At 70.9% G+C, this 57,671-nt stretch carries 47 protein-coding genes (2 of these 47 cut by a window edge); 31 read left to right on the top strand and 16 right to left on the bottom strand.

From position 1 onward, the window contains the following. The 5 genes from NAG42_RS14700 to NAG42_RS14680 form a co-directional block, all read left to right on the top strand. A protein-coding gene (locus NAG42_RS14700) for an SDR family oxidoreductase (RefSeq protein ID WP_250030796.1) crosses the window boundary here: on the top strand, positions 1-448 show its 3' portion. It extends 272 nt beyond the left edge of the window; only the last 448 of its 720 coding nucleotides appear in the window; the start codon falls outside the window, past its left edge; it ends in the stop codon at positions 446-448. After that, complete coding sequence (locus NAG42_RS14695) at positions 445-897, top strand: hypothetical protein (protein ID WP_250030795.1); 453 nt, start codon at positions 445-447, stop codon at positions 895-897. The genes NAG42_RS14700 and NAG42_RS14695 overlap by 4 nt, the downstream gene beginning before the upstream one ends. A 28-nt stretch (positions 898-925) precedes the next feature. Next, complete coding sequence (locus tag NAG42_RS14690) at positions 926-1,696, top strand: enoyl-CoA hydratase-related protein (RefSeq protein ID WP_250030794.1); 771 nt, start codon at positions 926-928, stop codon at positions 1,694-1,696. 144 nt (positions 1,697-1,840) lie between these two features. Next, complete coding sequence (locus tag NAG42_RS14685) at positions 1,841-3,190, top strand: glycosyl hydrolase family 18 protein (protein ID WP_250030793.1); 1,350 nt, start codon at positions 1,841-1,843, stop codon at positions 3,188-3,190. 177 nt (positions 3,191-3,367) lie between these two features. Then, complete coding sequence (locus NAG42_RS14680) at positions 3,368-4,297, top strand: EamA family transporter (protein WP_250030901.1); 930 nt, start codon at positions 3,368-3,370, stop codon at positions 4,295-4,297. Here NAG42_RS14680 and NAG42_RS14675 read toward each other — a convergent pair. Further along, positions 4,249-4,956 carry a hypothetical protein gene (locus tag NAG42_RS14675; protein WP_250030792.1) on the bottom strand — a complete coding sequence of 236 codons (708 nt, stop codon included), beginning with the start codon at positions 4,954-4,956 and terminating at the stop codon, positions 4,249-4,251. The genes NAG42_RS14680 and NAG42_RS14675 overlap by 49 nt on opposite strands. Before the next feature lie 98 nt (positions 4,957-5,054). On the opposite strand from NAG42_RS14675, the gene NAG42_RS14670 reads away from it, so the two are divergent. The 3 genes from NAG42_RS14670 (at position 5,055) to NAG42_RS14660 (ending at position 10,229) form a co-directional block, all read left to right on the top strand. Continuing rightward, positions 5,055-6,095 (top strand): sensor histidine kinase, encoded by a 1,041-nt coding sequence (locus tag NAG42_RS14670; protein WP_250030791.1) that lies wholly within the window; start codon positions 5,055-5,057, stop codon positions 6,093-6,095. Continuing rightward, complete coding sequence (locus NAG42_RS14665) at positions 6,092-6,748, top strand: response regulator (RefSeq protein ID WP_250030790.1); 657 nt, start codon at positions 6,092-6,094, stop codon at positions 6,746-6,748. The genes NAG42_RS14670 and NAG42_RS14665 overlap by 4 nt, the downstream gene beginning before the upstream one ends. Positions 6,749-6,869: 121 nt before the next feature. Next, positions 6,870-10,229, top strand: a complete 3,360-nt coding sequence (locus NAG42_RS14660) for a 3-keto-alpha-glucoside-1,2-lyase-like domain-containing protein (RefSeq protein ID WP_250030789.1) — start codon at positions 6,870-6,872, stop codon at positions 10,227-10,229. Here the strand turns inward: NAG42_RS14660 and NAG42_RS14655 are convergent. Then, entirely contained in the window at positions 10,226-11,113 is an 888-nt protein-coding gene (locus NAG42_RS14655; RefSeq protein ID WP_250030788.1) for an EamA family transporter, read from the bottom strand. The two genes, NAG42_RS14660 and NAG42_RS14655, sit on opposite strands and share 4 nt — an antisense overlap. A gap of 64 nt (positions 11,114-11,177) precedes the next feature. On the opposite strand from NAG42_RS14655, the gene NAG42_RS14650 reads away from it, so the two are divergent. Further along, the gene (locus NAG42_RS14650; protein ID WP_250030787.1) at positions 11,178-11,666 is read left to right on the top strand and encodes an Lrp/AsnC family transcriptional regulator; all 489 of its coding nucleotides are present in this window, start codon (positions 11,178-11,180) and stop codon (positions 11,664-11,666) included. Here NAG42_RS14650 and NAG42_RS14645 read toward each other — a convergent pair whose 3' ends face one another. Continuing rightward, the gene (locus tag NAG42_RS14645; RefSeq protein WP_250030786.1) at positions 11,667-12,353 is read right to left on the bottom strand and encodes an SDR family NAD(P)-dependent oxidoreductase; all 687 of its coding nucleotides are present in this window, start codon (positions 12,351-12,353) and stop codon (positions 11,667-11,669) included. 141 nt (positions 12,354-12,494) lie between these two features. Here NAG42_RS14645 and NAG42_RS14640 point away from each other — a divergent pair, with 141 nt between their 5' ends. Both NAG42_RS14640 and NAG42_RS14635 read left to right on the top strand, forming a co-directional pair. Further along, positions 12,495-13,352, top strand: coding sequence for a helix-turn-helix domain-containing protein (locus tag NAG42_RS14640; RefSeq protein WP_250030785.1), 858 nt, complete (start codon positions 12,495-12,497; stop codon positions 13,350-13,352). Positions 13,353-13,392: 40 nt separating this feature from the next. After that, positions 13,393-14,043, top strand: a complete 651-nt coding sequence (locus NAG42_RS14635; protein WP_250030784.1) for a hypothetical protein — start codon at positions 13,393-13,395, stop codon at positions 14,041-14,043. Between the two features lie 51 nt (positions 14,044-14,094). Here NAG42_RS14635 and NAG42_RS14630 read toward each other — a convergent pair whose 3' ends face one another. The 4 genes from NAG42_RS14630 to NAG42_RS14615 all read right to left on the bottom strand — a co-directional run bounded on the left by NAG42_RS14630 (position 14,095) and on the right by NAG42_RS14615 (position 17,289). Next, positions 14,095-14,847, bottom strand: a complete 753-nt coding sequence (locus NAG42_RS14630) for a hypothetical protein (RefSeq protein WP_250030783.1) — start codon at positions 14,845-14,847, stop codon at positions 14,095-14,097. A 273-nt stretch (positions 14,848-15,120) separates the two neighbouring features. Continuing rightward, the gene (locus NAG42_RS14625) at positions 15,121-15,945 is read right to left on the bottom strand and encodes an NAD(P)H-binding protein (protein ID WP_250030782.1); all 825 of its coding nucleotides are present in this window, start codon (positions 15,943-15,945) and stop codon (positions 15,121-15,123) included. 378 nt (positions 15,946-16,323) lie between these two features. Continuing rightward, complete coding sequence (locus NAG42_RS14620) at positions 16,324-16,710, bottom strand: DUF6582 domain-containing protein (RefSeq protein WP_250030781.1); 387 nt, start codon at positions 16,708-16,710, stop codon at positions 16,324-16,326. A gap of 3 nt (positions 16,711-16,713) precedes the next feature. Beyond that, positions 16,714-17,289: a TetR/AcrR family transcriptional regulator gene (locus NAG42_RS14615; protein ID WP_250030780.1), complete on the bottom strand. Its 576-nt coding sequence runs from the start codon at positions 17,287-17,289 to the stop codon at positions 16,714-16,716. Between the two features lie 31 nt (positions 17,290-17,320). On the opposite strand from NAG42_RS14615, the gene NAG42_RS14610 reads away from it, so the two are divergent. From NAG42_RS14610 to NAG42_RS14590, 5 genes are all read left to right on the top strand, one after another. Further along, positions 17,321-18,397 carry an FAD-dependent oxidoreductase gene (locus NAG42_RS14610; protein WP_250030779.1) on the top strand — a complete coding sequence of 359 codons (1,077 nt, stop codon included), beginning with the start codon at positions 17,321-17,323 and terminating at the stop codon, positions 18,395-18,397. A gap of 1 nt (position 18,398) precedes the next feature. Next, a complete protein-coding gene (locus tag NAG42_RS14605; RefSeq protein ID WP_250030778.1) occupies positions 18,399-19,733 on the top strand; it encodes a peroxidase family protein in 1,335 nt (444 codons plus the stop codon). Positions 19,734-19,808: 75 nt separating this feature from the next. Beyond that, positions 19,809-22,160 (top strand): ATP-binding cassette domain-containing protein, encoded by a 2,352-nt coding sequence (locus NAG42_RS14600; RefSeq protein WP_250030777.1) that lies wholly within the window; start codon positions 19,809-19,811, stop codon positions 22,158-22,160. A gap of 6 nt (positions 22,161-22,166) precedes the next feature. Beyond that, the gene (locus tag NAG42_RS14595; RefSeq protein WP_250030776.1) at positions 22,167-23,150 is read left to right on the top strand and encodes a phosphotransferase family protein; all 984 of its coding nucleotides are present in this window, start codon (positions 22,167-22,169) and stop codon (positions 23,148-23,150) included. 4 nt (positions 23,151-23,154) lie between these two features. After that, positions 23,155-24,303 (top strand): epoxide hydrolase family protein, encoded by a 1,149-nt coding sequence (locus NAG42_RS14590; protein ID WP_250030775.1) that lies wholly within the window; start codon positions 23,155-23,157, stop codon positions 24,301-24,303. 4 nt (positions 24,304-24,307) lie between these two features. Here the strand turns inward: NAG42_RS14590 and NAG42_RS14585 are convergent, their stop codons facing one another. Further along, on the bottom strand, positions 24,308-24,709 hold the full coding sequence (locus tag NAG42_RS14585) for a RidA family protein (protein WP_250030774.1): 402 nt from the start codon (positions 24,707-24,709) through the stop codon (positions 24,308-24,310). Positions 24,710-24,771: 62 nt separating this feature from the next. Here NAG42_RS14585 and NAG42_RS14580 point away from each other — a divergent pair, with 62 nt between their 5' ends. Further along, entirely contained in the window at positions 24,772-25,722 is a 951-nt protein-coding gene (locus NAG42_RS14580) for a helix-turn-helix transcriptional regulator (protein WP_250030773.1), read from the top strand. A 13-nt stretch (positions 25,723-25,735) separates the two neighbouring features. Here the strand turns inward: NAG42_RS14580 and NAG42_RS14575 are convergent, their stop codons facing one another. The 4 genes from NAG42_RS14575 to NAG42_RS14560 form a co-directional block, all read right to left on the bottom strand. Further along, positions 25,736-28,426 carry an ATP-dependent Clp protease ATP-binding subunit gene (locus NAG42_RS14575; protein WP_250030772.1) on the bottom strand — a complete coding sequence of 897 codons (2,691 nt, stop codon included), beginning with the start codon at positions 28,424-28,426 and terminating at the stop codon, positions 25,736-25,738. Further along, positions 28,423-29,730: a caspase family protein gene (locus tag NAG42_RS14570; protein ID WP_250030771.1), complete on the bottom strand. Its 1,308-nt coding sequence runs from the start codon at positions 29,728-29,730 to the stop codon at positions 28,423-28,425. The genes NAG42_RS14575 and NAG42_RS14570 overlap by 4 nt, the downstream gene beginning before the upstream one ends. Further along, complete coding sequence (locus NAG42_RS14565; protein ID WP_250030770.1) at positions 29,727-30,065, bottom strand: effector-associated constant component EACC1; 339 nt, start codon at positions 30,063-30,065, stop codon at positions 29,727-29,729. Before NAG42_RS14565 ends, NAG42_RS14570 begins: the two co-directional genes overlap by 4 nt. 177 nt (positions 30,066-30,242) lie before the next feature. Further along, entirely contained in the window at positions 30,243-30,713 is a 471-nt protein-coding gene (locus tag NAG42_RS14560) for a MarR family transcriptional regulator (RefSeq protein WP_250030769.1), read from the bottom strand. A 55-nt stretch (positions 30,714-30,768) separates the two neighbouring features. Here NAG42_RS14560 and NAG42_RS14555 point away from each other — a divergent pair, with 55 nt between their 5' ends. Further along, entirely contained in the window at positions 30,769-31,944 is a 1,176-nt protein-coding gene (locus NAG42_RS14555; protein ID WP_250030768.1) for an FAD-dependent monooxygenase, read from the top strand. A 13-nt stretch (positions 31,945-31,957) separates the two neighbouring features. Here NAG42_RS14555 and NAG42_RS14550 read toward each other — a convergent pair whose 3' ends face one another. Further along, positions 31,958-33,181, bottom strand: a complete 1,224-nt coding sequence (locus NAG42_RS14550) for a PP2C family protein-serine/threonine phosphatase (RefSeq protein WP_250030767.1) — start codon at positions 33,179-33,181, stop codon at positions 31,958-31,960. Positions 33,182-33,431: 250 nt separating this feature from the next. On the opposite strand from NAG42_RS14550, the gene NAG42_RS14545 reads away from it, so the two are divergent. Further along, a complete protein-coding gene (locus NAG42_RS14545; RefSeq protein ID WP_250030766.1) occupies positions 33,432-35,690 on the top strand; it encodes a helix-turn-helix domain-containing protein in 2,259 nt (752 codons plus the stop codon). Positions 35,691-35,720: 30 nt separating this feature from the next. Here NAG42_RS14545 and NAG42_RS14540 read toward each other — a convergent pair whose 3' ends face one another. Beyond that, entirely contained in the window at positions 35,721-36,320 is a 600-nt protein-coding gene (locus NAG42_RS14540; protein ID WP_250030765.1) for a hypothetical protein, read from the bottom strand. A 121-nt stretch (positions 36,321-36,441) separates the two neighbouring features. Here NAG42_RS14540 and NAG42_RS14535 point away from each other — a divergent pair, with 121 nt between their 5' ends. Beyond that, positions 36,442-40,407, top strand: coding sequence for a tetratricopeptide repeat protein (locus NAG42_RS14535; RefSeq protein ID WP_250030764.1), 3,966 nt, complete (start codon positions 36,442-36,444; stop codon positions 40,405-40,407). Here the strand turns inward: NAG42_RS14535 and NAG42_RS14530 are convergent. Further along, on the bottom strand, positions 40,404-41,837 hold the full coding sequence (locus NAG42_RS14530; protein WP_250030763.1) for a Dyp-type peroxidase: 1,434 nt from the start codon (positions 41,835-41,837) through the stop codon (positions 40,404-40,406). The genes NAG42_RS14535 and NAG42_RS14530 overlap by 4 nt on opposite strands. A 51-nt stretch (positions 41,838-41,888) precedes the next feature. Beyond that, positions 41,889-43,898 (bottom strand): asparagine synthase (glutamine-hydrolyzing), encoded by a 2,010-nt coding sequence (asnB, locus tag NAG42_RS14525; RefSeq protein WP_250030762.1) that lies wholly within the window; start codon positions 43,896-43,898, stop codon positions 41,889-41,891. A 140-nt stretch (positions 43,899-44,038) separates the two neighbouring features. On the opposite strand from asnB, the gene NAG42_RS14520 reads away from it, so the two are divergent. The 11 genes from NAG42_RS14520 to NAG42_RS14470 form a co-directional block, all read left to right on the top strand. Further along, entirely contained in the window at positions 44,039-44,722 is a 684-nt protein-coding gene (locus NAG42_RS14520; protein ID WP_250030761.1) for a response regulator transcription factor, read from the top strand. Further along, the gene (locus NAG42_RS14515; protein WP_250030760.1) at positions 44,719-46,479 is read left to right on the top strand and encodes a sensor histidine kinase; all 1,761 of its coding nucleotides are present in this window, start codon (positions 44,719-44,721) and stop codon (positions 46,477-46,479) included. The genes NAG42_RS14520 and NAG42_RS14515 overlap by 4 nt, the downstream gene beginning before the upstream one ends. Before the next feature lie 237 nt (positions 46,480-46,716). Further along, complete coding sequence (locus NAG42_RS14510; protein WP_250030759.1) at positions 46,717-49,524, top strand: PQQ-dependent sugar dehydrogenase; 2,808 nt, start codon at positions 46,717-46,719, stop codon at positions 49,522-49,524. A 67-nt stretch (positions 49,525-49,591) separates the two neighbouring features. Then, the gene (locus tag NAG42_RS14505; RefSeq protein WP_250030758.1) at positions 49,592-51,295 is read left to right on the top strand and encodes a ThuA domain-containing protein; all 1,704 of its coding nucleotides are present in this window, start codon (positions 49,592-49,594) and stop codon (positions 51,293-51,295) included. A gap of 60 nt (positions 51,296-51,355) precedes the next feature. Beyond that, positions 51,356-52,498 carry an inositol-3-phosphate synthase gene (locus NAG42_RS14500; protein ID WP_250030757.1) on the top strand — a complete coding sequence of 381 codons (1,143 nt, stop codon included), beginning with the start codon at positions 51,356-51,358 and terminating at the stop codon, positions 52,496-52,498. Continuing rightward, a complete protein-coding gene (locus NAG42_RS14495) occupies positions 52,485-53,333 on the top strand; it encodes an SCO3242 family prenyltransferase (protein ID WP_250030756.1) in 849 nt (282 codons plus the stop codon). Before NAG42_RS14500 ends, NAG42_RS14495 begins: the two co-directional genes overlap by 14 nt. Continuing rightward, positions 53,330-54,154: a sugar phosphate isomerase/epimerase family protein gene (locus NAG42_RS14490; RefSeq protein ID WP_250030755.1), complete on the top strand. Its 825-nt coding sequence runs from the start codon at positions 53,330-53,332 to the stop codon at positions 54,152-54,154. Before NAG42_RS14495 ends, NAG42_RS14490 begins: the two co-directional genes overlap by 4 nt. After that, entirely contained in the window at positions 54,151-54,699 is a 549-nt protein-coding gene (locus tag NAG42_RS14485; protein ID WP_438872405.1) for an EboA domain-containing protein, read from the top strand. The genes NAG42_RS14490 and NAG42_RS14485 overlap by 4 nt, the downstream gene beginning before the upstream one ends. Continuing rightward, the gene (locus NAG42_RS14480) at positions 54,699-55,550 is read left to right on the top strand and encodes a TatD family hydrolase (RefSeq protein WP_250030754.1); all 852 of its coding nucleotides are present in this window, start codon (positions 54,699-54,701) and stop codon (positions 55,548-55,550) included. Before NAG42_RS14485 ends, NAG42_RS14480 begins: the two co-directional genes overlap by 1 nt. Continuing rightward, positions 55,550-56,653: a metabolite traffic protein EboE gene (gene eboE / locus NAG42_RS14475; protein WP_250030753.1), complete on the top strand. Its 1,104-nt coding sequence runs from the start codon at positions 55,550-55,552 to the stop codon at positions 56,651-56,653. The genes NAG42_RS14480 and eboE overlap by 1 nt, the downstream gene beginning before the upstream one ends. Then, a protein-coding gene (locus NAG42_RS14470) for an alkaline phosphatase family protein (protein ID WP_250030752.1) crosses the window boundary here: on the top strand, positions 56,650-57,671 show its 5' portion. 337 nt of this gene lie beyond the right edge of the window; the window shows 1,022 of its 1,359 coding nt (coding positions 1-1,022); the start codon lies at positions 56,650-56,652; its stop codon lies beyond the right edge, outside the window. The genes eboE and NAG42_RS14470 overlap by 4 nt, the downstream gene beginning before the upstream one ends.

Here is a 57,671-nt window from a genome sequence, read left to right as displayed (position 1 = left end):
GGTGTCGATCGTCGGGGTCGACCGCGTCCACTCGGGTTACTACGCGGGCAAGCTCCGCCAGGAGGAGGTGGCCCTCGCCGGCCCGATCCCGGTCACCGTCCTGCGGGTGACGCAGTTCTACGAGTTCGCCGAGCAGATGATCGAGCGCGTCCCCGGCCCGGTGAAGGTGGTGCCGTCGATGGTCACCCGGCCGGTCGCCGCCGCCGACGTCGCGGCCGAGCTCGTCCGGCTCGCCGAGGGGCCGGCTCAGGGGCGCGCCCCCGAGCTGGCCGGCCCCGAGGTGCTCGAGATGGCCGACATGATGCGGCGCATCGCCCGGGGCAGGCTCGTGCTGAGAGTTCCGCTGCCCGACGCCGCCTCGCGGGCGATGGCGCGCGGCGGGCTGCTGCCGGTCGGCGACCACCGGCAGGGCGGGATCACCTTCGACGAGTGGGCGGGCACCCGATGACCCTCACCGCGAAACGCTGGGTCGCCCTGGCGCTGGCTGTCATGGCGGCGGTGGTGGGCACGTGGGCGGCGGCTTTCCCGCTGTCGTTCTACCACGACTTCCCGGGGCCCGGCCGTAACTGGGTGTCGGCGCTCGGCCCGTACAACGAGCATCTGACCCGCGACACGGGGGCGCTCTATCTGGCGATGCTGGTGCTCAGCGTGTGGGCCTGGCGGCGCCCGACCGACGACGCCATGCGGGTCACCGGCGGGGCCTGGCTGATGTTCAACGCGATCCACTTCCTCTGGCACATGCTGCACCTCGAGGTCTTCCCCACCATCGACAAGATCGGTAATGCGGCCGGCCTCGGCGGTGCCCTGGTCCTGTCGATCCTTTTGCTCCTGCCGGTGCGGGCCGCGACCGCCCAGGGACTCACCGGCTCTCGCGCGAAGACCGGCCGGACGGGGTGACTCCGCCGGCCCGGGTAGCGTGACGCGGGTGCCAGAGATCGTCTCCGCGGTCCGCGACGGCGTCGGGTGGGTCACCATGAGCAACCCGGCTCGCCGTAACGCCCTGTCCACCGCGATGCTCGCCGCGCTCGCCTCCGCCGTACGGGAAATGGATCTGGACCCGGACGTGCGGACCGTCGTGGTGACCGGGGCCGGTGAGACGTTCACGGCCGGTGCCGACATCTCGGAGTTCGCCGCGCACCACGACTCGCTGGCCGCCCGGGAGAACTGGGAGGCGACGCTGACCGGGTTGTTCGAGACGCTGAGCGGGCTGACCACGCCGTTGATCGCGATGATCCGCGGGCACTGCTTCGGCGCCGGGATGGCTCTCGCGCTCAGCGCCGACCTGCGCATCGCGGCCGAGGGCAGCACGTTCGGGATCCCCGCGGCCCGGCTCGGCATCGGGTACCCGTTCGCGCTGGCGCAGACGCTCGTGCACGTGGTCGGGCCCGGGCACGCCGGCGAGATGCTGTTCACCGCCCGGGCGTACTCGGACCGCGAAGCCCTGGCCGCGGGACTGGTCAATCGCCTGGTGCCCGCGGACGGTCTCGAAGCCGACGTGCTGGCGGTGGCGACGTCGATCGCCGGCAACGCCCCGCTCGCCGTGCGCGCGGCCAAGGCAGCGATCAAGGCGGCGGCGCACCCGGCCCTGGTTCCCCGCGCGCACGACCTGATCGCCGCGACCGCCGGCTCGGCCGACGAGCGGGAAGGACAGCGGGCGTTTCTGGAACGGCGACCGCCGGAGTTCGAAGGACGGTGAGACTTCGATCGTTTCTTATATTGACGTTTATTAGTAAGCCTTCCTAATATTTGGTGGCCCGCAAGTCATCCCCACGGCGCCCTCCCCTGGCGCCGGACACGAAGGGTCACCATCCCCATGGCAATCAGAAGAAGGAGCCGGTGGGTGTCAGCCGCCGCCGCGCTCACCGTCGCCGCCGTCGGCACGATCACGGCGCTCTCGGTCCAAGGCACCTCGCAGGCGGCCGTCCTGCCCAACGGCTTCAAGAGCGTCGGCTACATGCCGTCGTGGGCCGGCAACGTCACGAGCGTCCAGTATTCGAAGCTGACCCACATCAACTACTCGTTCGCGCTGCCCAACGCCAACGGCACCCTGCAGGCGATCGAGAACACGGCGAAGCTGCAGCAGCTCGTCACGCTCGGCCACCAGAACAACGTGAAGGTCTCGCTGGCCATCGGCGGCTGGAACGACGGCAACGACTCCGCGTTCGAGTCGCTCGCCGCCAACGCCGGCACCCGCACGACGTTCGTCACCAACGTCATGAACACCGTGCGGCAGTACGGGCTCGACGGCATCGACATCGACTGGGAGTACCCGGACCCGGGCACCTCCGGCAACAACTACACGGCGCTCATGCAGCAGCTCAGCACCGCCCTGCACAACGAGGGCAAGCTGCTCACAGCGGCGGTCGTGAGCGAGGGCGGCACGGCCAACGGCGTGCAGCCGGCGGTCTTCGGCTACGTCGACTGGCTCAACATCATGGCGTACGACGGTGGGTCGCCGCACGCGAACTACGACTGGTCGATCGCGTCGGCCAACTTCTGGAAGAACCGGGGCCTGCCCAAGGCCAAGACGGTGCTGGGTGTGCCGTTCTACAGCCGGCCCGGTTACCTCACGTACGCCCAGCTGGTCGCGCAGGACCCGGCGAACGCCAACCGGGACTGCACCCCGTCGGGTGAGTGCTACAACGGCCTGCCGACGATCCGCCGCAAGACCCAGTGGGCCCTGGCGAACGCCGGCGGCATCATGAACTGGGAGCTCTCGCAGGACGCCACCGGCGCGAACTCCCTGGTCAGCGCGATCTACGAGACCGTGATGGGCGGCAGCGGGCCGACCACTCCGCCGCCGTCGGGCCGCACCGGCCGGATCACCGGTGTCGCCGGCAAGTGCGTCGACATCGCCGCCGCCAGCAGCGCCAACGGCACCGCGGTCCAGCTCTACGACTGCAACGGCAGCACCGCGCAGAACTGGACGGTCGGCACCGACGGCACGATCCGCGGCCTGGGCAAGTGCCTGGACGTGGCCGCCGCCGGCACCGCCAACGGCTCGCTGGTGCAGATCTACGACTGCAACGGCACCGGGGCTCAGCAGTGGCAGGCCCAGTCGAACGGCACCCTGCGCAACCCGGTCAGCAACAAGTGCCTGGACGCGTCGAACAACTCGTCGGCCAACGGCACCCGCCTGCAGATCTGGGAGTGCTTCGCCGGCACGAACCAGCGCTGGACGCTTCCCTGATCGTCGTTTCCCGCGGCCCGTCTCCCACCGGAGGCGGGCCGCGTCTTTTGGGGTCGGCTGGTCGGGCGGCCTCCTGCGGGCGACTGACCTGCGGCTTTCCGGTCGGCATCATCGCCGCATGCCCTCACGTGTATCCAGCCCCGGCGACCGGAACCCCGCACTGTCGTGGCCTGGGTGATGACTTTCGCGGCGCTGGCCGCCGCGGCATGGGGGATCTCCGACTTCCTGGCGGGGCTGCTGGCCCGCCGGATCCCCGTCCTGACGATCCTGATCGGCTCCAAGATCGCCGCCATGCTGCTGGCGATGGTGGTGGTCCTGGCCCGCGGCGTGCCCCTGCCGGACGACCCCCGGCTGTGGCTGGGCGTCGTGGCCGGGATGGTCGGTCTGCCGGCGATGGGCTTGCTCTATCGCGCCATGCGGGACGGGTCGCTGGTCGTGGTGGCGCCGGTGGCGGCCATCGCGGCGCTGGTGCCGGTCGGCTGGGGACTGGTGCACGGCGAACGGCTGGGGGTGGTGGCCGCGCTCGGCGTCGTGGTCGGGCTGATCGGGGTGACCATGGCGAGCTGGCCGGTGGCCGCCCAGGGCCGGATGCGCGTCTCGGCGCAGGTGTGCGCCCTGGCTGCGGCGATCGGGCTGGGGGTCTATTTCGTCCTGCTGCACGAGGCGTCGGCCACGGACCCGGTCTGGGCGACCGCGCTGGCCCGGATGACCGGGGGCGTTTCCGCCGTGCTTCTCATGATCGCCGTAAGCCACCGCCTCCCCCGCCCACCCAGGGACGTGGCTGAACCTACGTCCGCAACGGGCTCGGAAGAGCCTTGTCCACAGGTCGGGTTTCGTCCACAGGCCACCTTGCGGCCGCCGGCATCCTGGTACCTCGGTCTGCGGATCGCCGTGCCGGTCTTCCTCATCGGCGCCACCGACGCCCTCGCCGACGCGTCCTTCATCGTGGCCGCCTCGAGGACCCTGGCTCCCGCCGCCGTCGTCGCGTCCCTCTACCCGGCCGTCACCCTCCTGCTCAACCGATCACTGCTGCGCGAGCGACTCCACACCGTCCACCTCTACGGCGTCCTGGCCGCCCTCTTCGCCGTCGCCTGCCTCGCCCGCTGACCCGAAGCCTCATCCGCAAGCCGAGCAGCCGACTCCTCCCGGCGCCCAACCGACGCCACACCCCGCCCAACCGACTCCCCCCGGCGCCCAACCGACTCCCCCCGGCGCCCAACCGGCTCCACACCCCGCCCAGCCGGCTCCACACCGCGCCCAACCGGCTCCGCGCGGCGGGACGACGTTCGGCGCCGCACTCGTCCCCACGGCTTGTAGACCGACAGGACCGTCGCCAGGCTCAGCAACGTCAGCGACACGATCGGCGGCATGATCAGCCTGCTCACGTCGAACGAGACCGACTCACCGGCGGACAACCTCTCCCCGTACGCCCGGATCGCCGGCATGCCGGGCCGGAGCAGCACCAGGATGAGCGTGCACAACACCACGTTCAGCACCAGCTTGACCGCCACCCACCAGTAGCGCACCAGTCCCCACTTCGTGCCCAGCCCCAGCACCAGCCCGGTCACCAGGCAGACCAGCCCGGACACGAGCATCGGCCACACCACGAACGACCCCAGCGCCTGATAGGCCAGTCCTCGCGAGGAGCCACCGAGCTCGCCGGCACCGACCAGGACCGCCACCATCACGTCGACCCCGATCCACGCGCTCGCCGACAGGATGTGCAGCACGAGCCAGAACTTCCGGTGTGCCGGTCGCAGATTCATTCCCCCAGCCTGTCCCGCTCCCGGCCGGGACGCGTCCGCGCCGGGACGTACGCCCTCCGACGTACGCACCACGGCCGCCCCCATGGCACGGTGAGCACATGCGAGCACGTGACCTGGCCGTCCCGGTCGCCCTGGCCGCGGCCGGCTTGGCCACGCTCCCGGTGCTCGACGAGCTGCGCCCCACGGACCGCCCGGTCGACGCCCTGGCGGCCGTGCTGGTGGCCGCCACCGCGGCGGTCACCCTGCTGCGCCACCGGTGGCCCGGCCCGGCCCTGCTCACGGCGGCCGCCACCACCTCGGCGTACCTGGTCATCGGTTACCCGTACGGCCCGATCCTGCTGGCCTTCGCCGTCTGCGTCTACGGCGTGGCCCGCGCCCGGCCGCTCCGGCGCGCCGCCGCCTGGTCGGTGCCCGCGCTGATCGTCCTGCTGCTGCACCTCTTCCAGGACCCGCTCTCCGGCCTGACCCCGGGTCTGGCCTGGGTGGTCGTGCCGTTCACGATCGGCGCCGCCCGCCGCCAGGTGGTGGACGCGCAGACCCGGGAGCGGGCCGAGTCGGAGCGCCGCATCGCCGACGCCGAGCGCCTGCGGGTCGCTCACGAGGTGCACGACGTCGTCGGGCACGGCCTGGCCGCGATCCAGATGCAGGCCGACATCGCGTTGCACTTGCGCGACACCCGGCCCGAGATGGCTCACGAGGCGCTGACCGCGATCAGTGCCGCCAGCTCCGAGGCCCTGACCGAGCTCCGCGCCACCCTCGCCGGCCTCGCCCCCGTGCCCGGCCCGGCTCAGGTCGACGACCTGTTCACCCGGGTGCGGGCGGCCGGCGTCGACGTCGATCTGGTCGTCGGCGGCACCGCGGGCACGCTACCCCCGACGGCCTACCGGGTGCTGCAGGAAGCGCTGACCAATGTGGTCAAGCACGCGGCGGCCCGGCAGGCCCGGGTGGCGATCCACCACCGTACGGAAGGGGTTGACCTGTCGGTCTCCAACCCGGCGCCCGGGAGCGGCCATGCTGACGGGTTCGGCATCACCGGCATGCGCCGGCGCGTCGAGGGGGCCGGCGGCACGTTCGCGGCCGGCGCCGCCGACGGCATCTTCACCGTCCACGCCCGCATCCCCCGGGAGGCCCGCCGGTGATCTCGGTGCTGCTGGCCGACGACCAGCAACTCGTACGCCTCGGTCTGCGCGCCCTGTTCGAGTCCTCGGACGGCTTCGCGGTGGTCGCCGAGGCAGCCGACGGCCTGGCCGCCGTGGCCGAGAGCCGCCGCGCCCGCCCCGACGTCGTGCTCATGGACATCCGGATGCCCGGCATCGACGGTCTGGAGGCCACCCGCCGGATCGTCGCCGACCCGGCTCTGACGGCGACCAAGGTCCTGGTCCTGACCACGTTCGAGCACGACGAGTACGTCTTCACGGCTCTGCGCTCCGGAGCCGCCGGCTTCCTGCTCAAGAACACCAGCCCGCCGGCCCTGCTCGACGCCGTCCGCACCGTCGCCGACGGCGGCGCGCTCCTGGCCCCGTCGGTCACCCGCACCCTGATCCGCGAGTTCACCGCCGCGGCGCCGCGCTCGTCGGCCCCGCACCCCGATCTGGCCCGCCTCACCGACCGTGAGCGCGAGATCGTCACCCTCGTCGCGCGCGGCCTGACCAATCACGAGATCGCCGAGCAGCTGATGGTCAGCCCGGCCACGGCCCGCACCCACGTGAGCCGGGCGATGACCAAGCTCGGTGCCCGCGATCGGGCCCAGCTCGTCGTCTTCGCCTTTCAGTCGGGCTTGGGAGCATTGTGACCGTTAAGTTTCACAACAATTAACAAGACTTTTCGATAATTGCGCCAAAGTTATGGACGGGCATACAGAAGTCGGCCTACCGTCTCCAGGCATCGATCCATGTCGAAGCCTGGGCGGTCTGATGAAGAAAACGCAGTTAGCGCTGCTCGCCGTAGTCACCCTCGCGGGGCTCCTGCCCGCCCTACCCGCCGTCGCCGCCGCCGTTCCCGCACAGGAGCCCGGCGTCACCCTGCGCACCTACGACCTGCAGACCACGCGCGACTCGATCTGCGCGCTCAAGCCCGGTCAGACCCCCAACATCGACAAGAAGCTGTCCACGATCAACTGGACGACCGCCGCCGACTTCGGCCTCGAGGACCGCTTCCAGTCCGAGGTGATCGGCAACGTCAACGTCCCCACGGCCGGATCGTACGGTTTCCGGCTGACCAGCGACGACGGCTCCCGGCTGCTGATCGACAACGCGACCGTGATCAACCACGACGGCGCGCACGGGGCCACCGCCAAGGAGGGCACGGTCACCCTGACCGCCGGCTACCACGCGCTGCGCATCGACTACTTCGAGCGCGACGGCGGCCAGCAGCTCACCCTCGAGTGGCGTCCGCCGGGCGCGACCGCGTACGCGGTGGTCCCGAACAGTGTGCTGAGCACCGACGCCGGCGTGGTGCGGGTGACCGCGCCCGGCCGCAAGGAGTGCGAGACCGCCGGGGACAGTCCCGGCGACGGCCTGCCGCTGACCGGCGTGCACCCCGGCTACACGCTGACCAACCTGCGCCCGTCCGGCTTCCAGCCGCAGGTCAGCGCGATGGACTGGTTCCCGGACGGCCGGTTGGCCATCGCCACCTGGGGTGGCAGCGACACGGTGGCCGGTGAGGTCTACGTGCTCAGCGGGGTCTCCGGCTCCACGTCGCCCAGCCAGGTCACGTACAAGAAGATCGCGACCGGACTGCGCGAGCCGATGGGTCTCAAGATCGTCGACGGCAAGATCTACGTGTCGCAGAAGCACGAGCTGACCGAGCTCAACGACACCAACGGCGACGGCACCATCGACCAGTACCGCCGGGTCGCCACCTGGCCGTTCGACGGCAACTTCCACGAGTTCGCGTTCGGGCTGCTCTATCAGGACGGCTTCTTCTACCTGAACCTGTCCGTCTCGATCAACCTGGGCGGCGCGACCACCGAACCGCAGGGCTCGCCCAACCGCGGCACCACGTTGAAGATCAACCGGACCACCGGGGCCGTGCAGTACGTCGCCGGTGGCCTGCGCACCCCGGACGGGCTCACCTTCGGACCCGACGGTGACATCTTCGTGCTGGACAACCAGGGTGGCTGGCTGCCCGCCTCCAAACTGGTGCAGGTCAAGCAGGATCGCTTCTTCGGCCACTACACCAACCCGGACGGCCCGTTCGATCAGCAGCCGGTGACCCCGCCGGTGCTGTGGCTGCCGCAGAACGAGATCGCGAACTCGCCGAGCACCCCGGTGATGCTGAACTCCGGGCCCTACTCCGGCCAGATGCTGTTCGGCGACGTCACGTACGGCGGGGTCCAGCGCGCCTATCTGGAGAAGGTCAACGGCCAGTATCAGGGCGCGGTCTTCCGGCTGACCCAGGGCCTGGAGATGGGCGTGCTCCGGCTCAGCCAGGGTCCGGACGGCGCGCTCTACGCCGGCGGGCTCGGCGCGGGCGGCAACTGGGGGCAGGAAGGCAAATTGACGTACGGGCTGCAGAAGCTCACGCCCAACTCGACGAGTGTGTTCGACATCAAGGCCATGCGGGCCATCGCCGACGGCTTCGAGCTGGAATACACCCAGCCCGTCTCGGACGCCACCGCCGCCCAGCTGGCCACGCGCTACCGGGCCAAGCAGTGGCGCTACCAGCCGACGCCGGAGTACGGCGGCCCCAAGATCGACGAGGAGACGCTCACGGTCAGCTCGGCGACCCTGTCGGCCGACAAGCTCAAGGTGACGCTCAAGCTGGCCGGTCTCAAGCCGGGCCGGGTCGTGCACGTCCGCTCGCCGCGCCCGTTCAGCTCGGCGTCGGGTTCCTCCCTGTGGAGCACCGAGGCCTGGTACACGCTGAACAGCCTGGTCAACGGCACCACCCTCAAATCGGACCGGGTCGAGGCGGAGTGGTCGGGCCTCAGCCCCGGCACGTCGGTCGGCACCGACCACACCGGATACACCGGCTCGGGCTTCTCGGCCGGGCACAACGCGGCCGGCGCCGCCACCACCTTCACCGTGAACGTGCCGACGGCCGGCGCGTACCCGACCTCGCTGCGCTACAGCAACGGCCCGAACCCGTCGGCCGGGGCCAAGACGATCAGCCTCTATGTCAACGGCACCAAGGTGAAACAGGTCAGCCTGGCCGACACCGGCAACTGGGACACCTGGGCCACCCTGACCGACACCGCGACCCTGCGGGCGGGCGGCAACACCATCGCCTACCGGGTCGACACCGGCGACGTCGGCCACGTCAACCTCGACAGCCTCACCATCGGCACCACCGGCGCGGCCACCGGGTCACGCACCGGCACCATCACCGGGATCGGTGGCAAGTGCCTCGACGTGGACAACGCGAGCTCGGCCAACGGCGCCAAGGTGCAGTTGCACACCTGCAACAACACGTCGGCGCAGAGCTGGACGCGGGAGGGTGACACGCTGCGGGCGCTCGGCAAGTGCCTGGACATCGACAACGCCGGCACCGCCAACGGCACCAAGGTGCAGCTCTACACCTGCAACAACAGCACCGCCCAGGTGTGGACCGCCCAGGCCAACGGCTCGCTGCTCAACCCGCAGTCGGGCAAGGTGCTGGACGTGGCCGGCGGGGCGAGCGCCGACGGCACGCAGATCCAGATCTGGGAGTGGGCCGACGTGGCTCAGCAGCGCTGGACCCACAACGGTCCGAGCCGGGTCACGCTCTTCGACGGCGGCGGCCTGGGTGCCTTCCAGAACGCCGACGGCAGCGCGGTGACGTGGCCGGTCTCCGGCGGCTCGGCCGAGGTGCTCGGCGGGGACATCCGGACCAAGCAGACGTACGGCGATTTCAAGCTGCACGCCGAGTTCTGGCTGCCCAACCTGCCGGCCGACGTGACCGGTCAGCAACGGGCCAACAGCGGCATCTATCTGCAGGACCGCTACGAGCTTCAGGTCCTCGACACGTACGGCAAGGCGGTCCTGGCCAACGACGACTCGGCCGCCATCTATCAGAAGCGAGCGGCGACCACCAACGCCGGCACCGCACCGGAGACGTGGCAGACCTATGACGTCACCTTCCGCGCCGCCCGCTGGAACGGCTCCACCAAGACCGAGCAGGCCCGGGTCACCGTGGTCTGGAACGGCGTGACCGTCCACAACAACATCACCATCGACGGCCCCACCGGCAACGGCGCCGCCGAGAGCGCCGCCACGCTGCCGATCCGCTTCCAGGACCACGGCGACCCCGGCGCCAACGTGCGTTACCGCAACATCTGGATCGAGCCCGCCTAACCCGACCGAGCCGGCCGCCCTTCCTCGTCGCTGACGGGGGAGGGCGGCCGTTCCTCGTGCAGGGCCACGCCGGCCACGACCAGCACGACGCCGGCCACTTCGGCGAGGCTCGGGATCTGGGTGAGAACGAGGACGCCGACGACCGTGGCGGTGGCCGGCAGCAGCGACACCATCAGGGCGTAGGTGGCCCGGGACAGCCGGGCCATGGCGAGCTGGTCACTGACGTACGGGATGACCGAGGAGCAGATGCCCACGCCGGCCGCCGCGGCCAGCGCGACCGGGTCGCCGAAGGCGGGCACCGCCTGCCCGATGCCGATGGGCAGGGCGATGACGGTGGCGATCAGCATCGACAGGGCCAGCCCGTCGATGCCCGGCACCTGCCCGCCGCGGGCCACCCGGTGGCCCAGCACGATGTAGAGCGCGAACAGCACGGCGTTGGCGCCGGCGAAGACGATGCCGAGCGGTTCGGCCACCAGCCGGACGTCGGTCAGCAGATAGACCCCGGCGACCGCGCCGACCAGGGCGACCGCGTTGCGCCGGGTCCGGGCGGCGAAGGCGGCCAGCGCGATCACCGGCAGGAACTCGATGGCCGCCACGGTGCCCAGCGGGAGCCGATCGACCGCCAGGTAGAACACGCTGTTCATGACCGCGAGCACCGCCGCCCACCCGATCAGCAGCCACCGGGTGGAACGATCCAGTCGCGCCCACAGCCGCCACGGCCGGCGCCACACCGCGAACACCACGGCAGCGGTCGCGATCCGCAGCCAGGCCACCCCGAGCACACCGATGCGCGCGAAGACCAGGACCGCCAGCGCCGGCCCCAGATAGTGGAAGACCGCGCTGACCACGAAGTAAACGTGCGGCGGTACTCGCTGCACTCTCATGCGTCTATTCTCGAAAAACGATCGACCCGAAGCCATGAATGATCGAAGGCGAAGGCGCCCCGAGATGGCGATGCAGAAAAGCGACGGCGGAAACGGCTTTCTTCCGGGAAAGCCGCTGCTGGACGAGACAAATGTGCGGCTGCTCGACCTCCTCGACGCCGACCCGCGGGCCACCGCGGCCGAGCTGGCGCGCCGGATCGGCATGTCCGCCCCGGCCGTCCGGGAGCGGCTCTCGCGGCTCGAGGAGACCGGCGTCATCCGCGGCTACCGCCTGGACGTCGATCCGGCCGCGATCGGCCTGCCGGTCGCCGCCTGGGTGCGGGTCCGGCCCGGCCCCGGCCAGCTGGGACGGATCGCGGATCTCGCGGCCCGCATCCCGCAGGTCAGCGAATGCCACCGCATCTCGGGCGAGGACTGCTTCCTGATCAAGGTCCACGTGGCGGCCATCGAAGACCTCGAACCGGTCCTCGACCAGTTCCTGCAGTACGGCCAGACGCACAGCTCGTTCGTCGTCGCCACGCCCGTGGCACCGCGCACTCCCGCCGGCCGCTGACTACCAGCGCAGCTCCCCGGACTCGTCCGAGAACGTCCCGGTCGGGCCGTCCGGGCCGAGCGTGGCCATCCGGACGACGACCGCGGCGCTGTCCACCGGGGAGCGGCCGATGCCGAAGGCGGCGGTCATGTCGGTGGCCGTCGGGCCGGGCTCGATGGCGTTGAACCTGATGCCCGGCTCCGACTTGGCGTACTGGATGGTGAGCATGGTGGCCGCCGCCTTGGACGCGGCATAGAGCGGCAGCGGCAGTCCGGACTCGGGCCGATCGGGGTTGGTCACCGCCCAGAAAGACCCCATGCTGCTGGAAACGGTGACCACCGTGGCATTGCCGGACTTCCGCAGCAGCGGCAGTGCCGCCTGGGTGACCCGGATGATTCCCACGGCGTTGATGTCGAACACCTCGAGAGCCTTCGGCCCGTCGACGTCGCCCGCCCCGAGAACGCCCGCGTTGTTCACCAGAACGTCGAGCCGGCCCTCGGCCGCCTCGATCACCGCCAGCGCGCTCCGCACCGATACGTCATCGGTCACATCGAGCTGCACAAATCGCGCGCCCAGGGTCGCCGCCGCCTTCTCGCCGCGCTCGACGTCCCGCGCGCCGACATAAACGACGTGACCCAGCTCCACCAACTGCTTGGCGGTCTCGAAACCGATGCCCTTGTTGGCTCCGGTGATCAGTGTGACGGTCATCTGCTTCTCCTCACGCCCCGCTCAGCCCGATCGGGCCGTTCCGAACGCTAGGCACGGTCACCGGCCGGAACCAGAGCACTCCGGTGCCAGGGGTATCGCAGGCCCCCCGCTATCTGCCGGGCCCGGACCTAAGCTGGCCTGGTGAGCGAGACGACGAATGCCCTCGGCGCGTTCCTGCGGGCCCGGCGCGAGCTGGTGACACCGCAGCAGGCGGGCATCCCCGACGGCGGCGTGCGGCGGGTGCCCGGGCTGCGGCGCGAAGAGGTCGCCATGCTCGCCGGCATCAGCGCCGACTACTACCTGCGGCTGGAACGCGGCCGCAACCGCAACCCCTCCCTGCCGGTGCTCGAGTCGATCGCCCGCGTGCTGCACCTGGACGAGGACCACTTCGCCCACCTGCTGACGCTGGTGTCGGAGGTCTCCCGGCGGCACAAGCGCCGGCCGCGCAAGGAGACACCACCGGCCGGCGCGCTCAAGCTGCTGAACTCGCTCCTCCAGCCCGCCCTCATCGAGGACCGCTACTTCGACGTCCTGGCGTCGAACGATCTGGCCCGGGCGCTCTCCCCCAGCTTCACCCCCGGCGCCAATCAGCTGAGGGCCCTCTTCCTCGACCCGGCCGAGCAGGCACTGCACCCCGAGTGGGAGAACGTCACGGAATGTTTCGTGGCCAACCTGCGTCAGGCCGTCGGCAACGACATCGACGACCCCCGGTTCATCGAGCTGACCGGCGAGCTCTCGCTGGCCAGCCCCCGATTCCGGCAGCTGTGGGCCCGCCACGAAGTGCGAAGCCAACGCGGCACCCCAATCCGGATCAACCACCCCCAGGTGGGCGAGCTGACCCTCAACCGCGAGCGCCTGGCCATCAACGGGACCACCAGCCTGATGCTGGTCATCTATCACCCCGACGCCCAGTCCGCCGACGCCGACAAACTGGCCCTGCTGGCCTCCGCCGGCCTGCCCCCGTCGGCGCGCCGCACCACCGCCCCGACCTTCACCTGAGCGGACTGCACAAAAGTGCTTTGAGCTGCGTCTAAGCAGTGTGTTCGAGGATGAGGACCGGCTCCGCGAGGCGATGGAGGAGCACGAGCGACTGGCGCCAGACCGGGTCGCCGACCGGGCGGCTGTGTGGGCTCGCGTCGAGTTGCTGGCGCGGATCTACCGGCGGCGCAACGTGTTCGTGCGGTCGGCCGGAAGCGTGGCGCTGAGTGCCGGGCTGGTCGCCGGTCTGGTGCAGATGCACGGTTTCATCCAGGGCGGGGTGGCGCAACCGCCGGCCACCTCGGTCGGGGTCCGGGACGTGTCGCCGCCCGCATCCGGGCAGCCGGCCACCTCGGCCGCGCTCCCCCCGTCGTCGCCGCGCGCGTCGTCACTGCCCGCGCCCGGGCAGCCGGCCACCTCGACCGCGCTCCCCCCGTCGTCACCGCGCGCGTCGTCACTGCCCGCGCCCGGGCGGCCGGCCACCTCGGGCGGCTCCCGTGTGTCGTCGCCGCCCGTTTCCGGGCCGCCGACGGCTCCGGACACGGCGAGCGGCCGGGATCCGCTGAATGCTTACTTCGGCGCCGGATACGGCTGGGACGAGGCCGAGAAGCTGGCCCGGTTGTGGCGCCTCGACGACCCCGGTGACGCGAAGGTCGAGGCCGGCCGCCGCCTCATCAACGGCGAGCCACTGCCGCTGCGCCCATCCCGCTGAGGCAGCATCGCCGTCCAGGGGTGAAGTCGTGAGCACCGGGGCGGCGCGCTGTCAGCGGTAGACGACCGGGGCGCCGACCGCGCCGTGAGCCCGGCTCAGCGCGCCGGTGAAGCGGATCTGCAGAGTCACTACGCCGGCGACGGAGAAGTCCTTCAAGCGGTACGCCTCGCCGTACTTCAACTCCGTATGGACGAGCACCTCGTCCTCGGCCACATTGATCACATCGAGGATCAACGGATGGTCCGCATCGGTCGAGTTGTCGACGCCCAGAGTTGCGGTGAGTCTCGAGTATTCGCCGTTGAGCCGCAAATTGACGCCGACCCACTCATCGGCGCCGCAGCCGATCGTGCATTTGATCGTCCAGCCGGTGGAGAAACGATCGGTACCGATGGCGACGGCTTCCTTGAGGAACGTGCACCGGCCCATCGAGCACCCGTTCGGGCTGTCGACGACCTCGGTGCTCCGGGCCGATCCGGAGAGCGCGACACCCATCGGCGACCCCTTCGGCTGCGCGACTCTGGTGGGCCGGGTCGGGGTGGGCTCCTGCGGATCGCCGGCGTCCGGCGGCTTCGCGGTGAGCTTTGTCGGCTTCTTGCCCGGCTTCCCCGAGGTGGCGGTGGTGGTCGGGTCGGTCCGCGGCTTCTGAGTGGCCGGGCTGACGGTGTTGTCCGGGGCGAACGGGCGGGGACCGTCGTATCCGAGCCAGGTCGCCAGCCCGGCCGTGTCGGCGGCGAAGCCGTAGACCGCCAGCACAACGGTGACAATCACCCCGGCCGTCACGGTCTTGGTCGTCTTGTCTCCCACTGCGGCCCCTTGATCTGGCGAGCGATCCGGGCCGTGATTCTAGGTGCGGACCCACCGCGCAATTGCCGGTCAGCCTGACAATTCGACTGGTATTGAATTGCTCGAGTCGCCAACCCGACACTCGACGGATCACTCAATATGCTGAATGAGATGCCACAAGTTCGGACCAATTGCCCGTAGCGGTGATCCACGGGAAGTCGCGTGGTGATTCTGGAGAGCCGCGGTAAGCGTGACCGACCTCTGATGCCGGGTCATTGCCTTAGCGGTGGACGATCAGGACGCGAAACGGTGGGCGTTTTCGGCGGCCCAGTCCCGGAAGGTTCGCGGCGGCCGGCCGGTGACGTCGTCGACCGTGGGGCGGACCGTGGTCTCGTCGATCGAGCCGTTGACGTAGAAGTCGAAGAACGCCGCGACGTAGGGGGCGGGCGTGGTCTTCAGCATCTCCCGCCGAGCCTCGTCGTTCGGCTGCGCCTCGAAGCGGAGTGACCGTCCGAGCGACTCGCCGACGGTGGCCACCTGCTCCTCGAGCGACAGCACGGCCGGACCGGTCGGCCGGCAGACCATCGACTGGTGCCCACTCTCGACCATGGCGACGACCGCGACGGCGGCCAGATCCCGCGGGTGCACGACAGCCAGCGGCACGTCGGCGAACGGCAGGCGAACCACGTCACCCGCCTGGATCTGGTCTTTCCACCGCAGAGCGTTCGTCATGAAGGCAGTCGGGCGCAGCACGGTCCACTCCAGGCCGCTGTCGCGCATCTCGGCCTCGGTGTCGTTCAGGTATTTGGTGACGGCATTCGATCCGTCACCGGAACCGGCCGAGCCGCCGGACAGCTGGACGATGCGCCGCGCCCCGGCCGCCGCGGCGGCGGCGGCCAGGCCGGGATAGCCGGGCAGCAGGAACACGGCCGCCGCCCCCGACATGGCGGCGCGCGCCGAGGCAGGGTCGGTGAGATCGGCCTGGACGAACTCCACCCCCTCGACCGGCGCCACGGCCGACGGGTTGCGAACCAGAGCGCGCACCGGAACGCCACGGTCGACCAACCCGGTGACGACTTCCCCGCCCACGTTTCCGGTGGCTCCGGTCACCACGAACATCGCTGAACCTCCCCGTCGGCCGGCCTGCCTCGTGGCCTCAGCGTGTGCGCGGGCGCCGGGCATACGTCTGGTCGAGCCCCTCGGGCCGGACTCTGCGCCGCCACCGACGGCCCGCCCGCCGCAGACGCACCACGTGATCACCCGGGACCGCCGCCGGCTGCGCGCACCGGCGGTGGCGGGCGGTCCACCATGTGGTCCAGCTCTCGCGTCGAAGCATGCGACCACCATAGGCGGGTCGACGCCGGCGAGGGTGGCCCCGTTGATCCCAGGATCATCGGCGGCGTGGGGTCGGGTCGGCGTGGGGTCGGGTCGGCGTGGGGTCGGGTCGGCGTGGGACCGGAGGCCGACGGGAGGTCGGACGTCGGGCCGCGCTGCTGGTCACTGGTGGCGCAGGGCCTCGATGAGCTGCTGTTTCGTCATGGTGGAGCGGCCCGGGACCTTGCGGCGCTGGGCCTCGGCGTACAGGTCCTTCTTGGGCGCCTGGGGGCGGGGCTTGTCGGAGGAGCGGCGGGCCGCGGACGGCTTGCCCAGCTCCTTCCAGCTGCTCTCGGTGATCTCGACGCCGAACTTCTTCGCCGCTCGCTTGATGCGGGTGAAGGCCTCGTCGCGTTCCTGGTCGCTCACGTCGCGGACCTGATCGAAACGGGCGATCGCGTTTCGGACGTGGCGGGCGTCGTTCAGTGGCTCCTTGCGGACACGCGGGAACGCGAAGGTGCTGTCCGGCAGCGCGTTGCGCTCGTCGGCATCCAACTCGTTACTGGTCATGCCTCAGGCGGTACCCCGCAGACCGCGCAGATACGCCTCGATGACCTCGCCCGCGCCGGCGATCGCCGAGCCGGCCACCCGGTCGAAGAGCAGGCCGTCGACCAGGGCGATCAGCCCCGGAGCGTGCCGGGCCGGGTCGGCCACCCCGGCCCGGGTCAGGGTGGCCTCGGCGGCGGCGAGAAACTGAACCCGCGCCGGCGACGCCGTCGTCAGCAGCGGATGCAGCGACGGGTCGCCGGCCAGATCGACCATCAGCGCGTAGCGCACCCGATGGTCGGCGGCGCGTTCAGCCAGCCGATCCAGCAACGACGCGGGCCCGTCCGACGGCGAGGGCGGGGGCGGGGGCGAGGACGGCGGGGGCGGGGACATGTCGGTGACTGTGCGGTCGGCCAGGCGGTGGACCATCAGCTCGATCAGCTGGCGCCGGGTGCGCGCGTAATACGACGTCGACCCGGCGGGCAGCGAGAGCGCCCGGTCGATCGCGCGGTGCGTCAGCGACCGCAGGCCCTCGGCGGCGACCAGGGCGATGGCCGCGTCGGCGATGGCCTGGCGACGGTCTGTGTTCGGAGACACCTTCACCCGACCACTCTACACGCGTAGAGTCCTCTACATGAGTAGAGTCGCGATCATCGGGGCCGGCATCGGCGGCCTCACCACCGCCATCGGTCTGCAGCGACACGGCTGGGACGTCAGCGTCTTCGAGCGCGCCCCCGCGAGCTCCCCGGTCGGCGCGGGTCTGTCCCTGTTCGCCAACGGCTTCCGGGCGCTCGACCTGCTGGGTGCGGGCGACGCCGTCCGCACCATCGCCGGCCCGGCGCCGCAGCACCTCACCACCGGCCAGCGCCGCCGTGACGGCCGCTGGCTGGCCACCACCGCGCCCGAGGCGATCAGCGCCCTGCGCGTCGTGCACCGGGCCGACCTGCATCGTGTGCTCGCCGGCCTTCTCGAGCCGGGCACGATCACGTACGGAAAGAAGGTGGACGGCGTCCCCGGCGGCTATGACGTGGTGGTGGCGGCCGACGGGCTCCGGTCGCCCACCCGCGGGACGCCGGTCCGCTACCGCGGCTACACGAGCTGGCGCGGCGTCACCACCCGCCCGGTCGACCTGCTGGGCGGCGCCGGTGAGTCGCTCGGCCGGGGTGAGCGTTTCGGGCTGGCCTCGCTGCCCGACGGGCGTGTCTACTGGTTCGGCGTCGTGTCGCTGCCCGCCGGCACGGAGTTCCCGGACGAGTACGCCGAGGTTCGCCGCCGCTTCGACCGCTGGCACGCGCCGATCGCCGACGTCCTGGACGCCACCGACCCGGCCACGGTCGTGCGCACCGACATCCACGACGTAGCGGCTCTGCCGTCCTTTGTCCGGGGCACCACGGTGCTCCTCGGCGACGCCGCCCACGCCATGACTCCCGACCTCGGTCAGGGGGCCAACCTGGCTCTGGAGGACGCGGCCACCCTGACCCATTTCCTCGGGGCACTGCCGATCGACGCGGCCCTCGACGCGTACGACCGGACCCGCCGCCCGCGCACCCAGGCCCTCAGCCGCAAGGCCCGGACCCTCGGCCGGCTCCTGCAGAGCCGCAGCCCGCTGCGCGATGCCCTGCTCCGCCTGACCCCGGCGGCGGTGGCCACCCGCGAGCTGACCGGGATCCAGGCCTGGTCACAACCCGGGGTGCCGTCCGGTCACAGCTGACATGACCGTCAACCACTGCCTCAGCCTGGTCCGGGCCGTCGACCGGCCCACCGGCGCGGCCCGTTACGGCCGCATGTTCGGAGGTCTCGAGCCGCTCGGCACCGACCCCCAGCTGCTGATCCGCGCCGGTGACAGCGGCGGGGTGTGCGACGCCGCCGGGGTCCTCGACGCGATGGCCCCGGGCGGTGACGACGCCGCCGGGGCGGCCGGGTGGCCGTTCTTCGGCCAGCTGATCGCGCACGACATCACCGCCGACCGCTCGGCCCTGATGGGCGGCACGGACACCGCGGCACTGAAGAACGCCCGTGGGCCCCGGCTCGACCTCGAGATGCTTTATGCCGACGGCCCGGTCGGCTCGCCGTTCCTGTTCGACGCGAGGGATCCGGCCAAGTTCCTGCTGTCCGGGGACGGCCACGACGTGCCCCGCAACCAGCAGGGTGTGGCCCTGATCGGTGACCCCCGCAACGACTCCCACCGCTTCGCGCTGACGCTGCACGTCGCCCTGCTCAAGGCGCACAACCGCATCGTCGACCATCTGCGGGCCTCGCGGCGGGCCGCCGAGCCGGAGGTGTTCGACCGGGCGCGCCTCGCCCTGACCTGGCACTACCAGTGGATCGTGGTCCACGACTTCCTGCCCCGGCTGGTCGGCGCCGGCCTGGCCCGGGAGGTGCTGGCCGACGGCGGCCGATGGTTCCGCCCGGCGTCGCGGGAGGCGTTCATCCCGCTGGAGTTCGCCGACGCGGCCTTCCGCTACGGACACGGTCAGATCCGGCACACCTACCGGCTGGTCGAGGACGGTCCGGTCGTGCCGCTCTTTCCCGGCCTGGTCGGGTTCGGCCCGCTCCGGCCGGCCGAGCGCATCGACCTCGCGCAGGTCTTCGACGTGCCGGGCCGACCGCCGGCCCAGCGCGCCAAGCGCCTCGACGGCCGCCTCGCGGGCAGCCTCATCGGCCTGCCGGAACAGGTGACCGGCGCCGTGGCAACCACCGCCTACCGGTCGCTGGCCGTCCGCGACCTGCTGCGCGGGGAGACGACCCGGCTGCCCAGCGGCGAGGCGGTGGCCCGGCTGCTGGGAGTGCAGCCGCTCGGCCCCGATCAGCTCGGTGCGGACTGGCCGCACGGCACGCCGCTGTGGTTCTACATCCTCAAGGAGTCCGAGCACCTGGGTGACAAGGGCGACCGGCTGGGCCCGGTGGGCGGCCGGATCGTGGCCGAGGTGCTGGTGGGGCTGCTGCGGGCCGATCCGGCGAGCTTCCTGAGTCTGGAACCGGACTGGCAGCCGTTGTTTCCGGCCCGCGGCGACGCCTTCGACCTGGCAGACTTGCTCATTCCCTGATCAGGAATCGAGAAGCAGGTTGTCGTACCACCTGCCTAGAGTTCCCGGGGAAGCCGACGAACGAGGGAGCCGGGGATGCACGACGCCGACAGCCACGACATGATCCGCGTGCACGGCGCACGGGTCAACAACCTCAAGGACGTCAGCGTCGAGATCCCGAAACGCCGCCTCACCGTCTTCACCGGGGTCTCCGGCTCGGGCAAGAGCTCGCTGGTCTTCGGCACGATCGCCGCCGAGTCGCAGCGGCTGATCAACGAGACCTACTCGGCCTTCCTGCAGAACTTCATGCCGTCGATGGCCCGGCCCGACGTCGACGTGCTCGACGGGCTGACCACGGCCATCCTGGTCGACCAGGAGCGGATGGGCGGCGACGTCCGGTCCACCGTCGGCACGGCGACCGACGCCAACGCCATGCTGCGCATCCTGTTCAGCCGGCTCGGAAAGCCGTACGTCGGCTCGCCGCAGGCGTTCTCCTTCAACATCGCCTCGGTCAGCGGCGCCGGCGCGGTCACCCTGCAGAAGGGCGGCCGCGAGGTCAAGGAGAAACGCACCTTCAGCCTGCTGGGCGGCATGTGCCCGCGCTGCGAGGGCCGGGGCTCGGTCAACGACATCGACCTCTCCCAGCTGTACGACGAGGAAAAGTCGATCAACGAGGGCGCGATCACGATCCCCGGCTACAGCATGGACGGCTGGTCCGGCCGCATCTTCCGGGGCGTCGGCTTCTTCGACCCGGACAAGCCGATCAAGCAGTTCACCAAGAAGGAGCTGGACGACCTCCTGTACCGCGAGGCGACCAAGGTCAAGATCGAAGGCATCAACCTCACGTACGCGGGTCTGGTCCCCTCGATCCAGAAGTCGTTCCTGTCGAAGGACATCGACTCCGTGCAGCCGCACGTCCGGGCGTTCATCGAGCGGGTCGCGATCTTCAAGACCTGCCCCGAGTGCGACGGCAGCCGGCTCAGCGAGGCCGCCCGCTCCTCGAAGATCAAGGGCGTCAGCATCGCCGACTGCTGCGCCATGCAGATCAGCGACCTGGCCGACTGGATCCGCGAGCTCGACGAGCCGTCGGTGGCGCCGCTGCTCACGGCGCTGGGCGAGACGCTCGACTCGTTCGTCCAGATCGGGCTCGGCTACCTCTCGCTCGATCGCCCGTCGGGCACCCTGTCCGGCGGCGAGGCCCAGCGGACAAAGATGATCCGGCACCTGGGCTCGGCGCTCACCGACGTCACGTACGTCTTCGACGAGCCCACGATCGGGCTCCACCCGCACGACATCCAGCGGATGAACAACCTGCTCGTCCAGCTGCGCGACAAGGGCAACACGGTGCTGGTCGTCGAGCACAAGCCCGAGGCCATCGCGATCGCCGACCACATCATCGACCTCGGCCCGGGTGCGGGCAGCGGGGGCGGCCAGGTCGTCTACGAGGGCAGCCTCGACGGGCTGCGGGCCAGCGACACGCTCACCGGCCGCCACCTGGAATACCGGTCCACCCTCAAGGACGAGGTCCGCCGGCCGACGGGCACGCTCGAGGTGCGCGGCGCCACCAGCCACAACCTGCGCGACGTCGATGTGGACATCCCGCTCGGTGTGCTGGTGGTCGTCACCGGGGTGGCCGGCTCGGGCAAGAGCTCGCTCATCCACGGCTCGGTGGCGCCGCGCGAGGGCGTCGTGTCGGTCGACCAGGGGGCGATCCGCGGCTCGCGGCGGAGCAGCCCGGCGACGTACACGGGCCTGCTGGAACCGATCCGCAAGGCCTTCGCCAAGGTCAACGGCGTCAAGCCGGCGCTCTTCAGTGCCAACAGCGAGGGCGCGTGCCCCAACTGCAACGGCGCCGGCGTCATCTACACCGACCTCGGCGTGATGGCGAGCATGGCCACCACCTGCGAGGTGTGCGAGGGCCGGCGGTTCGACGCGTCGGTGCTCGAATACACGTTCGGCGGCAAGGACATCAGCGAGGTCCTCGAGATGCCGGTCAGCGAGGCCGTCGAGTTCTTCGGCGCGGGCGACGGAAAGGTGCCGCCGGCTCACGCGATCCTGGTGCGGCTGGCCGATGTCGGTCTCGGCTACCTCAAGCTGGGTCAGCCGCTGACCACGTTGTCGGGCGGCGAGCGGCAGCGGCTCAAGCTGGCGACGCGGATGGCGGAGAAGGGCGGCGTCTACATCCTCGACGAGCCGACCACCGGTCTTCACCTGGCCGACGTGGAAAATCTGCTCGGCCTTCTCGACCGGCTGGTCGAGTCGGGCAAGTCGGTGATCGTCATCGAGCACCACCAGGCGGTCATGGCCCACGCCGACTGGATCATCGATCTGGGCCCGGGCGCCGGCCACGACGGCGGCACGATCGTCTTCGAGGGCACGCCGGCCGACCTCGTCGCCGCCCGCGCCACCCTGACCGGCGAGCATCTGGCCGGCTACGTAGGATCCTGAGCCACCATGGAGAGCATCACCAAGAACCGGCAGTCGCCCGGCACCCTGCGAGCGATGGTCGCGCTGGCCTACGGCCCGGATCAAGTTCCTTCCGGTCCGCAGGAGTGGGTGCACGAGCTGGGCCACGGCTGGTTCAACGTGGCCTATCGGCTCCGGCTGCGCGACGGATACCAGGCGGTGCTCAAGGTGGCGCCGCCGGCCGGGGTCGAGGTGATGACCTACGAGCGCCGGGCGATGGCCACCGAGCTGGCCGCCCTGGCCCTGATCTCGTCGTCCACGTCGGTCCCGGTGCCGCGGGTCGACTACGTGGACACGTCCGGCGAGCTGGTCGACGCCGACTGGTTCTGCATGCCCTTCGTGGACGCCGACAACTACGGGATCATCCGGTCGTCGTTGTCGGCCTGCGAGCAGGACCGGCTGGATGTCGCCCTGGGCGAGGCCAACCGGTCGCTGAACGCGCTGGCCGGTCCCGCCTTCGGCCCGCTCGCCGGCCCCGGCGTGCCCACCTGGCGGCAGTGCTTCCTGGGCATGCTCGAGGACGTCCTGCACGACGGTTCGCGGCGAGCGGTCGACCTCGACTACGCCGGGATCCGCGCGCTGGTGACCGCCCACGCCGACTGCCTGGACGAGGTGCGCTCGCCGCGCTTCGTCGAGTGGGACCTGTGGGCGAGCAACGTCCTGGTCCGCGACGGCCGGATCGTCTGCGTCATCGACCACGAACGAGCCTTCTACGGCGACCCGCTGATCGAGGCCGGCTTCGTCGCCACCGAGCTCGGGGCCTTCGGTAACCCGACCGCCTTCGTCCGCGGATACGGCAAGGGCCGTTTCACCGAGAACGAGCGGGCCCGCCGCCGCCTCTACAACCTGCACCTGACCCTGACGATGGTGATCGAGGCGGTCTATCGCGGGCGCACCGGCCACCAGCAGCAGGATTGGGCCCGGGCGCGCCTGGCCGAGGCCGTGGCCGCCCTCCGACCGGTGTTAGCTTGAGGCGGTGCTGACCACACCGTTCACGATCGCCGTGGCCGACGAGGTACTGACCGACCTGCGGGAGCGGATCGCGCGGATCCGGTGGCCCGACGCGGTCGACGGGGCCGGCTGGGCGTACGGGACCGATCTGGGATATCTGCGGGAGCTGGTCACCTACTGGGGTACGCAGTTCGACTGGCGGGCTCGGGAACGCGAGCTCAACCGGTGGGCGCACTTCCGGGCCGAGGTCGACGGGCTCGGCGTGCACTACGTGCATGAGCGCGGCCGGGGGCCGGACCCGATCCCGCTGATCCTCACGCACGGCTGGCCCAGCAGCTTCCTCGAGCACCTCGACGTGCTGCCGCTGCTCACCGACCCGGCCGCCCACGGCGGGCAGGCCGAGGACGCGTTCGACGTGGTTGTCGCCTCGCTGCCGGGCTACGGCTTCTCCGACCGGCCGCACCGGGCCGGCATGACCAAGGCCGCCATCGCCGACCGGTGGGCCGGGCTGATGCGGGGCCTGGGCTACGACCGGTTCGCGGCACACGGCTCCGACATCGGGGCCGGGGTAACCGTCGCGCTCGGCCGGCAGCACCCGGAACGGCTGATCGGGCTGCACCTGAGTGCCTACACGTTCCCGGCGCCGCCCGAGCCGTGGACGCCGGCCGAGCGCGCGTACGTCGAAGCGCAGGAGCACTGGCACCGGACCGAGGGCAGCTACCACCTGCAGCAGGCGACCAAGCCGCAGACCCTCGCCTTCGGCCTGACCGACTCACCGGCCGGTCTGGCCGCGTGGATCATCGAGAAGTTCCGGGCCTGGAGCGACTGCGGCGGCGACGTGGAGTCCCGGTTCACCCGCGACCAGTTGCTGACCAACCTCACCGTCTATTGGGTCACCGAGACGATCCACTCGTCGACCCGGGTCTACTACGAGGAGCGGCAGAACCCGTCCCCCGCCACCACCGCGGTGCCGGTGCCGGCCGGCTTCGCCGTTTTCGCCAACGAGTTCGTGCCCGAGGGAAAGCCGCCCCGGGAGATGGCCGAGCGGACCTTCGACGTGCGCCGCTGGACCGAACTCGCGAGCGGCGGGCATTTCGCCGCGCTGGAGGAGCCGGCCGTCCTGGCCGAGGAGATCCGGGCGTTCTTCCGGCCCCTCCGAGCGGCGACGTCCTAGCGACTCATTCCACGGCGGTCCCCTCCAGCTCGACCATCAGGCCGGGGAGGGCGAGCCGGGTGACGCCGAGCATCGTGGTGGGCGGGGCCACCCCGGCGGCGCCCAGGCGCGAGGCCAGCACGCCGTAATGCTCGAAGAGCCGGTCGACGTCGGTGGTGTGGACGGTGAGCCGGACGAGGTTCGCGAGGGACATGCCGGCCCGGCCGAGTACGGCCTCCAGATTGTCCAGGCTCAGGTCCAGCTGCGCCGCCAGGTCATCGAGATGCTCGGGCCGGCCGTCGCCGCCCATCGAGGCCTGCCCGGAGCAATACAGGGTGCGGGTGTGCCCGGAGACCACCTCGCCCTGGTTGAAGCCTCTCTCCACCGACCATGTCCACGGGTTGATCGCGGTTCGTTCGCCTGTCATGCGGGCAGCTTCGCAACTCAACCACGACATCCTCTGTCATGTATTCGTGGAAGACTCGGCCCATGCGAGCCGACCGGTTGGTCTCGCTGGTGCTCCTGCTGCGCCAGCGGGGCCGGCTGTCGGCGACCACCCTCGCCCGCGAGCTCGAGGTCTCCACCCGCACCGTGCTGCGCGACATCGAGGCGCTGTCGGCAGCCGGCGTCCCGGTCCACGCCGAGCGCGGCCGGCACGGCGGGTTCGCGCTGCTCCCCGGTTTCCGGACCGAGTTGACCGGGCTGACCGACGACGAGGCGCTGGCCCTGCTGGTCGCCGGGTCGCGGCCCGGCGCGCAGGCGTTCGGTCTCGGCTCGGCGCTGGCGTCGGCCATGCTCAAGGTCGTCGACGCGCTGCCCCGGGTGGCCGGCGTGACCGAGCGACTGCTCATCGAGCCCGGGGCCGACCTCCTCGCGCGCCGGCTGGTCACCGAGGATCTGCCGGGCGCGGCGATGGCCGAGGTCCGGCGCGCGGTGCTCACCGGCCACCAGCTGCGCATCCGATACGAGCCGGTCGGCCGCGCCCCGCAGTGGCGCACGGTGGACCCGATCGGCCTGGTCACCGCACGCGGTCAGGGCTACCTGCTGGCCACGAGATCCGGCGCCGACCGCACCTACCGACTCTCCCGGATCCTGGCCGCCGAGCAACTGGCCGAGCCGGCCCGCCGCCCCCACCGGGTCGACCTGGACCAGACCTGGCAGGACCGCGCCACCCGGTTCCGGACCGGCGGCGACCAGGTCACCGTGCTGGCCCGGGTGACCCCGGCGCGGCGCGAGGAGCTGGTCGCCACCGCGCTGGCCATCCTGACCGAGGAGACTGACGCCGACGGCCGGCTGCGCCTCGAAGTGACCTTCCAGGACCGCAGGCACGCCGAGTGGGCGCTGTGGCAACTGGCGGCCGACGGCGAAGCCTTGAGTCCGCCGTGGTTGCGTGCTTCGCTGCACGACCGCGCGGCCGCGATCGCCAGCCGTTACGAGTAAAACAGGACAAGCGTCAGGCCATCATCCAGACGTCGCCGCCTTCATCCTTGAAGCCACTTACGCTCGGCGCATCGGGAAGCGTCCGCGCCGACACGCGGTGATCGCTCTGCCGATCGAGTGCTTCTCTGACCACGTCAGCGCGCAGGATCGCTCCCGGGTTGTGCACAGCCAGCCACGCGGCGGCGTCGTCGATCAGGTCAACAGCCGCAGAGGGCAGGTGACGGTCGCCCAGGTGTCGATCCGCCAGGCGGGCGGCCTCGGCCAGGGCGTCGTCCGCGATGCTCAGCTGGTGGTGTTTCTCGTACTGGGCGCGAACGGCTTCCAGGATGGTCACCGTGGCCGTGACCGTCGGCGCGGCCAGGAGAAGAGGCTGAAAGATCCGTGTCAGGCGGCGGTCGCGGGTGAGTTCCCGGTCGTAGTCGGCCGCCGTGCCGGTGGCGATGAGACGAAGACCCCGGCGAGACAGTGGAGCCACCAGCTCGACGGGAATCCGGTCCTCCACCACCAGCAGGACGTCGTCCCGCCCGTCGATCTCAGCGAGCAGGCCGGCCCCGTCCACCTCGGGTTCGAGCCCGTACAGCAGCTTGCCGGCCAGGGTGGGCGGCACCGTTCCGGTGGCGATCCGCTGGGCGAGACCTTCGATCACGGCGGTCTTTCCCACGCCGGGCTCGCCGATCAGAAACGGATTGTTGCGGGTTCGGCGAGAAATGATCTGTATGAGGTGGTCGATCTCCCGGTCGCGCCCGACAACCGGCGAGAGCTCGCCGGCCTGAGCGGCCTGGGTCAATTCCTTCCCGAACCGAAACAACAGGGCCGGCTCCGGCGGCAACGGCAGCACCGATTCCATCACGAGCGGCTGTGGCTCCGATTTCACCGGCCCCGGATGGTTGCCGGTGGCGGGCGGCACGGCCGGAGGTGCGGCCGGACTCTCGATGCGAGCCGACGCCGGCAGGAGAGCCGATGATGACGGAGGGTACGCCGGCACCAACCTCCGCTCGGCCGCCGAGATGGCCGACATCACGAAGGGGGGCAGGTAGGTGTGCTCCCGCATCTGCTGACAGAGCTCGAGCAGCTTGCCGTGCGGCGCCTCGCCGTCGTACTTGAGCAGCGTGTGCATTCCACCGCTGAGGAGTACACCGGCGATTCGCTGGTTGGGCAGTGCCTCCATGACCAGGTCGCCGAGCCGCTCCTCGACGGCGGGGCCGGCATTGCTCTCCTGCAGCCAAGCCCCGGTCAGGGCGGAGGCGACCGACGCCAGGGCCTCGGTCCCGCCGTCTCGCCCGGAGGCGTTGGACCGGTCGGCAATCTCGATCAGCTCCACCACGGTCCTGGGGGATAGCGGCCGGAGCTTCGGGCACAGCTGCGCCAAAAGGGCCAGCGGATCCGGCTCCACGGAGAACTCGATGGCGACCGAGTCGGTGACTTTCCGCTGTAAGTTCAGGTCAGCCACGATCCGGTCCGGCCGGGCGCGGTAAAGGCGGGGGTATCGGTGCCGGTCGAGTCCCAGGGCCTGCAGGAACTCCCGCCCCGCGGCCGCGTCGTCCGGGTCAGCCCAGACCCCCTGCAGCCAGTCGGCGACAAAGCCCTGCAAGGTGTGCGGGTTGTATGCGGAACTCAGCAGCTCGGTCAATCTCCGATGCCATGGATCCGGTCCAGGAACCGCTGCCGTCGGCAGGCCGATCAGATTGTGCCGCAGGCGTGACTGGGCCTGGATCAGTTCGTCGAGGATGCGATGGGCCGCTGCGGTGTCGGTCACGCGGCGCACCACGCCTGCTGCCTCGTCCGGCCGCTCGGCCACCCACCTCGAGATCAACTCGGGATGGCCGGCGTTCAGTTCCTCCGCCGCCACCGGGGAGACGATCAGGCGAGCGACGTCGTCGATTCCCAGCCGCCGCGAGGATCGGGCCGTCCGGGAGATCAGCTCTCCCAGATCCCGGCTGTCGCGCCGCCAGGCGGGAACAATTTGTTCGTGGACCACCTGGTCCAAGAACTCTCCCAATTCGTCCGTCTTCTGCAGCTCGAGCAGGCGCGCGACGCCTCGCGGGCTTACGATCTGCTCCTCGAAGGACTCCGTGACCGCGCGGGCCAGGCGTGGATCCGCCGCGCGAAACTCCTTCGGCCAGGCCCCGGACAACTCCCGTCTCCGCCGCCGCCCCGGCGGGAACAACACGCAGGTGGACCAGGAGATCGCGCGCGCCTCCGATTCGGGCAGCGCGTGAAGTACGCGGGCGATCACCTGAGCGGTCTCGGCCGGTTCGGCGCCGACCAGGATCCGGTCCCGCGCCGCGATGACATCGAGCAGGACCTCTTTGACGCAGTCGACCAGGACCGCCTCCGGCATCACCGGTTCGACCGGCCGGACACCGGTGGCAGCAATCCCTAGTCTCCATGCATCGCAGGCCTCCACGTCGTTGACCGCGAAGGCGAACCGGCATGCCCCGGCGACTCCGAATTTGTTGTCACCACGCCGCCCCTGGACGACGAAGCACCACCTCCGGCGACGGCCGACCGGCACGTGGCGCAGGGTCCAGACGGGATGTGTGCCGGTGTCGCGAATGAATTCCGGCGGTTGCGTCAGGTCCGCTTGGAGCATTGCCTCGGCCGCTGCCCAGTACTCGGCCGGCGCTTTGTTGTCCCCCGGTTGCCGACTGAAGCCGGTACCGGTCAGATCCGCCCACTGAACGACCACCATCTCGCCGGTCATCGGCCGGCCTCGGTCAGGTCCGACAGGTCGGCCGCCGCCCGGTCGCGCGTCGGCGAGTCCTGTGGGGCTCGTTGGACGATCTCTCTCAGCAGCGCCTTGGCCTCCGACTGCGCTCCCAGCAAGGCTATGTTGCGGGCCAGCATGTGCTGCGTGCGCAGAGCGTCGTCGTGATCCGGGCCGAGCGTTCGCCGCCGGTCGGGCAGCAGCACCCGCAGCATCGCGACCGCCTCGGCCCGGGCGCCCGACTCCCCCAAATTCACCGCGAGGAACTGCCGCGTTCGCATCGCCTCGGCGTCGTCGGCCTCGGGTACCCGGCGTATCTCGACCTCCAAGATCTCGTGGAGGAGAAAGGACGCCTCCCGCGGATCGCCCATGGCCCCGAGCGCGTGCGCCGCGAGCCGCCTGGTGCGCAGAGTGTCCCCATGATCGGACCCGAGGAGCCGGGTCTGTTCCGCCTGCACCTCCCTGAGAGTCTCGAGCGCGCTGGACCACCGTCCCTCAGCCGCCTCCGCCTCGGCCTTCCGGAAACGGCGACGGCAGCCCTCCGCCACGGCCGCCGAAAATCCGCGGTTCCGCGCCAGGACAAGATCGTTTCCGGTACGGGAGCCGCGGCTCAACGGCGTCGGGAGCCCGCGCGCGGTCAGTCGCTCCCGGACCGCGCGATACAGGGCATCAAAAGTGAAGAACTCCAGCTCGGAACACACGCCCTCGAGGAGCACAGTGAGCAGTTGCCCGGTGAACGCGGTGTGTGCCTCACCCGGCAGAACGAGCGCCACGTTGTCGGCCTGTGCCGACGTGAGCAGGCAGCATCCTTCGACCTTGAGCTGTCCCAGAAGCGACTCCTCCGGTCCGGCCAGCTCACCGCCGAACGCCGCACCGGAAAAGCAGCAGTCCAAGATGACGACCTTGGTACGGGCGGGACTGTCGAGGACGATCCGGCGCAGTGTCTCGTACTTGAGCGAGCCGAAGTCGGGATCCTCCGGGTCGGTCTCGTACATGGCGAGATAGAGCTCATGGCGCGGGCCGGCCTTCAGCCCGTGCCCGGCGTAGTAGATGAGGAGCAGATCCTCCGCCTTGGAGGCGACCGCGCGCAGTCGTTTGCCCAGGCTGGGCAGCCTGTCGTCGTCGACCAGGACGGTGCAGTTCGCGTCCGGAACGATGCCGAAGTCGCCATCAGTGAACGCGGTGGCCAAGTCGGCCACGTTGCGCAGGACTTCCGGCACCGGCGGCAGCGCGTCGGCGTCGGCGAACTTCGAGGCACCGAGCAGCACGACCTGCGACCGTTCCCCGTCCGGCAGGCTCACGGAGTTTCGTCTCCCAGTGACCGCAGGATCTTCTCGATCTCGGAGGCGCTCGTGTTGGTCGTGTCCAGCTCGATCTGCCGGACCGGGCCGTCGCGCAACGAGACCTTCAGCCGGACCGTACGGTTGCGGGGCTGGGCCAGCCACGCGCGCAGCGAACCGGCCAGAACCGTCAGCGCCCCGCCTGAACCAGCCGCCACCACGAGGACCTCGACAGCGCCCAACTCGCCGGGGCGGGGCGTCGGCCGCTCGCGTTTGACCAGCGGCCGAAGGTCAGGCTCGGCGACCAACCAGCCGTCAAGATCGTCAATGTCCATGCCGGACAATTGGTACTCCATTGCACGCATGGTAGTGAGAGCTACCCGAAATGCTGTCCCCCCAATGGGCGGCATTCCCCGCGGATCAACCGGTGAGGATGGGCTTCAGGCGCCCGTACGGCATGGTGCGCGGCGGACGACGACATCCCAGCGCTCGCCTGGTCGTCAGGACAGGGCACCGGTCCAGCCGCACGAGGCCTAGCGTTGTTCGCGGGAGTAGTCGTTCATGGTTGCGCCGACCTCGGTGAGGAGCCGGTCGCATTCGGCCAGCAGATCGGGAGGGTATCGGCTCAGCACGGCGCTCAGGCGCTCGACCAGGGGGTCGAAGAACTCGTGCAGCCGGGCGTCCACGCTCGCGTTGGCGTGCACGGTGACGACGCGCCGGTCGGTGGTGTCGCGGACACGCCGGATGTGGCCGGCCGCCTCGAGCCGGCTGATCAGCGATGAGGTGGCGCCGGCGGTGAGGCCGACCCGTTGGGCGAGCGCCGACTGGGTCAGCGCGAGGCCGCGGTCCTGCGCGCCGAGGATCTCGATCAGCGCGTTGGCCTCGGTGACGTGCAGGCCCAGCGCCGCACCGAACTGGCGGCCCAGCTCCGAATACGCGAGCGCGTGACCGTGGAGGCCCTCCAGCAGGCGATCGCGCTGCGCGTCGAACCCGGAAACTGCCATGGTCAAACCGTATCAGTGCTTGATAGTTTGACCGTGTAACTATTTGGGAGGGCACGTGGAGACACGCGTACTGGTCACGGGCGCGAGCATCGCCGGGCCCGCGGCGGCGTACTGGCTGGCGCGGGCCGGGTGCCGGGTCACCGTGGTGGAGCGGGCGCCGGTTCTGCGCGAGGGCGGGCAGAACATCGACGTACGGGCGACCGCACGCGAAGTCGTGCGGCGGATGGGTCTCGAGGACGCCGTCCGCGGGCGCAACACGGGCGAGGTCGGCACCCGGTTCGTCGACGAGGCGGGCGCGGTGGTCTCCGAGTTCCCGGTCGGCCCGCCCGGTGCGGCCGACGGGCCCACCGCCGAGCTCGAGATCCTGCGGGGCGCGCTGTCGCGGCTGATCGTCGACGCCTGCCCGGACACGGTCACCTGGCGGTTCGGCGACGAGATCACCGCGGTGGAGCAGGACGGCGACGGGGTCGACGTCACCCTGGCCGGCGGGCGGGAGCGGTTCGACCTCGTCGTGGTGGCCGAGGGACCGGGCTCGCGCACGCGGGGTCTGGTGTTCGGTGACGAGGTGCGGGAGCGCGCCCTCGGCATGTACATCACGTACGGCACGATCGAGCGCGAGCCGCAGGACGATGACTGGTGGCAGTGCCTGGTCGTGCCGGGCGCCCGGCAGATCTCGCTGCGGCCCGACGACGTCGGGGGCACGCGGGCCATGCTCACCTTCCGGTCGGACAGCCCGGTGCTCGAGGGTCTGAGCCCGTACGAGATCCGGCGCGAGCTGTGCCGGCGGTTCGCCGACCTGGGCTGGGAGGTGCCGCGCATCCTGGACGGCTTCGAGGCCGCCGACGATCTCTACGTCGACTGGCTCCGGCAGGTCCACGCGCCCACGTGGCATCGCGGCCGGGTCGTCCTGCTCGGCGACGCGGCCTGGTGCGTCACCCCGATCGGCGGTGGCGGCACGTCGCTCGCGCTCACCGGCGCGTACGTCCTGGCGGCGTTCCTCTCCCAGCACGAGCCGGCCGAGGCCTTCGCCCGCTACGAGGAGTGGATGCGGCCGCTGGTCGACGACGCCCAGCGCCTGCCGCCCGGCGTCCCCCGGATCGCCGCGCCCCGGTCCCGAGCCGGCGTGCAGGCGTTGCGGTGGGGCACCAAGGTGGCCGCCCTGCCGCTGGTCCGCTCCCTGACCACCAAGCTGACCGCCGGACCGGCGGCGGACCGCGAACTGCCCGGCTGACGGCGCGGACTCCTCAGAGCCGGCCGGGGATGCGGACGGCCAGCATCGCGATGTCGTCGGCCCGGTCGACGGGCATCTCGCCGGCCAGGCGGGCCAGCAGGTCGCGCGGCATGCCGAAGTTGCGGATCCGCAGGCGCTGGTAGAGGCGGGCGAAGCCCTCGTCGATGTGGTGCCCCCGGTTCTCGACCAGGCCGTCGGTGTGCAGCAGGACCGTCGAGCCGGGTGGCAGCGGGGCCGTGTAGGTGTGGCGCGGCGTGCCGCGGCGGGCGCCGAGCAGCATGTCGTTGCCGGTCAGGGCGCGCACCTGGCCGTCGGGCTGGATGACCACCGGCGGCGGGTGGCCGGCGTTCGACCAGCGCAGGCGGTGTCCGCCGCTGGGTGCGCGGTCGATGAAGGCGACGACCGCTGTGGCCATGGTGGCCTCGCCGAGCGCGTGGTTGGCCGCGTCGAGGCGGCGCAGCAGCGCGGACGGCGGTTCGCGGCGGTCGACCAGGTAGGCCCGCAGCATGTTGCGCAGCTGGCCCATCTTGGCCGCGGCGGCCGTGTCGTGGCCGACCACGTCGCCGATGACCAGGGCCAGCCGGTCGTTCGGGCCGGGGATCACGTCGTACCAGTCGCCGCCGACCCGCTGGGAGGTCGCGGCCCGGTAATAGGCCGCCAGATCGTAGTCGTCGACGTCGGGCAGCTCGGACAGCATCGCCTGCTGCAGGGTCTCGGTGACCGCGGCCCGGGCGTCGTGCTTGACCGCCCGGTCGAGTGCCTGGCCGATGTAGAGGGCGAGCGTGGCGATGACCGCCCGATCGAAGACGTAGAACGTCTGCGGTTCGTCCCACGCGATCAGCACGGCGCCGGCCAGGTCGGGCAGCGGCGCGCAGACCACGGCCTGCCAGCCGAGGTCGTCGAGGCCCTCGGCGAGTCCCGGGTGGACGACGGTGAGGTCCATCGTGCACCCGTAGTACTGCGAGTGGCGGTCGCGGATCGCCACTCCGGTCAGCACGTCGGAGACGGTGGCGGCGGCGCCGGCCCGCGGGCTCGGGGTGACGCCGGCCAGCACGACGGCGACGTGCGTCGCGGACAGCGCGTCGCGCAGCAGGACCGGAACAGTTGCCAGGACGTCGGCGGTGGTGGACGTGGCGGCCAGCGCCTCGCTGGCGTGCAACAGCAGGCGGCTGCGGCGCAGGGCCGCGTCGCTCTGCACGGATGCCATGCCGGTCGAAGCCATGCCGGTCGAAGCCATGGCGGCAGGTTCCATCAGGACGGGTTTCCGCTCGGTCAACATCGATCTGCTCCCCCCAGTTCGTGGTTAAGAGCCTGCCGATCCGAGCGCGACCGTGCATCCGCCATTTTACTGTCGTCTTGCCTGGAAGATGCGATCGACGGACCTTGGCCCGCCCGTTGGCTCCTGGTTCGGGACGAACGCCGGATATTCCGCTGTTACGCAGGCCACATGCGGCGAGCCGGACCGGCCCGCGTGAAAGGGTGGAGCCATGGCTGAGGACGTTCCCTTCGGTGTCCTCCTGCGGCGGCTGCGACTTGCGGCCGACCTCACCCTCGAGCAGCTCGCCGAGGCGTCCGGCGTCACCGACCGGGCGATCAGCGACATGGAGCGGGGAGTCAGCCGCAGTCCGCGAGTGCGCACGGTCGAGGCGGTCGCCGACGGGCTGAAGGTCACCGCCGACGAGCGCGCCGCACTGTTCGCCGCCGCCCGGGCCGGCCGCCGGCCCACCGCGCCCACCACGGCCGGTGGTCTGCCGCTCCCCCGCGAGGTCGCCGACTTCACCGGCCGGGCCGGTGAGCTGGCCCAGGTCTCGGCGTGGACGACCGGCGCCCACGAGCACGCACCGGCCCCGGTGGTGGTGATCAGCGGGGCGCCCGGCGTGGGCAAGACCTCGCTCGCCGTCCAGGCCGCCCGGTCGTGGCCGGCCGACGCGCGCCTCTTCGTCGACCTGCGCGGGCTCGACGCCCGGCCGCTGGCCCCGGCCACCGTGCTGGGCCGGCTGATCCGGGCGGTCAGCGCCGAGCAGATCGCGGTCCCCCGCGAGGTCGACGAGGCGGCCGCGCTGTGGCACACGCTGATTCGCGGGCGGCGTCTCGTGGTGGTGCTCGACAACGCGATGACCGAGACCCAGGTGCGCCCGGTCCTGCCGCCGAGCGGTCCCACCGTCGTGCTGGTGACCAGCCGCCGGGCCCTGAGCGGCCTGGAAGGCGTACGCCGGCTGCGCCTCGACGCGTTACCCGAGGACGACGCCGTACGCCTGCTGGCCGCCATCCTCGACGAGCAGGCCGCCCCGGAGAGCCTGCGCCGCCTGGCCGAGCTCTGCGTCAACGTGCCGCTGGCGCTCCGCATCGCCGGCAACAGACTGCTCAGCCGCCCCGGATGGACACTCGACGACCTGGTCACCCGGCTGGCCGCCGAGGAGCAGCGGCTCGACGCCCTGACCGCCGGCGACCTCGAGATCAAGGCCGCCTTCACCCTGTCCTATCAGCAGCTCAGCCCGGTCGCCCAGCGCGTTTTCCGCCGGCTGGCCCTGGTGCCGGGCCCGTCGACCGGCGTGGAGCTGGCGAGCGTGCTGGCCGAGGAGACGGTGCCGGCGACCGAGCAGGCCCTGGACGAGCTGGTCGAGGTGTCCCTGCTGGAGCAGCGACCGGACGGCCGGCTCGAGTTCCACGACCTGCTGCGTCTCTATGCCGGGCGGGAGCTCGACCGGGAGGAGGACGCGGCCGCCCGGACGGCCGCGATCCGCCGCCGCGACACCTGGCTGCTGGACACCGTCGTGCGGGCCGGCCGCTTCTTCGAGCCGGAGTCCCCGGCCCCGCCGGCCGCCCCGGCCCTCCTGGCCGGCCCGCAGTCGGAGGCCCAGGCCGGCGACTGGTTGCGCCGCGAGGCCGAGAACTGGCTGCCCGCGCTGCGCCAGGCCGCCCGCGACGGCGACGACCAGCGGGTCATCGACGTGGCCGAGTCGCTGCACTGGTTCTCGGACGGCTGGCCCACCTGGCCGCACTGGGTGAACGTCTTCACGCTGTCGAGCCGGGCCGCCGAACGACTCGGCGACGACCGGCTGCGGGCCGCACACCTCGGCTACCTGGCCTGGGTGCACATCGTCTGCCTCAACCAACCGGAGAAGGCGCTGGAGCACGCCCGGCTCGCCCTCGGCTGCGCGGAGCGCTCGGGCGACGAACGCCAGATCGGCTGGACGCTCTACTACGTGGGGTGGGCGCTGAGCCGCCAGGAGCTGTGGACCGAGGTGCTCGGCCACGCACAAGCCGCCGTCGCCCACTTCCGGGCCGCCGGCGACCGCGAGGGCCTGCCCAACAGCCTCCTGCTGCAGGCCCTGGCCGTCCAGGCGATCGGCCCGGCCGACGACGCGATCACCCTGTTCGACGGCGCCATCGCGGCGGTGACCGACCCGGCCACGGCACCGCCCGAGCACATCGCGCTGTTCATCGAGGCGGTGGCCCGTTCGTTCCTGACGGTCATCGAGATCGGCGCCCAGCGCTGGGAGAGCGCCCTGGGCCGGGTCACCGAGTCGGTCGCGGTGGCCGAGCGTCTCGACCACCCGTCCTATCCCCTGCTGACCGCGCTGTCGCAAAGAGCCCAGGTGTACGCCCACCTCGGCGACACCGCCCAGGCCGCCCACGACCTGCAGACCGTACGAGACCTGCTGGCGCGGATGGGCGTCCGGGCCCCCAACTCCCCCGCCCTGCGCGAACGCCTGGCCGAGGTGGAGCGCCTCACCGGCCGGTGAACACCATTTCCCTCGGCAGGAGGCGAAGCCTCAGCGGCAGTCACACTCGGCGATCTGCATCAGTAGGTCAGCACTGTCCCGCTCCGGCGGGTAGAAGGCATCGAAACTGACCGCAATCCAGTCACCCACCGTGACGTCGCGGTGCCACTCGAGCGTCACCTTGTCGTTGTAGTAGGCGACCGGCTTCTTCGTGGACGTCTCCCCGTCGGGGATGGGGTTCCAGTACTTGATCGAGAGCGCGTATCGGCCGTGGTCCTTCCCTGGGAAGTCGACCTCGGCCTGCCGCTGCTCGATCCGGAACCACTCGTCAAGAACGATCGAGCCGGCTTCCGGCACGTCGAGCGAAGGAACACCCTCTTCGCAAGTGACGTCGGCGAGCTTGCCGGCCCCGGTCTCCGGGTCGAACGGCTGCTCAGCCAGCTTCATGCCCGTCTGCCATTTGGCCCCGCCGCGGGTGGGCGGCGGTGAGACCACCTGGATCCGGCGGAACAGGGCCGGCGGCCGGTCGTTGTCCTCACTCGGCAGCGGAGTCGCGTAGGGGTATCCGATGGGAGCCCCGAAGGCGAACCGAAGTGAATGGACACACGCGCCGATCAGTTGGAAGGTGGCGTCGCTGGTGCCCACAGCCATGACTTCTCCCCATTGGCGACAGACGCGCCGAGAGTGATGATTGATCCTCGACAGTAGGATCAGAAGGGTGGCCGCACAACCCGTGACGCAGGAGCCGCCGGGGACCCCATCGTCGAGGATCGTGTCTGAGCTGGCCGCGACCTGGCGTTCCTACCTGCCTGAACATACTTTGCGGCTGCTGCTGACGATCGAGAGTGTCAGCAACCCGCCAGTGACTCAGAGGGCTGAGGCGGTGGTGCTCTATGCCGACGTGGTGGGCTTCACCGCGCTGACCGAAAGCTTCGCGGACTCAGGCAGCTACGGCACCGAGCAATTGACGCGCATCATCAACCGATGGTTCGAGGTCACCGCCGACGCAATCGCCGCGTCCGGTGGAAGTGTGGTCGACTTCGCGGGCGACGCCCTGGTCGGCATGTTCGACTACTCAGCGGAGACAGCGGCAGCGGTAGCCCGGAGGGCCATTCACTGCGCCGAGTTGATCAGGGAAGCTACCGCTGAGGTGGTTCCGGTCCCCACGTCCGACGGCTCCCGCTCCCTCACCATCAGGGTCGGTATGGCCGCGGGGCCGGTACTGCTCATGCTGCTCGGTGATCCCGATACCCGTTTGCAACACCTCATCGCGGGCCCGGCACTCGAAGGAGCGATCGACGCACTGCATCGAGCCGATCGGGGCGAGATCGTGATCGACCCCGCCCTCCGGCAGGTCGCTGGTCCGCTCCTGACACCGGATCCTCCGTTTGCCCCAGCCGCACCGCCCACAGCCCAGTTGGAGCGGCTGATCGAGCCCTTCCTACACCCAGCGATCCGCACCAGGCTCCGCTTCGGACGGCACGAACTGGTCAATGAGCACCGCAAGGTCACCACCGCCTTCGTCCGGCTGCCTGACCTGTCGATCGACGACTCGACCACGGTCGAGGCGCTGCAGCGCTACCTGGCCGACGGGGTCAGGGTGATCGACCATTACGGCGGTCACTTGCGGCACCTGATGGCCGACGACAAGGGCACCGTGCTGGTAGCCGTCTTCGGCACGCCGGTCAGCTACGAGAATGACGAGGAACGGGCGCTGCGCTGCTGCCTCGAGCTGCTGGCACTGCCGGGCGGCGCCCAGGGTGGCGGCGTCACGACCGGACCGGTCTTCTGCGGCGAGGTGGGTTCCGATGTGCGCCGTGAGTACGCGGTGGTCGGCGACGCGGTCATCCTCGCCGCACGACTCATGCAGGCGGCCCCCTCCGGCCACCTTTTGATCGACCGACCCACGTTCGAGCGCGTACGAGACCTGGTCGTGGCCAGTGAAGTCAAGATCACCGCGAAGGGTAAGTCGGCGCTGATTCCCGCCTGGGCGGTCCAGGCCCTGCACGAGTCCACGCCGACAAGCCCGCTGCCCGCTCCCGCCTCAGGGGCGCTGGTCGGGCGCGCGGCCGAGATGACGCGACTGCGCAAGCTCGTGCACGAATCGCTCGCAGGCCAAGGGCACATCGTCTGGATTCACGGTGAAGCCGGCATCGGCAAATCCCGCTTGGTCGCCGAGACCTGCCGCCTGACCGAGAAGCTGGGCTTTACCGGCTACGGCGGCAGTTGCCGCTCGCACGGCATCAGCTCCAGCTATCTGGTGTGGCGCTCGATCTGGCGGGACCTGTTGGAGATCGATCCGACGCTGACACTTGATGAGCAGCGGACGGCGCTCACCCGACGGATCGCCCGCTACGACGGCACCGGCCAACATGCGCCGCTGGTTGCCGCCGTCATCGACCTGCCCATGCCCGACAACGACCTGACCGTCCAGCTCGACCAAGCCGGACGCGATGTGCTGCTGCGCTCCACCTTGCTGGCCTGCCTTCACGAGCGCGCCGCCCGCGGACCGATCGTGTTGATGTTCGAAGACTGCCACTGGATCGACCCCGCCTCGCTTAGCCTGCTCAACCTGCTTGCCGGCCGCCTCGCGCACCTTCCGGTGCTGCTCCTGGCGACCTCACGGGAACCACTGCCGACCGTGCTGATCGAGACCAATCACGTGACCGTCGTGCGCCTCGCCCAAATGACGAGTTCGGACGCCCGGCAATTGGCTACGCTGCGGCTGAGCGAGCGGTACGGCCGCGACACAGCAGTGGCCGGCAAATTGGTCGCTCAGATCGATGAGCAGGCGGGCGGTAACGCCTTCTATATCGAAGAGCTCGTCGCATATCTGCACGGCACCGACGTCGATCCGGCCGACCCGGCAGGGCTGGCCGCACTGCAGCTTCCGGACAGCTTGCAACGCTTGGTAATGGCCCGCATCGATCAGCTGACCGAGGACGAGAAAGCTGCTATCAAAGTGGCCAGCGTGATCGGCCGCCGATTCCAACCGCCATGGATCGCCTCGGTCTATCCGGCCGCCGGCTCGCCGGCCCAGGTCGCCGCCCACCTCAGCCGGCTGCACACACTGGAACTCACTCCTCGGGTGGCCTCGGGAGGCGAGCCGGAGTACGAATTCAAGCACCAGATCACGCAGGAGACGGCGTACCGGAGCATCACCTACGACACCCGCGCAATTCTGCACGAGAGAGCCGGGCACTTTATCGAGACGATGTTCGCCGACCACCTCATTCAATACGTGGACCTGCTGGCTCACCATTACGCTCGTACCGACCGGCTCGACAAGCAGCGGATCTGGTTCCGAGCTGCGGGTGATAGGGCCAAGGCGATCTTCGCCAACGAGGCGGCGACTCACTTCTACGAGCGGCTGCTCCCTCTCCTGCCCGACGCCGAACAAGCCGCGCTGCATATCGAGATCGGCACCGTCCAGCAGCTCACCGGCCAGTGGTCCGAAGCCGAACGCCACTATCGGTTGGCGATAGGAGCCGCTGAACTCACCGCACGCCGCGATATCGTCGCCGCCGGGCAACGGCAGTTGGGTGACCTACTCATGTACACCAGCTCGCACGCCGAGTCCTTGAACTGGCTGGAGCGAGCACTCGACGGCTTCGAGCTCCTTGGCGACGCTGAGGGCTTGTCGCGCACCATGGATCGAATGACGTTCGTGCTCTACCGTCAGGGCGAATACGGCGAGGCAATAGCCATGGCCCGCCGACATCTCGCGATGGCCACTGCAGCCGGTGACTTGCCCGCGATGTGCGCCGCACTCAACCATCTGGGGCTGTGCCTTCTCAATTCCGCCCGGGCCGAAGAGGCACTCAGCCACTTGAGCCGGGCATTCTCGACTGCCGAACAAGCCGGCGACCGGCACTGGATGCTGCACGGTGCCAACAACCTCGGCTGGGCGTTCTGGAGAAACGCCGACCACAGCCAGGCTGTCGGCTGTTACCGGCGAGCCCTGGATGTGGCGCGCGACATCGGCGACCGTCCCACCGCCGGAATCACCGTCGGCAACATGGGTGAGATCTACCGGGAGGAAGGCGACTTCGTCCGAGCCCGCGCGTGCGCGATGTATTCACTGCGAATCACTGTTGAGCTGCGCGACTGGATTCCCGTGATCGACCAGGTGAACGGCCTCGGGGCAATCGCCACGGCCGAGGGCCGCATCGATGAAGCGCAACGTCTGCTGGAACTTTCCATTCCGTTGGCCCGTGAGCTGGACGCGCCGCACTATCTCGGCGATTCGCTGCACCGGTTGGCTCGCCTGCACTTGGACGCGGGTCGCCTGTCGACTGCGGAGCGCTTGAACGCCGAGGCGCTCCGGGTGGCCGAACGGCACGACGAGCGCGACGCCCAGGTCAACCCGTACATCCTGGCCGTGCGACTGCGGGTGGACCGCGGTGAGATCGACGCCACCTTCGCGGCCGGCGCGCTGCGTAAGGCGGCCGACCGCTGGACCGAACCTCACCAGGTCGCGGCGCTGCTTGATGCCGCCTGGCGGGCGAACCCGCAGGACGACGAGGCCCGGAATAAGGCTGCCGACATCTACCGCAGGCTGTACGAGAGGGCGCCCAGCCTGGAATATCGCGACGCCTACCGCCGGCTCACCGGCGTGCGGCTGCCTCCGGGGCCACCCCTGCCGGCCCTGCCGAAATGGATCGTCGCGGATTCCGGTCCCGACCTCGAGACCCTGCTGGAGCGCATCGCTCGGATGCCCCGGCTGGCCCCTTCCTAGCCGTCCAGCCTCTCATCACCGGCCAGTTGCCAAAGGGCGGGCAGGGACGGGGCGAAGGCGTACACGGCGCCGGTGGTGGTGACGAAACCGCCGTACGCGGGGTCGGGGACCTTGTGGGCGTCGTCGCCCAGCCGGGCGGCCGCGCCCGCCTTGTTGTCGCTCAGGACCGGGTCGAGGCCGTCCACGCGGGGTGGCTCGGCGGGGATCCGGCCGTACTGGGCCAGCGTGGTCGAGGGAAAGCGGGCGTTGTTGGCCCACTTGCGCTGGACGTATTCGAACTGGTCCTCGATGCTCGTCAGGTACGAGTTGAAGACGATGCCGCGCTTCTGGCCATCCGGCTTCTTGCGGTCGAAGAGCTCGCCGAACGGGATGCCACGGCGCAGCATCTTGTGGATGCGGTCGCGGAAGACCATGTTGTCGCGCGGGTTCACCTTGCGGATGTGGGCATAGCGCGGGGTCTGGTCGCCGTCGGGGTCGCTGTCGAAGGTGAAGTCGTTCCTGTTCTCGCGGGTGGCGTCCGGTTTGGCCAGCGGCGTTCCATCGAGACGGCGGCCCATCACCCGGGCGGCCACGTCCTCGGCCGACTCCCCCTTACCGCGGAGCTTCTCCATCTGCTTCCACCAGCCTTCGGCGTCCTGTTCGAGGCGGCGCAGCACCTGGAACGAGCCGCCGCGCATCCACCGCGGCGGGACGGGCCGCTGCTTCCACGACGGGGGACGTCGTTCGGCCTCGCAACCGACGATGAACTCGCCCGCGGCGATGGCCGGTGAGCCGGCCGGGGACGGCTCGTCGTCGGCGAAGCCGCGGACGGACGGCTGGGAGATGCCGTCGGCGTAGCCGAAGTGCTCGACCCGTTGTCTATCGCGCCGGTGCACCTCGCAGTGCTGGGTATGGAGCACCTTGAGACCCGCGGCGGCCGCGGCGGCCTGTTCCCGTTCGACCGCCTGGTCGAAGGCGTCGCGGTCCTTGCCGGTGGCGATCGTCAGCACCGCGTCGACGGCCGGCCCGACGCCGCCGATCACCCAATTTCCGGGATCGCTGCGGCCGGTGTCGCCGAGCATCGCCGGCGTGGTGGTGAGCCGGCCCGCGTCGTCGAGCCGGGAGCCCAGTGGACCGCTCCAGAACGCCTCGTAGGCGGCCAGGCGACCCGCGGTCTCGGGGTGCAGCACAACCAGTCCGGACGCGGTGAGGCCCACATTGAGCAGGGTCTGGCCGGGCGCGAACCGGGGCTTGCCGGGAGCCGCCCGGGGCGGGACGCCGGCGGTTCCGGTGACGCGCCCGGCGATCCCGGCCAGCCAGCGGCGCGCACCAGCCTGGTCGTTGCCGAACGACAGGACCAGGAAGGCCTGGTACTTGCCGCCGAACGGGCGCAGGATGTTGCCCTGGATCTGTTCGGGACGGGCCAGCGGTGAGTCAGCAGCGATCGCCATGGCTCGAGGCACTCCTTCGGTCGACGGCGCGACCGATGGTATCCGCGACGGTTACTGACCAGTCAGGACTGTCGTGATTCGGTCGCTTTCCCCGAGGGCGGACTGGCCGCCGAGGGACTGGCCGTGGAGGGACTGGCCGTGGAGGGGGCGCGGCGCGGCCTGGGCCGGGGGCAGCGGCATGGTGAGCGGCACCGGGCGGATCGTGCGGTCGACGAAGATGGCCCACCACAGGCAGAACATGGCGACCGTCCACACCTTGCGGGAGTTGTCGGCGTGGCCCGCCCGGTGCTCGGTGAGCAGGCGCAGCGCGTAGTCCACGTCGATCAGGTGGCGGGGGCCGGAGCCGGAGATGAGGCCGCCCACCCAGTCGCCGATGCTGCCCTTGAGCCACAGCCGGGTCGGGGTCGGGAAGCCGAGCTTGCGGCGCTCGCGCACCGACTCGGGGACGATGCCGCGCATCGCCTCGCGCAGGGCGTGCTTCGTCGTGCTGCTGTGCGCGGGCAGTTTCAGTTCGGTCGGCAGGCCCGCCGCGGCGGCGTAGACGGCCTGGTCGAGGAACGGCACCCGCAGTTCCAGCGAGTGCGCCATCGACATGCGGTCGGCTTTGGCCAGGATGTCGCCGGGCAGCCAGGTGTGCAGGTCGACGTGCTGCATGGAGGTCGAGTCGTCGACGTCGGCGGTCTCGGCGTACAGGTGGGCGGTGATCGCCGTGTGCGGGTCGGCGGTGAAGCGCAGCAGGTGGGCCTTCTCCTCGGGTGAGAAGATGCGCGCGTTGCCGTAGTAGCGCTCCTCGATCGGGGTGGTGCCCCGCTCGAGGAAGCTGCGCCCGCGGACGCCCTCGGGGATGGCGTGGGCCAGCCCGCGCAGCCCGCGTTTCATGCTGTCGGGCAGCCGCTCGATGCGGTGCAGCGACATCGGCTCGCGATAGATGGTGTAACCGCCGAACAGCTCGTCGGAGCCCTCACCGGAAAGCGTCACGGTGACGTAGCGCGACGCCGTCTGGGCCAGGAAGTAGAGCGGGACCAGCGACGGGTCGGCCACCGGGTCGTCGAGCAGGTGCACGATGCGGGGCAGCTCGCGGATGACGTCGTCCTCGGTGACCACGGTCGGGGTGATCCGCACACCCAGCTGCCGGGCGGTGTCCTCGGCGATCTCGATCTCGGAGTAGCCGTCGGCCGCGAACCCGGCCGTGAACACGTGCAGGTCGGGCTTCTTCTCGCGGGCCAGCGCGACGATGGCCGACGAGTCGACGCCGCTGGACAGGAAGGCACCCACCGGCACCTCGGCGTGCAGGTGCTGGTGCACGCTGTCGCGCAGGGCGTCGCGGATGGCCTGCTGCGCGTTCTCCGGGGTGGTGCTGAGGGGGCGCAGCTTGGGGCGGAAGTAACGCTCGGTGCGTACGCCACCGCCGGCCGTCCAGGTCAGCCGGTGCCCGGGCGGGAGCCGCCGGATCTGCCGGTGCAGGGTCAGCGGGTCGGGCACGTACTGGAACGTGAAGTAGTGGGCCAGCGCGTCGGTGTCGATCGACGGCCCGGAGCCACCGGCGAAGGCCAGCAGGGCCTTGCGCTCGCTGGCCAGGAAGAGCCCGTCGACCGTCTCGAGCAGGTAGAGCGGTTTGATGCCGAACTGATCGCGGGCCGCGTGCAGGGTGCCGGTCCACGTGTCGTAGGCGACGAAGGCGAACATGCCGCGCAGCCGGGGCAGCGCGGCCGGGCCCCAGAAGTGGAACGCCGCGGCCAGCACCTCGCTGTCGCCCTCGGTGGCGAACGTGGCGCCGTGTTCGCTGATCAGCTCGGCCCGCAGCTCCCGGTAGTTGTAGATCTCGCCGTTGAACACGACGGTCCACCGGTCCCGGTAGTGCACGGGCTGGGCCGCCTCGGCCCGGTCGATGATCGCCAGCCGCTTGAAACCGAACGCGACCCCGTCGGCGAACTCGACCCGGGTGTCGTCGGGACCCCGATGGTGCATCGTCTCGAGCGCGGCCGCGAAGGCCTCGGCCGAGGCCGGGTCCGGCGCGCCGGCGGCCGGGCGGCTGCTGACGAAGACGTTCAGCCCACACATGGTGACCCTCCCCTGTTCGATGCCGGGAAACGTAGGTGGGCGGCTGTGAAGAACTTGTGGGGATATCGCAATAGCGCGGGAATCTCATCGGAATCTCACATTCCTTGGCCGGGGTGGCGCGGCCCGGTCACAATCGCGGCGTGACCGCACGTATCCTCGTGGCCGACGACGACCCCAAGCACGCCCAGCTCATCCGGCTCTACCTCGAGCGCGAGGGACACCAGGTGATGACCGTGGGTGACGGCCGGGCGGCGCTCGACGTGGCCCGGGCGCGCAAGCCCGACCTGGTCGTGCTGGACGTGATGATGCCTCTGGTCGACGGCCTGGACGTGTGCCGGATCCTGCGGGCCGAGTCGGACGTGGCGATCCTGCTGGTCACCGCGCGCTCGTCGGAGAACGACATGCTGCTCGGGCTGGACATCGGCGCCGACGACTACATGGGCAAGCCGGTGAGCCCCCGCGAGCTGACCGCCCGGGTGCGGGCTCTGCTGCGGCGGGCCGGTGCGGCCGACGGGCCGTCGTCGATCGTGCGGGTGGGCGAGCTCGAGATCGACGCGGGCCGGTTCGAGGTACGGGTGCGGGGCGCGGCCGTGACGCTCACCGCCAAGGAGTTCGGCATCCTGGAGCTGCTCGCCCGCGAGCCGGGCCGGGTCTTCACCCGCGGGCAGATCATCGACAAGACGTTCGGCTTCGAGCACGACGTCTCGGCCCGCACGGTCGACGCGCACGTGGTGAATCTGCGCCGCAAGATCGAGACGAACCCGGCCGAGCCGCGCTATGTGCAGACCGTCTACGGCCGGGGCTACCGGATGGCCGAGCATTGAGCTTCCGGCTGCGCATCTTTGTGCTGGTGCTGCTGGTGGCGGTGAGTGCGATCGGCGCGACGGCCTGGCTCACCCTCAACCTCACCTCCCGCGAGGTGGCCGAGGCGCTGGAGGCGCAGAGCCGGCACCGGGCCGAGATCGTGGCCGAGATCCAGCGCTACGGGTTGCGGCACGGCCGCTGGCCCGGGGTCGACCGGCTGGTCGGCGATCTGGCCGAGCGCACCGGCCTGCACATCCGGGTGCAGACGACGGCCGGCGAGGTGCTGGTCGACTCGGACATCGAGGCCGGGCGCGCCTCCGGTCCGGTGCAGGCCATCGCGTACGACATCGACTCGCTCCCGACGATGCAGGTCGTCACGACGACCTTGCCGACCGCCCGGCCCTCGGTCCTCTATGCCAAGCCGGGCCCGATCCCCCGGGACCTCTTCGGCCCCACCCCGACCGACCCGGTCTTCGGCAGCCCGGGGGCGCTGGCGCTCCGGCAGGCCGCGCAGTACCGCACCGGTCTCGTGCTGGTGCGCTGCCTCAACGAGACCCTCGGGGACGAGGCCTCGCTGGGCCGCGACCGGGCGCCGTACGTGACCCGGGAGCAGCTCGAACGGTCACCGGCCTGCCTGCACAAGGCCACCACCAAGGTGCTCGGCGACACGTATTGGCACGACGCCTACTGGGAGTACCTCACCTACTGCGACAACCTGACGAGGAACGGCCGCGAGCTGGGCGGCTCGAAGGGCGCGGCCTGCCTCCAGGCGGCGTTCCACGACACGGTGGTGACCAGCTCGGCGGTTCCCCTGCAGGTCTATCTGGGCGGTCGCAACGAGGTCGAGATCGCCGACTTCGGCCGCCCGGCGCTGATCGGGGCGGCGGGCCTGCTGCTGGTCGCGTTCCTCGGCACCTACGTGATCGCCCGGCAGTTCAGCCGCCCGGTGCGCCGGCTCACCGGGGCGTCGATCCTGCTCGCCGCGGGCCAGCACGACGTGCGGGTGCGCGACGAGGGGCACGGCGAGCTGGCCCAGCTGTCCCGGTCGTTCAACGCCATGGCCCGGGCGGTGCAGGACAGCGAGGAGCGGCAGCGCCGGCTCATCGCCGACGTCGCGCACGAGATGCGTACGCCGTTGTCGAACCTCCGCGGTTATCTGGAGGGCCTGTCCGACGGGGTGATCGAGCCGAGCCGGGAGCTGTTCGCCTCGCTGCACGAGGAGACCCTGCTGCAGCGCCGCATCCTCGACGACCTGCAGGTGCTGGCCCTGGCCGAGGCGGGCGACCTGGGTTACACCAGGACGCCGACCGATCTGGCCGAGCTGGCCGCGGCCGGCGTGACGGCCCAGCTGGCGGTGGCCGCCGCGGCCGAGGTCACGCTGACCGTGGACGCCCCCGAGCCGGTCTGGGTCCTCGCCGACCAGGACCGGATGCGTCAGGTCCTGGGCAACCTGCTGACCAACGCCATCCGCTACTCCGATCCCGGCACTCAGGTGCTGGTGCGGGTGAACGCCGAGAAGGTGACGGCAGTGCTGACCGTGCGCGACACCGGGGTGGGCATCGCCGCCGCCGACGTGCCGCACGTGTTCGACCGGTTCTGGCGGGCCGACCCGGCCCGCCAGCGCGCCACCGGCGGCTCGGGCCTGGGCCTGACCATCGCCCATCGCATCGTCACCGACCACGGCGGACGCATCGAGGTGGCCAGCGTGCAACACGTGGGCACGACGTTCGTCGTCCGGCTGCCCCGGTCGGAAGAGGCCGGCGCGGCTTTCGACTGATGATGCAAAAGTTATGCCGGTCGATCGAAAAGTCTGGACAGGACAGTTACTTAGTTCATAACGTGAGCCCCACTACAGGATTGTTTCGTGCACGTGTCGGTTCCCCCACCGCCGTGCTGAAGCACGCCTGAGCCACAGCAATCCCCGGCTGCGGCGCGGCGGCACGCGCCTTGCCTGGCATCCGAGTCAGGAAGGGATCACGTGAACGATCAGACCCGAATCCATCGAAGAGTAGCGATGAGCACCGCTGTTCTTCTCGCCTCGACCGTCCTCTCGGTCGCCGCCGGTCCGGCCACGCCGGCCGCCGCGGTGATCAACCCGGCCGATTTTCAGCAGGTCACGCTGGCCAAGGGAGTGGCCGAGACCGGCGAGCCGATGAGCCTGGCCGTGCTGCCCGACCGATCGGTGCTGCACACCGCGCGTAACGGCACGTTGCGGCGCACCGACGCGGCCGGCAACACCACAGTGGTCGCCAACATCCCCGTCTACACGCACGACGAGGAGGGCCTGCAGGGCGTGGCGGTCGATCCCGGCTTCGCCACCAACCGGCAGATCTTCCTGTTCTACGCGCCGCCGCTGAGCACCCCGGCGGGCGACGCCCCGGCCACCGGTACGGCGGCGACCTGGGCCACCTGGGCCGGCGTCAACCGGCTGTCGCGCTTCACCCTCAACGCCGACTTCTCGGTCAACCTGGGCAGCCAGGTGAATGTGCTGGACGTGCCGACCGACCGCGGGCAGTGCTGCCACGTGGGCGGCGACATGGACTTCGACGCGGCCGGCAACCTCTACATCTCGACCGGCGACGACTCGAACCCGTTCGACTCGGCCGGCTACTCCCCGATCGACGAGCGCACCGACCGCAACCCCGTCTACGACGCCCAGCGCAGCGCGGGCAACACCAACGACCTGCGCGGCAAGCTCCTGCGGATCAAGGTGAACGCCAACGGGACGTACTCGATCCCGTCGGGCAACCTGTTCGCGCCGGGCACGGCCGGCACCAAGCCCGAGATCTACGCCATGGGCTTCCGCAACCCGTTCCGGATCAGTGTGGACAAGGCGACCGGCGTCGTCTGGGTCGGCGACTACGGACCGGACGCGGGCACCACCTCGGCCACCCGCGGGCCGTCCGGCCAGGTCGAGTTCAACCGGGTCACCGCGCCCGGCAACTTCGGCTGGCCCTACTGCACCGGCACGAACACCAGCACCGAGACCTACAACGAGTGGAACTTCGCGACCAGCGCGACCGGCCCCAAGTACAACTGCGCCGGGGGGCCGACCAACAACTCGTTCCGCAACACCGGCCTGACCACCCTGCCGCCGGCCCAGCCGGCCTGGATCCGCTACGCGGGCGACGCCGGCACCCCGCCGGAGTTCGGCGGCGGCTCCGAGTCGCCGATGGGCGGCCCGGTCTACCGCTACAGCGCGAGCAACCCGTCCACCACGAAGTTCCCCCAGGTCTTCGACGGCAACTTCTTCGCCGGCGAGCTCGGCCGGGGCTGGATCAAGCCGATCGTGGTCAACGCCAACGGCACGCCGGGCGCGATCGACACGTTCCCGTGGAACGGCAAGCAGGTCATGGACATGGCGTTCGGTCCGGACGGCGCGCTCTACGTCCTCGACTACGGCACCGGCTACTTCAACGGCGACGCCAACTCGGCGCTGTACCGCTACGACTACGTGGCCGGCGGCAACCGGGCGCCGACGGCTCAGGCGGCCGCGACCCCCACGTCCGGCTCGGCCCCGCTGGCCGTGACGTTCTCCTCGGCCGGCAGCAGCGATCCCGAGGGCGGAGCGCTGACCTACTCGTGGGCGTTCGGCGACGGCACCACGTCGACGGCGGCCAACCCGACCAAGACGTACAGCGCCAACGGCTCGTACACGGCGACCTTGACCGTCCGTGACCCGCAGGGCGCGACCGGCTCGTCGAGCGTGACCGTCACGGTCGGCAACACCGCGCCCAAGGTCACCATCAACGCCCCGGCCGCGGGCCAGCTCACGTCCTTCGGCGACAGCATCCCGTGGAGCGTGACCGTCACCGACCCCGAGGACGGCACGATCGACTGCGCCAAGGTGACCATGGCCTATGTGCTGGGCCACGACCAGCACGGTCACCAGATCACGTCGCAGACCGGCTGCTCGGGCACGATCACCATCCCGACCGATGGCGAGCACGACGACGCGGCGAACATCTTCCCGATCTTCGACGCCACCTACACCGACAAGGGTGGGCTGGTCGGCAACGCCCAGAGCATCCTGGCTCCGCGCAAGCGGCAGGCCGAGCACTACAAGACATCGTCCGGCGTGGCCAAGATGGCCAAGACGACGGCCGAGGGCGGGCAGACGGTCGGCGACATCAACAACGGCGACTGGATCCAGTTCGACCCCTACAAGCTGAACAACGCGACGTCGTTCACCGCCCGGGTCTCCTCGGCCGGCACCGGCGGCACGCTGCAGCTGCGGACCGGATCGGCCACCGGCACGGTCATCGGCTCGGCCACCGTGGCCCCGACCGGGTCGTGGGACACGTTCGTCACCGTCACCGGGGCGATCAGCGGGGCGCCGGCCGGCACCACGTCGCTCTTCCTGACCTTCGCCGGGACGGGCACCGGGGCGCTGTACGACGTGGACAGCTTCGCGTTCACCACCGGCGCGACGCAGAGCCTGCTCTCGCTGAACAAGCCGGCCACCGCCTCGAGTTCCGAGAGCGCCACCTACCCGGCGTCCGCGGCGGTCGACGCCTCGGCGACCACCCGCTGGTCGAGCGCCTTCGCGGATCCGCAGTGGATCCAGGTCGACCTGGGCGCGACCCGCACGGTCAACCGGGTCCGCCTGCAGTGGGAGGCGGCCTACGGCTCGGCCTACCAGATCCAGACGTCCACCAACGGCACGACCTGGACCACCGCCCGGTCGGTCACCGGCGGCAACGGTGCCGAGGACGACAACACCGGGCTGAGTGCTCAGGCCCGGTACGTGCGGATCAACGGCACCACCCGGGCCACGGCCTGGGGCTACTCGCTCTTCAACTTCGAGGTGTACGGCAGCTGACCTTCCCCCTGGAGTGGGCGCCCGTTCCCCCAAGCGGGCGCCCACCACCCCCGTCACAGGAGGCTTCATGCGCAAGGTACTGGCCGCCGCGGCGACACTCGTCGCCCTGGCCGCCTGCACGTTCTCGGCGTCCCCCGCTTCGGCGGCCGACGCCCCGTACGACGTCCTGGTCTTCTCCAAGACGGCCGGCTTCCGGCACGACGCGATCCCGGTCGGCATCCAGACCATCCGCGACCTCGGCGCGGCCAACAACTTCACGGTCACCGCGACCGAGGATGCGAACGCGTTCACCACGGCCAACCTGGCCCAGTACGAGACCGTGGTCTTCCTCAACACCACCGGCGACGTGCTCAACGCCCCCCAGCAGACGGCTTTCGAGTCGTACGTGCGTGGGGGCGGCGGATACGCCGGGGTGCACGCGGCGGCCGACACCGAGTACGACTGGCCCTTCTACGGCCAGCTGGTCGGCGCGTACTTCGACTCGCACCCGGCGATCCAGCAGGTCACCGCACGGGTCCAGAACCGGGCCCACCCGAGCAGCGCCCACCTGCCCCAGTCGTGGACCCGCACCGACGAGCTCTACAACTACCGGACCAACCCCCGCAGCGGCGCGGCCGTGCTGGCCACGCTGGACGAGTCGACGTACTCGGGCGGCAACATGGGCGCCGACCACCCGATCTCGTGGTGCAAGACGGTCGACAGCGGCCGGTCCTGGTACACCGGCTTCGGTCACACCCAGGCCTCGTACGCCGAGGCGAACTTCCGCAGCCACCTGCTGGGCGGCATCCGTTACGCGGCCAACCGGGCCAAGGCCGACTGCCGGCCCGAGACCGGATACACCGCGCTCTACAACGGCAGCACCACCGGCTGGACGCAGGCCGGGCCGGGCAGCTTCACGAACACCGACGCCACACTCAGCTCGACCGGCGGCATGGGCCTCTACTGGTATTCGGCCAAGCAGTTCACGTCGTACTCGCTGAAGGCCGACTGGCGGCTGACCGGGGACAGCAACTCGGGCATCTTCGTCGGCTTCCCCAACCCCAACAACGACCCGTGGGTGGCCGTCAACCAGGGCTACGAGGTCCAGATCGACGCCACCGACGCGGTCGACCGCACCACCGGCGCGATCTACACGTTCAAGTCGGCCGACGTGGCCGCCCGCGACGCCGCGCTCAACCCGGCCGGCGAGTGGAACTCCTACGAGCTGCTCGTCGAGGGTCAGCGGATCCGGGTCTACCTGAACGGCAAGCTGGTCAACGACTTCACCAACACCGACCCGGCCCGCAACCTGGACGGCTACATCGGCATCCAGAACCACGGGGCCGGCGACCAGGCCGCGTTCCGCAACATCCGGGTCAAGGAGCTGACCGGTCAGCCGCCGGTCACCAACCTGGCCCTCGGCAAGGCGGCCACCGCGTCCAGTGTGGAGAACGCTTCCTACCCGGCCGCCAACGCGGTCGACGCCTCGGCGACCACCCGCTGGTCGAGCGCCTTCGGCGACCCGCAGTGGGTGCAGGTCGACCTGGGCGCCACCTACAACGTCAACCGGGTGCGGCTGCTCTGGGAGGCCGCCTACGGGTCGGCGTACCAGATCCAGACGTCCACCAACGGCACCACCTGGACCACCGCGCGGTCGGTCACCGGGGGCAATGGCGGCGAGGATGACCTGACCGGGTTGAACTCGCAGGCCCGCTACGTGCGCGTCCTCGGCACCACCCGGGCCACGCAGTGGGGCTATTCGCTCTTCACCTTCGAGGTCTACGGCAACTGAGAGTCGGCGGGCCGGGGCCCACACGGTCCCGGCCCGCACCACAGCAACAAGGAGGACCTGATGACGACGACCGGCGTATGGCTGATCGGAGCACGCGGATCGGTGGCGGTGACGAGCATGGTGGGCGCCCTGGCGTTGCGCGCCGGGCTCGCCGAACCACTCGGCTGCGTCACCGAACTGCCCGAACTGGCCGGCCCGGCGCTGCCCGGCCTGGCCGATCTGGAATTCGGTGGCCACGACATCAGCGACCTCACCCTGGACAAGAAGGTCGAGAGCCTGGTCGCCGCGGGGGTGCTGCCGGGCCGGCCGGCCGCGGCCGTCGCCGATCGGCTGGCCGAGCTGCAGCGTGAGCTCCGGCCGGTGCCCACCGCCGGCAACCAGCTCGAGGCGGCCCGGCTGATCGCCCAGGACATCGACGACTTCCGCCGCCGGCGCGGTCTCGAACGCGTCGTGGTCATCAACGTCTCCTCCACCGAACCGGTCGTCACCCCCCATCCCGCGCACGAGAGCCTGGCCGCCCTGCGGGAGGCCATGGCGCACACCCCCGTCCTGCCGCCGAGCTCGCTCTACGCCTACGCCGCCTTCTCGGCCAACTGCTCCTTCGTGGACTTCACCCCGTCGACCGGCTCGCGCCTGCCCGCGCTGCGGGAGCTGGCCGCGCTCCACGGCCTGCCCTACGCCGGGCACGACGGCAAGACCGGCGAGACGCTCGTCAAATCGGTCCTGGCGCCCATGTTCGCGATGCGGCACCTCCGGGTCCGCACCTGGTCGGGCACGAACCTGCTGGGTGGCGGTGACGGCGCCAACCTGGCCGACCCGGCGGCGAACGCCGCCAAGGCCGGCAGCAAGCAGCGGGTGCTGGCCGAGACGCTCGGTTACCAGCCCGAGGGCAGCAGCCACATCGAGTACGTCGACGACATCGGCGACTTCAAGACCGCGTGGGACCTCATCACGTTCAGCGGCTTCCTGGGCACCCGGATGCGGATGGAGTTCTCCTGGCACGGCTGCGACTCGGCCCTGGCCGCGCCGCTCGTGCTCGACCTGGCCCGGCTGACCGCGGCCGCGCACGCCGCCGGGCGCGGCGGACCGCTGCTCGAGCTGGCCTTCTTCTTCAAGGATCCGATCGGCGAGGTGCCGCACGCGCTGCCCGACCAGTGGGCCGCGCTGGTCGCCTTCGTGCGGGGTCTCCATGCGCCTGCGTGACCTGGCCGAGCTGGTGCGGGCGCCGGCCGCGTTGTCGGTGCCCGGTGACACGGTGGCCGGCGCGGCCGCGGGCGGTGGGCTCCGGCGGTCGACGCCGGGGCTGGTGGCGGCGTCGGTGTGCCTCTACTGGGGTGGGATGGCGGCCAACGACTGGGCCGATCGTGAGCTCGACGCCCGGGAGAGGCCGGAGCGGCCCATTCCGTCCGGACGGGTCCGGGCCGGGCAGGCTCTGCTGACCGCGGCCGGGTTGACGGCGGCCGGGGTGGGGCTGGCCGCGGTGAGCGGGGGACGGCGCGCGCTGGCGGTGGCGGTGCCACTGGCCGCCGCGGTCTGGGCCTATGACACGTGGGCCAAGAACACCCCGGCCGGGCCGGCGATGATGGCGGCGTGCCGGGGCCTCGACGTGCTGCTCGGCGCGACCGGGGGTGAGGTCGGACGAGCGGTGCCCGCGGCGCTGACCGTGGCGGCCCACACCTATACGGTCACCGCGCTGTCGCGGCACGAGGTGTCGGGGGCGACTGCCGCTCTTCCGTTGACCACGCTGGCCGGCACGGTCGGTCTGGCCGCGACCGCGGCGACGGGACGACGCGCCGGATCCGCCGCCACCGGGGCGCTGGCCGCCTGGTACCTGGCCGGATACGGCCGGGCCCAGCTGCGGGCGGCGGCCGACCCGTCCGCCCTGCGGATCCGGGCCGCCGTCGGCGCCGGCATCACCGAGCTGCCCGCCCTTCAGGGGGCCCTGACCGCCCGGGCCGGCTCCCCCGCGTACGGCATCGGCATCGCGGCGATCGCCCCGCTCGCCCGGCTCCTGGCCCGGAAGGTGTCGCCGACATGAGATTCGGTTACGGGACGAACGGCTTCACCAACCACCGGCTGACCGAGGTGTTCGCCGTCCTGGCCGACCTGGGCTACGACGGCGTCGCGCTCACCCTCGACACCATGCACCTGGACCCGTTCGGCGCCGACCTGGCCCGTCGCACCGCCGAGGTGGCCACCGAGCTGCAGCGGCGCGGTCTGGCCGTGGTCATCGAGACCGGTGCCCGCTATCTGCTCGACCCCCGGCGCAAGCACCGGCCCACGCTGATGGACGACGACCCGGCACCGCGCCTGGAATATCTGCGCCGGGCCGTGCGGGTCGGCGCCGACCTGGGGGCCGAGGCGGTCTCGTTCTGGGCCGGGATCGGGCCGTCACAGTCGTGGGGGCGGCTGGTCGACGGCACCCGGCAGATCGTCGAGTTCGCCGCGGCGCACGAGGTCACGCTGGGCTTCGAGCCGGAACCGGGCATGCTGGTCAACGACATCGCGGACTGGCGGCGACTCCATCACGACGTGGGCGAGCCGGCCAACTTCGGCATCACCCTCGACATCGGACACTGCCGGTGCCTGGAACCGCTGCCGGTCGCCGACTGCGTGACCGCGGTGGCCGGCCATCTCGTCAACGTGCAGATCGACGACATGCGGCGGGGCGTGCACGAGCACCTCGAGTTCGGCACCGGCGAGATCGACTTCCCGCCGGTGCTGGCCGCGCTGGACGCCTGCTACGACGGTCTCGTCTCGGTCGAGCTGCCCCGGCACCCGCACGCGGCGCCGGCCATCGCCGCGCAATCGCTGGACTTCCTGCGCAACGCGGCCAAAGAGGCAGGAGACCGATCGTGACCACTCTGGACGAGCTACGAACCTTCCTGCCGGCCGAGGACTTCCAGCCGGCCGACGTCCCGGCGCTGTTCCCCGCGGCGGGGCGGCGTTACGGGCGCGAGCCGCTCACCGAGGGCTGGACGGCCGACGAGGCGGCGCGGGCGCTGATGCTGGCCGCGGTGCCGCCGTCGGAGATCCAGGACATCTACCGCTACGGGGACACGGCCGAGAAGCTGGCCGTGCTCAAGGCGTTGCCGCTGCTGCCGATCGGCGACGAGGGGGTGCCGCTGCTCGAGGACGCGTTGCGCACCAACGACACCCGGCTGGTGGCGGCGGCCCTGGGCCCGTACGCGGACCGGCTCGGCCGGCAGGCGTGGCGCCAGGCCGTGCTCAAGTGCGTCTTCATGGGTGTGCCCCTGCATCTGGTGCACCGGTTGTCCGAGCGCGCCGACCCCGAGCTGGGCGCGATGCTCCGCGCCTTCGCCCTCGAACGCCAGGCCGCCGGCCGGGACATGCCGCCCGACGCGCTCGCCCTGCTCGACTCGCTTTCTCCCCAGGAGGCCTGATGCGCATCTTCGACCCGCACATCCACATGACGTCGCGCACCACCGACGACTACCGGCAGATGGCCGAGGCCGGGGTGCGAGCTGTCGTCGAGCCGGCGTTCTGGCTCGGGCAGCCCCGCACCAACCCCGGCTCGTTCACCGACTACTTCGACTCGCTGATCGGCTGGGAGCCGTTCCGGGCCGCGCAGTTCGGCATCCGGCACCACGCCACGATCGCGCTGAACCCCAAGGAGGCCAACGATCCGCGCTGCCGGCCGGTGCTCGATCTGCTGCCCCGCTATCTGGCCAAGGACGGCGTGGTGGCGGTCGGCGAGATCGGGTACGACTCGATGACGCCGGCCGAGGACGAGGTCTTCGCGGCCCAGCTGGCCCTGGCCCTCGACCACGAGCTGCCGGCGATGGTGCACACCCCGCACCGCGACAAGGCCCGCGGCACCCAGCGCAGTCTCGACGTGGTCAAGGAGTCGGGCATCGACCCGGGCCGGGTGCTGCTCGACCACCTCAACGAGGTCACCATCGGTATGGCCCGGGACGCCGGCGTGTGGACCGGCTTCTCGATCTATCCCGACACCAAGATGTCGCCCGGCCGCATGGTGGCGATCCTGCGCGAATACGGCCCCGAGCGGGTGCTGGTCAACTCGGCGGCCGACTGGGGCAAGTCGGATCCGTTGCTGACCCTGCGGACCGCCGAGGCCATGCTGGCCGGCGGCTTCGACAAGGACGACGTCGACCGGGTGCTGTGGCGCAACCCGGTGGAGTTCTACAGCCAGTCGGGCCGGTTGGACCTCTCGGACGCCCCGGACCCGGACGTCACGTTCGCCGGCAACTCGATCCTGCGCGGAGGCAGCTGATGCACCTGAGCTACTGCACCAACGTGCACCCGGCCGAGGACCTGGCCGGCATCATCGACCAGCTCGACACGTACGCCGAGCCGATCCGGCGGCGGCTCGGCTCCGAGGTGCTGGGGCTCGGGCTGTGGCTGGCGGCGCCGGTGGCAGCCGCCCTGGCCCAGGATCCGGCGCTGCGGAGGCGATTGCGGCACGAGCTCGACACCCGCGGGCTCGAGGTGGTCACCCTCAACGGCTTCCCCTACGAGGCATTCCAGGCGCCAGTGGTGAAACACGCGGTCTACTACCCCGACTGGACGTCGCGGGACCGGCTGGACTACACGCTCGACCTGGCCACGGTGCTCAGCGATCTGATGCCGGCCACCGCGACGTACGGGTCGATCTCGACACTGCCGCTGGCCTGGCGCACACCGTGGGACTCCGCGCACGAGTCGGCCGCCCGCGGGCATCTGGACGAGCTCGCCCGGGGCCTGGAGCGGATCGCCGGCGAGACCGGGCGCACCATCCGGGTCGGCTTCGAGCCCGAGCCCGGCTGCGTCATCGAGAACACGACACAAGCGGCCTGGCTGCTGACCGATGTGGACACCCGCTGGCTGGGCGTCTGCCTCGACCTGGCCCACCTGGCCTGCGCGTGGGAGCAGCCGGCGGAGGCGCTCGACCGGCTGGCCCGGGCCGGGGTGCCGGTGGTCAAGGTGCAGGTGTCGGCGGCGCTCCAGGCGGATGACCCGCTCACCGCGTCCGACGTCCTTCAGGCGTACGTGGAACCGCGTTTCCTGCATCAGACGCGCTCCTCGCTGGGCGGGGCGACCGACGACCTGGACGCCGCACTGGCCGAGTCGCTGCCCGGGCCGTGGCGCATCCATTACCACGTCCCGCTGCACGCCTTGCCCGAACCACCGCTGACGTCGACCGTTCCGGTGCTGCGGCAGGCGGTGCACGAGCTGCTGACCCGCACCGACTGCGAGCACTACGACGTCGAGACGTACACCTGGGGGGTCCTGCCCGAGACGCAGCGCCCGGCCGACGCGGCCGGGCTGGTGGACGGCATCGCGGCCGAGCTCGCCTTCGCCCGCGACCTGCTGGCGGCGGAGGTGATCGCGCGATGACCCGGCTCCTGGTCCTCGACGTCGTGGGGCTCACCCCGCGGCTCCTCGAGCACATGCCCCGCCTGCGGACCCTGGCCGACCGCGGCTTCCAGGCGCCGCTGGGGACTGTGCTGCCCGCCGTGACGTGTTCCGCGCAGTCGACCTTCCTGACCGGCGAGCTGCCGTCCGGGCACGGGATCGTCGGCAACGGCTGGTATTTCCGCGAGCTCGGCGAGGTCTTCCTCTGGCGGCAGCACAACGCGCTGGTCGGCGGCGAGAAGATCTGGGACGCCGCCCGCAAGGCCAACCCCGGCTACACCGTGGCCAACGTCTGCTGGTGGTATGCGATGGGGGCGCGGGTCGACTGGACCATCACGCCGCGGCCCATCTATCGGGCCGACGGCCGCAAGGATCCCGACTGCTACACCTACCCGCCGGAGCTGCACGACGAGCTGCCGCCGTTCCCGCTGTTCACCTATTGGGGCCCGGCGGCCGGGATGCCGTCGTCGCAGTGGATCGTCAACGCGGCGCTGCACCTGCAGTCGTCGCGCAAGCCGGACCTGACGCTGGTCTACATCCCGCACCTGGACTACGACCTCCAGCGGTTCGGGCCGTCGTCGCCTCAGGCGGCCGCGGCGGCCGCGGCGCTCGACGAGGTGCTGGCGCCGTTGCTCTCCCTTCCCGACACGACCGTCGTCGCGCTCTCCGAGTACGGGATCACCGACGTCAGCAAGCCGGTGGACGTCAACCGGATGCTGCGGGCCGAGGGTCTGCTCGAGGTCTACACCCAGGACGGCATGGAGTATCTCGACCCGTGGGTGTCCCGCGCCTTCGCCGTGGCCGACCACCAGGTGGCGCACGTGTACGTCCGCGACCCGGGCGACGTGGCCGCGGTGGCCAAGGTGTGCGCGGCGCTGCCGGGCGTGGCCGAGGTGCTCGACGAGACCGGCAAGACCGAGTACGGCCTCAACCACGACCGAGCCGGGGAGCTCGTGCTGGTGGCCGATCCGGACGCCTGGTTCACCTACTACTACTGGCT

The sequence above is a fragment of the Paractinoplanes maris genome (genome assembly GCF_023544465.1).
GTDB classification, from domain to species: Bacteria; Actinomycetota; Actinomycetes; order Mycobacteriales; family Micromonosporaceae; genus Actinoplanes; species Actinoplanes maris.
The sequence above is the reverse complement of the archived record's forward strand: the minus strand, read 5'-3'. Positions and strand labels throughout refer to the sequence as shown.

What these genes read in the sequence shown, in the direction of transcription:
- NAG42_RS14695 (WP_250030795.1), top strand. Translation starts at nt 445, where the DNA reads ATGACCCTCACCGCGAAACGCTGGGTCGCCCTGGCGCTGGCTGTCATG.
- NAG42_RS14680 (WP_250030901.1), top strand. Translation starts at nt 3,368, where the DNA reads ATGACTTTCGCGGCGCTGGCCGCCGCGGCATGGGGGATCTCCGACTTC.
- NAG42_RS14675 (WP_250030792.1), bottom strand. Translation starts at nt 4,956, where the DNA reads ATGAATCTGCGACCGGCACACCGGAAGTTCTGGCTCGTGCTGCACATC.
- NAG42_RS14670 (WP_250030791.1), top strand. Translation starts at nt 5,055, where the DNA reads ATGCGAGCACGTGACCTGGCCGTCCCGGTCGCCCTGGCCGCGGCCGGC.
- NAG42_RS14660 (WP_250030789.1), top strand. Translation starts at nt 6,870, where the DNA reads ATGAAGAAAACGCAGTTAGCGCTGCTCGCCGTAGTCACCCTCGCGGGG.
- NAG42_RS14655 (WP_250030788.1), bottom strand. Translation starts at nt 11,113, where the DNA reads ATGAGAGTGCAGCGAGTACCGCCGCACGTTTACTTCGTGGTCAGCGCG.
- NAG42_RS14650 (WP_250030787.1), top strand. Translation starts at nt 11,178, where the DNA reads ATGGCGATGCAGAAAAGCGACGGCGGAAACGGCTTTCTTCCGGGAAAG.
- NAG42_RS14645 (WP_250030786.1), bottom strand. Translation starts at nt 12,353, where the DNA reads ATGACCGTCACACTGATCACCGGAGCCAACAAGGGCATCGGTTTCGAG.
- NAG42_RS14625 (WP_250030782.1), bottom strand. Translation starts at nt 15,945, where the DNA reads ATGTTCGTGGTGACCGGAGCCACCGGAAACGTGGGCGGGGAAGTCGTC.
- NAG42_RS14620 (WP_250030781.1), bottom strand. Translation starts at nt 16,710, where the DNA reads ATGACCAGTAACGAGTTGGATGCCGACGAGCGCAACGCGCTGCCGGAC.
- NAG42_RS14610 (WP_250030779.1), top strand. Translation starts at nt 17,321, where the DNA reads ATGAGTAGAGTCGCGATCATCGGGGCCGGCATCGGCGGCCTCACCACC.
- NAG42_RS14605 (WP_250030778.1), top strand. Translation starts at nt 18,399, where the DNA reads ATGACCGTCAACCACTGCCTCAGCCTGGTCCGGGCCGTCGACCGGCCC.
- NAG42_RS14600 (WP_250030777.1), top strand. Translation starts at nt 19,809, where the DNA reads ATGCACGACGCCGACAGCCACGACATGATCCGCGTGCACGGCGCACGG.
- NAG42_RS14595 (WP_250030776.1), top strand. Translation starts at nt 22,167, where the DNA reads ATGGAGAGCATCACCAAGAACCGGCAGTCGCCCGGCACCCTGCGAGCG.
- NAG42_RS14585 (WP_250030774.1), bottom strand. Translation starts at nt 24,709, where the DNA reads ATGACAGGCGAACGAACCGCGATCAACCCGTGGACATGGTCGGTGGAG.
- NAG42_RS14580 (WP_250030773.1), top strand. Translation starts at nt 24,772, where the DNA reads ATGCGAGCCGACCGGTTGGTCTCGCTGGTGCTCCTGCTGCGCCAGCGG.
- NAG42_RS14575 (WP_250030772.1), bottom strand. Translation starts at nt 28,426, where the DNA reads ATGACCGGCGAGATGGTGGTCGTTCAGTGGGCGGATCTGACCGGTACC.
- NAG42_RS14565 (WP_250030770.1), bottom strand. Translation starts at nt 30,065, where the DNA reads ATGGAGTACCAATTGTCCGGCATGGACATTGACGATCTTGACGGCTGG.
- NAG42_RS14560 (WP_250030769.1), bottom strand. Translation starts at nt 30,713, where the DNA reads ATGGCAGTTTCCGGGTTCGACGCGCAGCGCGATCGCCTGCTGGAGGGC.
- NAG42_RS14550 (WP_250030767.1), bottom strand. Translation starts at nt 33,181, where the DNA reads ATGGCTTCGACCGGCATGGCTTCGACCGGCATGGCATCCGTGCAGAGC.
- NAG42_RS14545 (WP_250030766.1), top strand. Translation starts at nt 33,432, where the DNA reads ATGGCTGAGGACGTTCCCTTCGGTGTCCTCCTGCGGCGGCTGCGACTT.
- NAG42_RS14540 (WP_250030765.1), bottom strand. Translation starts at nt 36,320, where the DNA reads ATGGCTGTGGGCACCAGCGACGCCACCTTCCAACTGATCGGCGCGTGT.
- NAG42_RS14530 (WP_250030763.1), bottom strand. Translation starts at nt 41,837, where the DNA reads ATGGCGATCGCTGCTGACTCACCGCTGGCCCGTCCCGAACAGATCCAG.
- asnB (WP_250030762.1), bottom strand. Translation starts at nt 43,898, where the DNA reads ATGTGTGGGCTGAACGTCTTCGTCAGCAGCCGCCCGGCCGCCGGCGCG.
- NAG42_RS14510 (WP_250030759.1), top strand. Translation starts at nt 46,717, where the DNA reads ATGAGCACCGCTGTTCTTCTCGCCTCGACCGTCCTCTCGGTCGCCGCC.
- NAG42_RS14505 (WP_250030758.1), top strand. Translation starts at nt 49,592, where the DNA reads ATGCGCAAGGTACTGGCCGCCGCGGCGACACTCGTCGCCCTGGCCGCC.
- NAG42_RS14500 (WP_250030757.1), top strand. Translation starts at nt 51,356, where the DNA reads ATGACGACGACCGGCGTATGGCTGATCGGAGCACGCGGATCGGTGGCG.
- NAG42_RS14495 (WP_250030756.1), top strand. Translation starts at nt 52,485, where the DNA reads ATGCGCCTGCGTGACCTGGCCGAGCTGGTGCGGGCGCCGGCCGCGTTG.
- NAG42_RS14490 (WP_250030755.1), top strand. Translation starts at nt 53,330, where the DNA reads ATGAGATTCGGTTACGGGACGAACGGCTTCACCAACCACCGGCTGACC.
- NAG42_RS14480 (WP_250030754.1), top strand. Translation starts at nt 54,699, where the DNA reads ATGCGCATCTTCGACCCGCACATCCACATGACGTCGCGCACCACCGAC.
- eboE (WP_250030753.1), top strand. Translation starts at nt 55,550, where the DNA reads ATGCACCTGAGCTACTGCACCAACGTGCACCCGGCCGAGGACCTGGCC.